Raw genomic sequence first — 56,156 nt, forward strand, 5'->3', positions numbered from 1 at the left:
GGTGACCCGAGGAGCCACCCTTGGCTGCTGAGCTGCACGTCGAGCTGGTCGCCGCCGACCGCCAGGTCTGGTCCGGCGAGGCCACCCTGGTCGTCGCGCGCACCACGTCCGGCGACATCGGCGTCATGCCCGGTCACCAGCCGCTGCTCGGTGTGCTGGAGTCGGGCCCGGTGACCATCCGTACGAGTGATGGTGGAACGGTCGTCGCCGCGGTGCACGGCGGTTTCATCTCGTTCGCGGACGACAAGCTGTCGCTGCTGGCCGAGATCGCCGAGCTGTCGGACGAGATCGATGTCCAGCGCGTGGAGCGCGAGCTCGAGCGCGCGAAGGCCGAAGGCGACGCCACCGCCGAGCGTCGGGCGGACGTCCGCCTGCGCGCCGCGACGGCGCGCTGAACTGGAGGCCCCTCCCAGGCCCTTTAGGCTCTGGGAGAGCGCGTGATGACGCACCTCAGCCGCGGCCGGCACCGGAGCGATCCGGTGCCGGCCGCGGCTGAGGTGAATCAGGGTCTTTTTTACGTTCCGTTACCTAGGAGACGAGGAGGTCGGTGCCGATGGTCCTCGCTCTGACTGTGTGCGGGATCGTGGTCGTACTCGTGGTGGTGGGACTGTTCCTGTTCGGCCTGCGCCGCAGACTGATCCAGCGCTCCGGCGGTACGTTCGACTGTTCCCTGCGCTGGGACGTGCCGGAGAACCCCGACACCGGCGGCAAGGGCTGGAGCTACGGCGTCGCCCGCTACAACGGCGACCGCATCGAGTGGTACCGCGTCTTCTCCTACGCCCCCCGCCCGCGCCGCGTCCTGGAGCGGGCGCAGATCGAGGTGGCCGGCCGCCGTCTTCCCGAGGGCGAGGAGGAGCTGGCCCTGCTCTCCGACGCCGTCGTCCTCGCCTGTACGCACCGGGGCACGCGCCTGGAACTCGCCATGAGCGAGGACGCGCTGACCGGTTTCCTCGCGTGGCTGGAGGCAGCCCCGCCCGGTCAGCGCGTCAATGTTGCCTGAGCTGCGGCTTACGACAGTCCGCTGTTGATCGCGCTCACCAGCTCGCCGCTCGCGGTGTCACCGCTGAACTCCCAGAAGAACGCGCCGCCCAGCCCCTGGTTCTTGGCCCACGACATCTTGGTGCCGATGGTGGCGGGGGTGTCGTAGGACCACCAGTTGCTGCCGCAGTGGGCGTACGCCGTGCCCGCGACGGTGCCGGTGGCCGGGCAGGACGTCTTGAGCACCTTGTAGTCCTCGATGCCCTGCTCGTACGTGCCGGCCGCCGGGCCGGTGGCCGTGCCGCCCGGGGCGTCCTGGGTGACGCCGGTCCAGCCGCGGCCGTAGAAGCCGATGCCGATCAGCAGCTTGCTCGCGGGCACGCCCTTGGCCTTGTACTTGGCGATCGCGTCGGCCGTGGTGAAGCCGGCCTTCGGGATGCCGCTGTACGAGGTGAGCGGGGAGTGCGGGGCGGTGGGGCCCTGCGCGTCCCAGGCGCCGAAGAAGTCGTACGTCATCACGTTGTACCAGTCGACGGAGCTCGCGGCGCCGGCGTAGTCGGCCGCGTCGATCTTGCCGCCGGAGGAGCCGTCGGCCGTGACCGCCGCGGTGACCAGGTTCTTCGAGCCGAACTTGGCGCGCAGCGCGGCCATCACGTTCTTGTAGGCGGCGGCACCGCTGGTGTCGCAGCTCAGCCCGCAGGCGTTCGGGTACTCCCAGTCGATGTCGATGCCGTCGAACACGTCGGCCCAGCGGGGGTCCTCGACCAGGTCGTAACAGGACTGCGCGAAGGCCGCCGGGTCCTTGGCCGCCTCACCGAAGCCGCCGGACCAGGTCCAGCCGCCGAAGGACCACAGCACCTTGATGTTCGGGTACTTGGCCTTCAGCTCGCGCAGCTGGTTGAAGTTGCCGCGCAGCGGCTGGTCCCAGGTGTCGGCGACGCCGCTGACGGACTGGTCGGCGGTGAAGGCCTTGTCGTAGTCGGCGTAGGAGTCGCCGATCGCGCACTTGCCGCCGGTGACGTTGCCGAAGGCGTAGTTGATGTGCGTGATCTTGGACGCCGACCCGGAGGTCACCAGGTTCTTGACGTTGTAGTTGCGGCCGTAGATGCCCCACTCGGTGAAGTAGCCGAGCTTGACCTTGTTGCCGGTGGTCGGGGGAGTGGTGGTGCCCCCGGTGGTGTGCACGGCGGCCGCGCCGCTGGCCGGGCCGGTCTGGTCGGCGGTGTCGCGGGCCTGCACGGTGTAGGAGTAGTCGGTGCCGGCGCTCAGGCCGGTGTCGGTGTAGGAGGTGGTGGTCACGGTGGCGACCTTCGCCCCGTCCCGCAGGACGTCGTAGTTCTTGACGCCCTTGTCGTCGGTGGCCGCGCTCCAGCTGAGCTTCACCGAGGTGTCGGTGATGCCCGAGGCGGTCGGTGTGCCGGGCGCGGAGGGCGCCGCGTCGCCGGGGACCGTCGTGCCGTCGCAGCTGTCGCCGTTCAGCTTGCAGTTGGACGGCGAGCCGGAGCCCGCGCCGTTGAAGCCGAAGGAGACGGAGGCGCCGGGGGCGAGGCTGCCGTTGTACGACTTGTTCTTGGCGGTCCAGTGGGTGCCGGAGGACGTGACGTCCGCGTCCCAGGCGGAGGTGACCGACGTGCCGGAGGGGAAGTCCCACTCGACGGTCCAGGAGCTGATGGCCGTGGTGCCGGTGTTCTTCACCGTCCACCTGCCCTCGAAGCCGGTGCCCCAGTCCGACGCCTTGGTGTAGGCGGCGGTGGCGGTCGTGGCGGCCTGGGCGGGACCCGCCAGGCCGACCAGCCCGGCCACGGGGAGCAACAGGGTCGCGAACCCTGCCGCGGCTCTGTGTACGAAGCGCATGCTGCGCCTCCTCTGTGGGGATGTCAGGGGCATGACTGAGCCTTCATGCCCACGGTGCCGCGAGAATAGAAAGGTCTGGACCACCGGTCAATAGGTCTGGACCACTTGTCCTCGTGCGGCGCTAGATCCCCAACTCCTGAGCCAGTACCGCCGCTTGCACCCGGCTGCGCAGCTCCAGCTTCCCCAGCAGCCGGCTGACGTGGGTCTTCACCGTCCCCTCGGCCATCTCCAGCCGCGCCGCGATCTGGGCGTTCGACAGCCCCTCGCCGACGCACGCCAGCACCTCGCGCTCGCGGCGCGTCAACGCCTCCAGCGCCGCCGGATCGACGGACGGCTCCCGCACCGGCCGGGCGGCGAACTCGGCGATCAGCCGCCGCGTGACCGCCGGGGCCACGATCCCCTCTCCACGCGCCACCGTCCGCACGGCCTCCAGCAGGTCCTTCGCCTCCGCGTTCTTCAGCAGGAATCCGGCCGCCCCGGCCCGCAGGGCCCCGAAGACGTACTCGTCGAGGTCGAACGTGGTGAGTACGAGCACGTCCGCGAGCCCCGCCCCGACCACCTCACGGGTCGCCGAAACCCCGTCCAGCCGGGGCATCTGCACGTCCATCAGCACCAGATCCGGCCTGAGCTCCCGGGCCAGCGCCACCGCCTGCCGGCCGTCGGCCGCCTCCCCGACCACCTCGATGTCGGGCGCGCTGCCCAGGATGAGCACCAGTCCGGAGCGGACGGCCGACTGGTCCTCGGCGACCAGGACACGGATCACTCGGGGTCTCCTTCGGTGACGGGGAGGGCGGCCCGGACGGTCCACAGCGCGCCGTCGGGCCCGGCGTCGAAGCTGCCGCCCAGCAGCGCGGCACGCTCCCGCATGCCGGTGAGACCGGCGCCGGAGCCGGGGGCACGGGGTTCGTCGGCGTCGGCGTACGGGCTGCTCACCCGGACCCGCAGGGCGCCGTCGGCCTGCCTCAGCACCACGTGGACGCGACCGCGCGCGGCATGCTTGAGGGCGTTGGTCAGCGACTCCTGCACGATCCGGTAGGCGGCGAGACCGACCGGGACGGGCACCCGGCCGGGGTCGGCGTCGAGCCGGACGTCGAGGCCGTTCGCGCGGGCGCCGTCGACCAGCGCGGCGAGACCGTCGAGGGTCGGGGTCGCGGCCGGCGCGTCGTCCGTCTCGCGGAGGATGCCGATCAGCCGCCGCATCTCGGCGAGACCGTCCACGCTGTTCTCCCGGATGACGGACAGGGCCCGCTTCGAGGTGCCGGGTTCGTCGAGGGACAGCGCGGCCGTGGAGTGGATGGCGATCGCCGACAGATGGCCCGCGACCAGGTCGTGCAGTTCCCGCGCCATCCGCGCCCGCTCGGCGGTGACCGCCTGGACCCGGTCCATCTCGGCGAGCAGCGCGGTCTGCTCGGCACGCAGCCGGGCGGCCTCGGCGGCGTCGCGGTGATCGCGCACGACCCAGCCGGTCGCGGCGGGGGCGAGCGCCACGACCCCGATGCCGACGCCGATCAGCAGTCCCTGCGGATCGCGCCACAGCGCGGCCGGCACCACCCCACCGATCACCGTGAGCAGGCCGGTGATCCACGGGATGCGGCGGGCGGCGGCAGGGCTGCCGTACAGGACGGCCGCGTACATCAGGTCCGTGTACAGCACGATCGTGACGATGCTGCCCAGCGTCACCGTGTCCACCACCAGCGCCGCCGTGCCGACCAGCAGACCGGCCCGGGGCCGGGTGCGGCGCAGCGGCTCGCACGCGGCGGTCACGGCCAGCGGCACCAGGGCGGCCCAGCGCTGGGGCCACAGCACCAGGTCGTCCGAGGGCACGCGGGGAGCGATGCCCAGCGTCCACAGCAGCAGTCCCCCGAGCAGCCCGCCCACGGCGATGAGCACGTCGTCGCGGTGCGGGCGGGGGAGACGTCCGGGCATGGCCCCATCCAACACGGGGCCGGCGCCGCCCGCGTGCTCCTCCGGAAGGGTCTCGGGCTGCATCTTTCGCTTACCGCGGGTTCGTCACCGGCGACGACGACCCGCGCAGGCATCCGGGCGAGCCTGGTGGGGTGAGCGAAGGGAGCGAGCCGTGATCGTCGGACTGGTCGTCGCCTGTGAGGTGGCCTTCTGGGTGCTGCTGGCCGCCGGGCTGGTGTTCCGGTACGTCTTCCGGATGCCCCGCGTGGGCCTGGCACTGCTGCTGTGCGAGCCGCTGCTGGAGATCGTCCTGTTCGTCGTCACGGCGATCGACCTGAGGAACGGCGCCGAGCCCGACTGGCGGCACGGCCTCGCCGCCGTGTACATCGGCTTCACCGTCGGCCTCGGTCACTCCACGATCAAGTGGGCGGACGCCCGGATCGCCCACCGTTTCGCGGGCGGCCCGCCGCCCGCCCGGCCCCCGAAGTACGGCACGGCCCGCGCCGTCCACGAATGGAAGGTCGCGGGCCGCTGGATCCTCGCGGCGCTGGTCGCCATCGGCCTGTTGCAGTGCGCGGCCTGGTACGTCGGCGGTGCCGGCGGGACCGGCTCACTGCGGGAGTGGCAGCAGCGCATGCTGTGGCTGATCGGCATCAACGTGATCATCGCCGGCAGCTACACGCTGTTCCCCAAGCGCGAGCGCTAGCGTTCCCCGCCCGGGACCCACAGCACGTCCCCCGTCTCCTTGTTCGCCGTCCGCGCCAGGATGAACAGCAGGTCCGAGAGGCGGTTGAGGTAGGTGGCGGTGAGGGGGTTCATCGCCTCGCCGTGCACCTCCAGGGCGGCCCACGTCGACCGCTCGGCCCTGCGTACGACCGTGCACGCCTGGTGCAGCAGGGCCGCGCCGGGGGTGCCGCCGGGCAGGATGAACGACCGCAGCTTCTCCAGCTGCTCGTTGAAGTGGTCGCAGTCCGCCTCCAGCTTGTCGATGTAGAACTGCTCGATCCTGAGGGGCGGGAACTCAGGGTTCTCCACCACCGGCGTCGACAGGTCCGCACCCACGTCGAACAGGTCGTTCTGGACGCGGGTGAGGACCTTGACGATCTCCGCCTCCAGGTTGCCCAGCGCGATGGCCGTGCCGATCACCGCGTTCGCCTCGTTGGCGTCCGCGTACGCCGAGATCCTGAGGTCGGTCTTGGCGACCCGGCTCATGTCCCCGAGGGCGGTGCTGCCCTGGTCGCCGGTCCTGGTGTAGATGCGCGTCAGATTGACCATGTCACCAGCGTAATTACGGGCCGGCGGTCCGGAACACCCGTGTGCCCACCGTCACGGCCAGCGCGGTGAATCCGACGGCCACCAGGGCGCCGTACAGCATGTGGGCGGACGCGTAGGAGCCCACGTACGCGTCCCGTACCGCGTCCACCAGATAGCGGAACGGGACGAAGTGCGAGAGCACGTCCAGCCATCCCGGTGCCAGGGTCATGGGCAGCATCAGGCCGGACAGCAGCATGGACGGCATGGTCAGGGCGTTGATCACGGGCCCGAACTCCTGCGGGGTACGCACCTTCGTCGCCAGCGCGTACGACAGCGACGCCAGCGAGACCGTCAGCAGCGCGACGAACGCGAAGCCGATGAGGACGCCGGGCAGCGGCGCACGCAGGCCCATGACCACGGCGGCGAGCACCAGCAGCACGGCCTGGAAGACGAAGACCGTGGCGTCGCGGAGCACGCGGCCGAGGAGCAGCGCGAGCCGGCTGACCGGCGTCACCCGCATCCGCTCCACCACCCCCTGCGCGTTCTCCATGATGATCGTGAAGCCCGCGAAGGCCGCGCCGAACAGGCCGAGTTGGAGCAGCAGCCCGGGCACCAGCACCTGCCAGGAGCTGCCCCGCGTGCCGAGCGGCAGGCCCGTCAGGAGCGGCCCGAAGAAGAGCAGGTACAGGAGCGGCATCAGGACGCCGAAGAGCAGCGCGAAGCGGGAGCGCAGGGACAGGCGGAGGTAGCGGCCGTAGATCAGCGCGGTGTCGTGGAGAAGCATCCTGGCGGTCCTATACGGCTACGGGAGCGGTGTCGGCCGGGGCGGGCCCCCGGCCGGTGATGGCGAGGAAGGTGTCCTGGAGCGAGGCGTCGATCGAGCCGCCGTACTGGAGCTTGAGCGCGCTCGGCGTGCCCTCGGCCACGACCACACCCCGGTCGACGACGACCAGCCGGTCGGCGAGGGCGTCCGCCTCGTCGAGGTAGTGGGTGGTGAGGAAGACGGTCGTGCGGTGCTCGTCGCGCAGGCGGCGGATCAGGTCCCAGAGGTCGGCGCGGCTGCCGGGGTCGAGGCCGGTGGTCGGCTCGTCGAGGAAGAGGACCTTCGGGCGGTGCGTGAGGCCCATCGCGATGTCCAGGCGGCGCCGCTGGCCGCCGGAGAGGGCGCCCGCCTTGCGGTCGAGCAGTTCGGTCAGGTCGAGGTCTCGCGCCAACTCCTCGGCACGATCGACTGATTGTCGTCTTGTCAGACGGTAGAGGCGGCCCTGGGTGACCAGTTCCTCGCGAACCGAGATCTGCGGGTCGACGCCGCCGGACTGGGCCACGTACCCGCACGCCCTGCGCACCCCGCCCGGATCGGTCGCCAGGTCGTGGCCCGCGATCGTGGCCGTGCCGCCGGTGGGGGCGAGCAGGGTGGTGAGCATCCGCAGGGTGGTCGTCTTGCCGGCGCCGTTGGGGCCGAGGAAGCCCAGGATCTCGCCCTCGCGGACGGTGAGGTCGATGCCGCGCACGGCCTCCACCGGGCCGCCCTTGGTCTGGAAGGTGCGGGCCAGTCCGGCCGCGCTGATGACTGCTGTCATGCCGAACAGAAAAACAGAGTCATTGAAATTTTGCAATGCCACCAAAAATTCAGAAAGCCCAGCGAAGCTAGGATGAGGGCATGGCCGAGGGACTCAGGGAGCGGAAGAAGCGGCAGACCCGGCAGTACATCTCGGATGTCGCCACGGGACTGTTCGTCGAGCGCGGGTTCGACGCGGTGACGGTCGCGGAGATCGCCGACGCCGCCGACGTCTCCGTCAACACCGTCTACAACTACTTCCCGGCCAAGGAGGACCTCTTCCTCGACCGCTCCGCCGGCATGGTCGACCGGCTCGCCCGCTGGGTGCGCGGTCGCGGCACGGGTGAGTCGGCCGCCGGGGCCGTCCTGCGTGAACTGCGCGAGGAGGTCGAGGCGGTTTCACCCCGAGTGGGGTTGATCCCCGGATATGCCCGCTTCATTCGGGTCATCGAGGAGGCGCCCGCGCTCCGCTCCCGGCTGTGGGGCGTCATGCAGGAGGCCCAGGCGAACCTGGAGCAGGCGCTGCGGGAGGAGACCGGCGCGGCGGACGGCGACGACGAGCCGTATCTGATGGCCGGTCAGATCGGATGGATCAACAGTGCGGTCATGGCGGTCATCGGGCGCGAGATGGTCAAGGGGCGCGATCCACGCGAAGTGTCACGAGAGGTACTGGACCTCCTCGACGACATAGAGGAGTTGTTGGGAGAGAAGGTGCTCAACTACGCCGTCCGAGGCGAGGCCTGACCCCTGTCGGTGTGATGTCCGTCAATTGAGACGTGACGCGCATTACTTACCGGTCACACGGCCCCTCACGAGCGCTATGGTCCGCCGAAGAGGCAACCGTAAACAGCGTGTAAGGGGAGTCGGAGTGGCACGGAAGCTCGCCGTCATCGGGGCCGGTCTCATGGGGTCCGGCATCGCCCAGGTCTCCGCTCAGGCGGGCTGGGAGGTCGTCCTGCGGGACGTCACCGACGAGGCACTCAAGCGCGGCACCGACGGCATCAAGGCCTCGTACGACAAGTTCGTCAGCAAGGGCAAGCTGGAGGCGCACGACGCCGACGCCGCCCTGGCCCGCATCACGTCGACCACCGACCTCGACGCGGTCGCCGACGCGGACGTCGTCGTCGAGGCCGTCTTCGAGAAGCTCGAAGTCAAGCACGAGATCTTCCGCGCCCTGGACAAGATCGTGCGTGACGACACCGTCCTCGCCTCCAACACCTCCGCCATCCCGATCACCAAGATCGCGGCGGCGACGGAACGCCCGGAGCGCGTGGTCGGCGTCCACTTCTTCTCCCCGGTCCCGATGATGCAGCTGTGCGAGCTGGTGCGCGGCTACAAGACCAGCGACGAAACCCTCGCCACCGCACGGGAGTTCGCCGAGTCCGTCGGCAAGACCTGCATCGTCGTCAACCGGGACGTGGCCGGCTTCGTCACCACCCGGCTCATCTCCGCCCTCGTCGTCGAGGCGACGAAGCTGTACGAATCGGGCGTCGCCAGCGCCGAGGACATCGACATCGCATGCAAGCTGGGCTTCGGCCACGCCATGGGTCCGCTCGCCACGGCCGACCTGACGGGCGTCGACATCCTGCTGCACGCCACCGGCAACATCTACACCGAGTCGCAGGACGAGAAGTTCGCCCCGCCGGAGCTGATGCGCCGGATGGTGGACGCCGGTGACATCGGGCGCAAGAGCGGGCAGGGCTTCTACAAGTACTGAGCTCTACCGGGGGGCTTCACCCCCGCGGGTGAATTCGGTATCGGTTCGCTCACAGACGGCAACCTCTGACCGCTCAACGCCGTCAGAGGTTGCATCACCAGACATCACCGAGCACGAGACGCACTCACGGGGAGCGCATATGTACATCAGGGGCGACCACGCCGAGCTGGTCGTCGGGGGGCGCCTCGACGTCCGCAGCGCGGCGGACGCCCGTACGGTCCTCCACTCGGCCGTCGACGACGGAGTCGGCGACCTGGTGCTCGACCTGTCCGAGCTCGACTCCTGGGACGCCACCGGACTCGGGGTGATCATGGGTGCCCACCGGCGGGCCGGCCGCTGCGGCCGGCGCCTGGTGCTGCGCGGCGTACCGCCGCAGATGCAGCGCCTGTTGGTGGCCACCCGGCTGCACCGGATCCTGGCGATCGAGGGCGGCATCGGCGTGGAGTCGCTGCCCCGGGTGTGACGCCCGGATATGACGCCCGGACGGGCGCCCGCGCGGGACGCCGTGACCGGGTGTGAAACGGGCGACGCGGGAGACCCGGTCGGTCCTGCGGAACCGCACGTCACACGCAATCCTCACGAGACTGTGACGTCGCGCACCGCGCGCCGCTCCGGACTGTCGTAGATACTGTGCGAAGGTTTAGGGTTCGGTCGCCCGCTGCCTCGCAACCCTCGAGCGGGCCCGGACCAGAAGCGACAGCGCGGTGTGCAGCAGGCCGGGAGGGGCCGGACACGGGCACACGACGCTTTTGGGGGGCTACAACCTATGGACCCGAACAACCGGGGACCCGAGGACCACGGCCATGACGCTGGGGGTCCCTCCCGCTCGAGCGCATTCGAGAGTGGGGGAGGCTCCGCGCCGCGTCAGCGCGCGCCCAGGGAATCCCTCACCAACGACTTCGGCCAGAGCGCGCCGGCACTCGCCCGCACGGTGCAGCTCGTCACCGGCGACTTCCTGCTCACCGTCAACCCGGTCGACGGCAGCGAGATAGAGCCCTGCCCGCCGGGAGAACAGCCCAGCAGGCCCGCCAAGCTCACCGCCGCCGAGCGCGCCGCAGCCGACCGCGCGGCCCGGGCACCCGTACCGCCCGGGCCCACCCAGCCCGCGCTGCCGCTCCTGGAACGCCAGGACGAACGCGAGCGCCTGGTGCGCCTGCTCGCCCGCGGCCGCTCCGTACGCCTCACCGGGCCGTCGGGCTCCGGCCGCACCGCCCTGCTCGACCTGGTCGCCGAGGACTGCGCGGATCTCGCCCCCGACGGCGTGGTCCGCCTCACCGGCTTCCACCGCACGACGGCCGACCTGCTCCACGAGCTCTGCCACGCCGTCTACGACGCACCCCTGCACCGTCCCGGCCCGGACGAGTTGCTCGACCTGGTCCGCGACATCGGCGCGGTCGTCGTCCTGGACGACATCGAGTTCGGCGGCGCCGCCCTCGACGAACTCCTCGACGCCACCCCGGAATGCGCCTTCCTCGTCACGGCGACCCCGGACGTGCCCGCCCCGTCCGCTGAGTCGGCCGTCGAGGAGGTCTTCCTCAGCGGGCTGGACCGCGCCGGGGGAGTGGAGATCCTGGAGCGCGCCGTCGGCCGCGTCCTCACCGAGGAGGAGGCCAACTGGGCCGGCGACCTCTGGTTCGAGTCCGAGGGCCTGCCCCTGCGGTTCGTCCAGGCCGGTGCCCTGCTCCGGCAGCGCGACCAACTGCGGGCCAGCGCGGGCGCCGTGGAAGACCTCGGCGTCTTCGAGGACGTACGGCACCCGGTCGACGCCCCCTTCGACACCCCGCTCGACACGGACGCCGACAACGGCGGGGACATACCCCTGCCGTCGCTCGGCGAGGCCGCCGCGCCCGCACGGCTGCTCGCCTCCCGGCTGAGCGCCTCCGCCCGCGCCACCCTGCGCTTCGCCGTCGCCCTCGGCGGCGAGGTCCCGCACCAGGCGCACCTGCCCGCGCTGGTCGGCGACACCCACGCGGACGCCGCCCTCGGCGAACTCGCCTCCTGCGGACTGGTCACCCCGGTCGGCTCCCGCTACCGCCTCGCGGCGGGCGTGCGGACCCAGCTGGAGGCCGCCGGGTACGCCGACGACGTCACGGACGCCGCCCGCGCCGCCGCCCGGCACTACACCTGGTGGGCCGGACACCCCTCCGTCACACCCGAGCGGGTGTGCGCCGAGGCCGACGCGGTGCTCGCCGCGCTGACCGTCCTGGGGCCGCAGACGACACCGCCCGCCGAGGGCGAGGAGAGCACCGCCGTCGGACTCGCCCGCACCGCCGGGCCCGCCTTCGCCGCCGGACTCCACTGGAGCGCCTGGGAGCGGGCGCTGCGCGCCGGCGCCGAGGCCTCCCGGCTCTCCGGAGAGGTGACCGAACAGGCCTACTTCCACCACGAACTGGGCATCCTCGCGCTCTGCGGCGGCCAGCTCGAACGGGCCCGCGCCGAACTCGAGGCGTCCATCGGGCTGCGCGGCGCCCTCGCCGACAAGCGCGGCACCGTCGCCGGCCGCCGCGCCCTCGCCCTGGTCGCCGACCTCGCGGGCGACGTGCCCGGATTCGGAGCGACGGCGGGCGAGGAGGTGCCCGACGCACGCTACGAGGAGTCGGCCTCGCCCCCGGGCGGGGTCCTGTCCCCGTTCCCGCAGCTCCAACTGCCCACCGACGACACGGTGGTCACCCACCGGGCCGCAGCCACCGCGCCGCTGCCCAGGGTCCAGGGCGGCGGCGTCCGGCGGCTGGCCCGGCGCAACCTCGTCGCGGCCGGTTCGGGCGCGGTGCTCGCCGCCGTGCTCGGCACCATCGTGACCCTCGGCATGACCTCGAACGACAACGCGGACAAACCGGCGAACAACGTCAGCGTCCACCCGTCCGCCAGTGAGGGCACCGACGAGGGCGACCTGGGCGCGGACACCCCCAAGAAGGACAGCGGCGGCAACGGCGACACCGGCAGAGTGGTCAGCCGCCCGACGGATCCCGGCCCCGACGGCACGTACGGCACGGCGGACGACCCCACGCCGACCCCGGACCCGACCCGGCCCTCGGACGACCCGAGCGGTACGAAGGGGACGGGCGGCGGCGGTTCGCCGAGCACGCCGTCGAAGCCGACGTCGTCCAAGCCGTCGACGCCGTCCTCGACGCCGACCAGGTCGACTCCGTCCTCGACGCCGACCAAGTCCGCCACGCCGACGCCGACCGAGACGCCGACGACCAGCCCCACGGGCACGACGCCGTCCACTCCGTCGACGTCGGACTCGGCCAGCGGCCCCGCCTCCAGCGCCCCGACGGCCACGAGCGGTTCGGCGAGCGGTTCGGCCAGCGCCCCGCAGAGCAGCGGTACGGGCTCGGTGATGTGACCCGGTGATCCCACGCGGGTGAGGCCGGGCCCGGCAGGGGCCCGGCCTCACCGGTGTACGTACGGCGACGCCGCTCAGAACAGCCGCAGCTTGTCGTCCTCGATGCCGCGCAGCGCGTCGTAGTCCAGCACCTGGCAGCCGATGCCGCGGTCCGTGGCCAGGACGCGTGCCTGCGGCTTGATCTCCTGGGCGGCGAAGATGCCGCGGACCGGGGCGAGATGCGGATCGCGGTTCAACAGCTCCAGATAGCGGGTGAGTTGCTCCACCCCGTCGATCTCGCCGCGCCGCTTGATCTCCACGGCGACGGTCTGGCCGTCGGCGTCCCGGCACAGGATGTCGACCGGGCCGATCGCGGTCATGTACTCGCGCCTGATCAGGGTGTAGCCGTCGCCGAGCGTTTCGATGCGGTCGGCGAGCAGTTCCTGGAGGTGCGCTTCCACGCCGTCCTTGATCAGGCCGGGGTCCACGCCGAGCTCGTGCGAGGAGTCATGGAGGATCTCCTCCATCGTGATGATCAGTTTCTCGCCCGCCTTGTTGACGACGGTCCAGACGCCCGCCGTCTCCTCGGAGTCGCCCGGCTCCTCCTTCAGCGTGCAGGGCGGCGACATCCAGTTGAGGGGCTTGTACGCCCGGTCGTCCGCGTGGATCGAGACGCTGCCGTCCGCCTTGACCAGGATCAGGCGGGGGGCCGTGGGGAGGTGGGCGGTGAGCCGGCCGGCGTAGTCGACCGAGCACCGGGCAATGACGAGACGCATGGTCGGCAACGCTACTCGACGCCCCGCCGCCCACGCGATTCGCCCTGGAGACACGAGTTCACACCTGGCCGATTGTGGGCCTAAAGGGATCGGCACATGTACGCATTCTGCTGGTGCCGTCACCGTCCGCTGCCTACCGTAGTAAACGGGAGGTCGCCGTGTGTGTACTCAGCGTGTTCGATATCGCGAACTCCCTTATCTGTCCGGCAACCCCTGCTGTTCGGGGGTGCGAGAGGAGTACCCATGTCGCTCGACGTCTCACCGGCCCTACTCGAACAGGCCGAGCGAGGCGAGGTCGACGAAGCTGCCTTCGTCGACTGCGTCCGGACCTCCCTGCCCTACGCATGGGAGATGATCAGCTCCCTGGTGGCCCAGCTGAAGGTGGACGGCGGAGACTTCGCCGACAACCAGACGCCCCCGCCGGACGAGCAGGCACGCGGTCAGCTGCTGCGCGCGCTCGCCAGTGACGCGATACGCGGCGCGCTCCAGCGGCACTTCGGTGTGCGGCTGGCGTTCCAGAACTGCCACCGGGTGGCGGTGTTCCCGTTGGATGCCTCGGCCGATGCGCGTCTGGCCCGTTTCACCTCGGTGCGCAGTCAACTGCTGAACCAGTCCCCGGACCTCAGGGACTGCTGACGCGGAGCCCGCCGACTGCTGACGCAGTGAGCCGCTGCTTGCCGCTCCACCCGCGGGAGGTGCAATCAGTACTGGAGCGGCAAGCCCCACACCGGGAAGGGGAGTTGCCCGGTCAGCGCAGGTGAGGCAGTACCTCGGCACCCAGCCGTCGTACGTTCTCCTCCGTCGCCGCAAGGTCCCCGGAGCCCTCCACGAGCAGGGCGAAACGGGAGATGCCGGTGCGTTCCGAGGTCGCCGCGAGGCGGTCGGCGCACAGGCGGGGGGTGCCGACCGGGTGCAGTCCGCAGAGCAGTTCGGTGTAGGCCACCGGATCGCGCATCGCCCGCGCCCGGCCGTCCACCGTCACATGGGCGTCCAGGCCCTGTTTCAGCCAGCCCGGCATCGCCTTCAGCAGGGTCTCCGCCGCGTCGGTGCGCGTGTCCGCGATCTGGCAGACGCCGGCCGACACATGGGCCGCGTGGGCGATCTCCTCGCCCGGTCGTCCGGCCGCCCGCGCGTGCCGCCGCCACAGGCCGATCATCTCGGCCTTCTCCTCGTCCCCGACGTGCATCCCGAGCAGCATCGGCAGCCCGCGCTCGGCCGCCAGCCGCACGCTCGACGGGGAGGTGCAGGCGACGACGACCTCGGGGCCGGGCAGGTCCGTCAGCGCCTCCGACGGGCGCGGTACGACGGGGACCTCACGGAAGGAGAACCGCTCGCCCGAGGCCGCCACCGCCGGTTCGCGCAGCCAGCGCACCAGCAGATCGAGTGATTCCGGGAATCCGCGCTCGTAGGCCGCGAGGCCCGCGCCGAAGACCTCCAGGTCCACCCACGGGCCACCGCGCCCGACGCCGAGCGTGAAGCGGCCGCCGCTGGTGACGTGCAGCAGCGCGGTCTGTTCGCCGAGGGCCACCGGGTGCACGGTGGGCAGCACGCTGACCGCCGTGCCGACCCGGATGCGGTGGGTGCGGCCCAGCAGCAGGGCGGCCAAGGTGATCGCGGACGGGCACGTGCCGTACGGCACGAAGTGGTGTTCGGCCAGCCAGACCGCGTCGAGACCCGCCTCCTCGGAGACCTGCGCCGAGCGGACCGCCCGGTGCAGCGCCTCCCCCTGGCCCTGGCCCGGGAACTGGGCGGCCAGCACAAAACTTCCTACGCGCATCGCATTTCCTGCTTCCTTGGCTCCGACCCGGAGCTCCCCCACCCGGCATAACCGTGCGACACGTGCCGAGGACACGGCCTGGCGAAGGGATTTGCGGATTGTCTGCAGAATGACGTGGTCCGCTGGGGGACTTGTGGGGGTTGGTTCCCTACGCCTACCCCCGTCGGTGACGCGTAGGCTGGACGCAGCCCGTGCTCCCTGTATAGCCCCGTGAGGTGTCCCGTGTCCCCGCGTCGCAACCGTCCCAAGGGCCCCAAGGACACCGCCGCGTCCGGCCGGAGCGCCGAGGACGACCGCGCGGGCCGGTACGGCGGCTGGCAGTCCACCGAGAACTGGCGGGGCGAGGAGTGGAGCGTGCGGCACGTGGCCGGAGCCAGCGCGGAGGGCAAGACCTACCGCTGCCCGGGCTGCGACCAGTTGATCCCCTCCGGCGTCCCGCACGTCGTCGCCTGGCCGGAGCACTCGGGCGTCGACGACCGCCGCCACTGGCACAAGGCGTGCTGGAACGCGAAGGACCGCCGCACCACGCCGGTGCAGCGGTCCCGTAACGCGCCGAGGTTCTAGGAGTTCCGGATCACACGTCCCGCTTCTGCAGCAGCGCGTACGCCCCGGCGAACGCGACGGCCGTCACACCCAGCATGATCCACAGCGGGTCCCAGCCGGTCGGGCCGGACTGGCTCAGGGAGTTGGAGTAGAAGACGCTCAACTGGTTGGGGACCGAGTACTCGACCAGTTTCTCGCGCAGGCTGGACAGCGACTCGGAGAACATGAAGAGCGCGATCACCAGCGGGGCGAGCAGCGCACCGATCATGATGGTGATGGCGCCCGCCGAGTGCCGGATGATCGAGCCGATCACGAGCGACAGCAGCCCGAGCAGGGCGATGTAGAGGCTGACGCCGACCGTGGCCTTCAGCCACTCCCCGCCGGAGGGGTCCTTGGCGCCGTTGCCGTCGAGCATGGACACCTGGGTCATGGCGACGAAGGACGCCGACGCCAGGGTGACCACGAACGCGACGACGAAGAACACGATCGCCTTCGCCGCGAGCACCCGCCCCCGGCTCGGGCAGGCCACCATCGTGGTACGGATCATGCCGGTGCCGTACTCCGAGGCCGTGGTCAGCACGCCGAGCGTGATGATGCACATGCTGCCCAGCAGCAGCCCGAAGAAGCCCAGGCCGAGCGGGCTCTCGCCCTCCAGGTCGGAGGAGGAGTTCGACACCAGTGCGCCGGCGGCCAGCCCGATGCCGATCACGAGCAGCACGAACACGCCCAGCGTCCATATCGTCGAGCGCACCGACTTGATCTTCGTCCACTCGGAGGCGATCGCGTGCCCGAGGTGCGTGCGCACCACCGGGATCGGCGAGGTGTATCCGGGATACGGGACTCCGGGCGCCGCCTGCCACTCGGGCGCGGCCGCTGGTGCCTGCGGCATCGGGGGCTGGTGGGTGCTCATCGGGCGTCCTCGGGCTTGGTCAGGTCGGCGGGGGCGGAGTCAGCGGCGGCGGTGGGCTTGGGTGATTCTGCGGCCGGGGCAGGGGCCGGGGGCTGCTGCTGCGGCGCGGGCGGGGTCGCCGGGGCGGCGGGTGCCTGCGCCGGCGGCTGGGCGTAAGGATTCGGCTGACCGGCACCGGGAGCGCCGTACGCCCCCGCGGGTGCTCCGGGGCCGCCGTACGGCCCGGCGGGCGCCCCGCCCTGCTGGGGCGGCGGCGGGGCGTACCAGCCCGGCTGGCCCTGGCCCGGGACCGGCATGGGCGGCTGGGCGCCGGGCGGCAGCGGCTGGTGGAGGCCGGCCTTCTGGTCGATGGTCGAGCGGTAGTCCACGGCGCCCTGCGTCATCCGCATGTACGCCTCTTCCAGCGAGGCCTGATGCGGGGACAGCTCCCAGAGCCGTACGTCCGCCTCGTGCGCGAGGTCGCTGATGCGGGGCAGCGGCAGCCCGGTGACCCGCAGCGCGCCGTCCTGCTCCGGCAGCACGTGTCCGCCGGCCTCGGTGAGCGCGGAGGTCAGCTTCTCCCGCAGCTGCGGCTCGGTGTCCGGGGTGCGGACCCGCGCGAAGTCGGCCGAGTTGGCCGAGATGAAGTCCCTCACGCTCATGTCGGCGAGCAGCTGGCCGCGGCCGATGACGATGAGGTGGTCGGCGGTGAGCGCCATCTCGCTCATCAGGTGGCTGGAGACGAACACGGTCCGCCCCTCCGCCGCCAGCGCCTTCATCAGGTTGCGCACCCAGAGGATGCCCTCGGGGTCGAGGCCGTTGACCGGCTCGTCGAACAGCAGCACCTGCGGGTCGCCGAGCAGCGCGGCCGCGATGCCGAGCCGCTGGCCCATACCGAGGGAGAAGCCCTTCGAGCGCTTCTTCGCCACGTCCTGGAGGCCGACGACCCCGAGCACCTCGTCCACCCGGCGGGCCGGGATGCCCGACAGCTGGGCCAGGCACAGCAGGTGGTTGCGGGCGTGCCGGCCACCGTGCACGGCCTTGGCGTCGAGCAGCGCGCCGACCTGGCGGGGTGCGTTGGGCAGCTTGCGGTACGGATAGCCGCCGATCGTCACCGTGCCCGCGGTCGGGTTGTCCAGGCCGAGGATCATCCGCATGGTGGTCGACTTGCCCGAGCCGTTGGGCCCGAGGAAGCCGGTCACGGCGCCCGGTCGCACCTGGAAGGAAAGGTTGTACACGGCGGTCTTGTCGCCGTAGCGCTTGGTCAGGCCGACAGCCTCGATCATGCTCCGCACCCATCGAAAGGATCAGGACAGCAGGGCACACGCCCCCGTAAGGGTTAGGAGGATATCCGGGCGCTGACGGTTCCGCCCAAGGGCGAGTAAAGCCGAAGCGCTCCGCTCACCGAGCAGCACATGGCCGCCCGCCCCCCGAAAGCACCCTGACCGCCGACAGGGCGTGGGCCGGTGGGATCTACGCCCCGCCGCCCCTACCCATTCCCGTCCCCAGGGGCTCCGCCCCTTCGACCCCGTCAGGGCTCGGCCCGACGTTCACGACCCACAGCACCATGATGCCCAGCCCATCCCGGGGCCCGTACGGGTGTCGTCGCCGAGGCGGGGGACTGCCCGCACGATGCGGCGGTGGGCCTGGTCGGGTGGGTGTCGGTCGGACTTCTGTGCCGGGTGTGCGGCCGTCAGGCGTCCCGCTTCCGCAGCAGGACGTAGCCGCCGGCGACCGCCGCGACGACCCACAGCACCATGATGCCCAGCCCGCCCCACGGCCCGTACGGGGTGTCGTCGCCGAGGCGGGGGACCACCTGCATGATGCGGCTGCCGGCCTGGTCGGGGAGGTAGCGGCCGATCTTCTTCGTGGCGTCGACGTTGCCGAGGATGTTGGAGATGAGGAAGAAGAACGGCATCAGGATGCCGAGGGACAGCATCGGCGAGCGCAGCATCGCGGCGACGCCCATGGAGAACACGGCGATGAGGGTCATGTACAGCCCGCCGCCGATCACCGCCCGCAGCACCCCGGGGTCGCCCAGCCGCGCCCGGTGGGGGCCGAGCACGGCCTGGCCGAGGAAGAACGCGGCGAAGCTGGTGGCGAAGGCCACGACCAGCGCGAGCCCGGCGGCCACCGCGATCTTGCTGAACAGGAAGGTGCCGCGCTGCGGTACGGCCGCGAGCGAGGTGCGGATCATGCCGGTGCTGTACTCGTTGGACACGACCAGCACGCCGAACACGATCAGCGCGAGCTGCCCGAGGGTCATGCCCGCGAAGCTGACCAGGGTGGGGTCGTAGGAGAGCCGCTCCCGGACGGGCATCCTGTCGTACTGGCTCCTCGACAACGCCGAGATCAGCATGCCGACGGCGACGGTGACGACCACGGCGAGGGACAGCGTCCACACCGTGGACGCGACGGACCGGATCTTGGTCCATTCGGACCGGACGACATCGACGGCGGCCATGACGTCACACGCCCCTCTTCCGGTCGGCGCCCCAGCCCTTCGGCACGGGCGCGGTGTCGCTGTGCGCGTGGTACTCCACCGACTCCGCCGTCAGCCGCATGAAAGCCTCCTCCAGCGAGGCCTGCTGCGGACTCAGCTCATGCAGCGCGATCCGGTGCTCGGCGGCCAGCTCGCCGATGAGCTCGGCCTTCCCGCCGTCCACCTCCAGCGCCCCGCCGCCCGCCTCCACGACCGTGATCCCGGCCCCGTGCAGCACGTCCAGCAGCCGCTCCTGCTCGGGACTGCGGACCCGGACGTACGCCCGCGAGTTCCGCCGGATGAACTCGGACATGGAGGTGTCCGCCAGCAGCCGCCCCTGCCCGATCACCACCAGGTGGTCGGCGGTCAGCGCCATCTCGCTCATCAGGTGCGAGGAGACGAACACCGTCCGCCCCTGCGCGGCCAGCGATTTCATCAGGGTGCGGATCCAGTGGATGCCCTCCGGGTCGAGCCCGTTGACCGGCTCGTCGAACATCAGGATCCGCGGGTCGCCGAGCAGCGCCCCCGCGATCCCGAGCCGCTGCCCCATCCCCAGCGAGAACCCCTTGGCCTTCTTCCGCGCCACCGAGGTCAGCCCGACGGTGTCCAGCACCTCACGCACCCGGCTCTTCGGGATCCCGTTGCTCTGTGCCAGGCACAGCAGATGGTTGTACGCGCTGCGGCCGCCGTGCACGGCCTTGGCGTCCAGCAGCGCCCCGATGTACGTCAGCGGGTCCTTCAGCTGGTCGTAGTGCCGGCCGTCGATGCGGACGTCCCCGGCGGTTGGATGGTCGAGCCCCAGGACCATCCGCATGGTCGTGGTCTTCCCGGCCCCGTTCGGCCCGAGGAAGCCCGTGACGATGCCCGGCCGTACGGCGAAGCTCAGGCCGTCGACCGCCAGCGTCTCGCCGTACCGCTTGGTCAGCCCGTCCAGCTCGATCATGCGGCCACGCTAGAACGGGACGAAGCCCCCTGCCACCGGGGGAGTGGCAGGGGGCTTCGACCGCGCTCGGTCGCCGAGAGGACGGGTGTTACCGGGACTGCTGGGCCGGGACCCCGCGGGAGATCGGCTCGTCCTCGGCCGGCGAACCGGCCGCGGCCACCGCGGCGCCCGTGAGCGTGGCGAGCATCTCGCGGACGTTCGTCAGCTGGGCGTTGATGCTGTCGCGGCGGTTGGTGAGCGCCGCGAGCTCGCGCTCGGATTCCGAGCGGATGCGGTCGGCCTTGGCGTTGGCGTCGGCCACGATGTCCTCGGCCTGGCGCTGCGCCGTCTCGACGGTCTGGCGGGCACGGCGCTCGGCGTCGGTGCGCAGCTTCTCCGCCTCCAGGCGCAGCTGCTCGGCGCGGTGCTCGATCTCCGCGAGACGCTTCTCCGCCTTCTGCTGACGCGAGGCCAGGTCGCGCTCGGACTGCTCGCGGCGCTTGGCCAGGTTCGTCTCGAAGTCGGCGGCGGCCTGCGCGGCCTTGGCGCGGGTCTCCTCGAAGAGGGCGTCCGCCTCCTCACGCTTGGACTGCGCGTCCTTCTGCGCCTCGGCCCGCAGCTGCGAGGCGTCACTCTTGGCCTTCTCGACGATCCGGACGCCCTCGTCCTCGGCCTTCGCCTTGCGCTCCGCGGCGAACGACTCCGCGTCGTTGCGCACCTGCTGGGCCGACGACTCCGCGAGCTCGCGGTGCTGCTCGGCCGCGCGCCGGGCCTCCTCACGCAGATCCTTGGCCTCCTCCTCGGCGAGGCGGAGGATCTTCTCGACCCGCGCGCCGAGACCCGCGTACGACGGCTCGGCGTCGGTGATCTGGGCCTGGGCGTTCTGGGTTTCGAGATGGAGCTCCTCGATGCGCTTTTCCAGAGCGGTGATGCGGGCGAGAGCGCTGTCACGGTCGGAGACGAGCTTGGAGATCCGTTCGTCCACCTGAGCGCGGTCGTACCCACGCCGCACAAGCTCGAAGCCGTAGGGGGAAGTGTCGCTCATGGGGTTCCTGTCGAATGAGACCGGTGAGGTGATAGGTCGAATCCTAGGGGCCGAAGCGGTGTGTCATCGAGCGGATACGTGTTTGATCTGGAGAATGACACCTCTTTTGAGTGGCTGACGCCCGGACGACTTGCAAATGATCAAGCCGGGTACGGGATCAAAGTACCCAGAAGGCATCAGAACCCACCCTGTCCGCTAGCTGTCTGACGACTTGCCACCCGATCGAGGCGGCCCCACGGTGGCACCCGCCTTGACTCCGCCGTCCTTCCCGGACGACGGGGCCTCAAAGGACTCCAACGCCTCCAACACGTCCTGGACACGGGAGATCTCGGCGTTGATGTCCTCGCGCCGGCGCACCAGGACCTCCAGCTCGCGCTTGCCCTCCTCGACCGTCCGCCGCGCCTCGCGGATCGCCTCGGCCTTGAGCTCCTCGGCCTCCCGGACGAGCGAGGCCTTCTTCTGCTCGGCCTCCTTGAGCAGCCCCTCCGCCTTCTTCACCGCGGCGATACGCACCTTGCCCGCCTCGGAGTTGGCCTCCGAGACGATCTCCTTGGCCTTGGCCTGCGCCTTGGCGTGCTGCTCCTCGGCGGACTTGATGAGCGCGTCGCAGCGGTCGCCGGTCGACTTCATCGTCTCGGCGGCCTCGCGGCGGGCCCGCTCGTGCAGCCCCTCGATCTCGGCCGTGATCCGGTCGCGCAGCTCCTCCGCGCGCTCCCTGATCGCGGTGGCGTCCCGGCGGGCGCCGACGAGCAGCTCGTCCGCGTCCGTACGGGCCTTCTCCACCGTCGCGTTGCCCTCGACCCGCGCCTCGGACACCACGCGCTCGGCCTCCTGGCGGGCCACGCCCACCATCGTGTCGGCCTGCGCCTCGGCTTCCGCGGTGGTCTTCTGCGCCTGCTGCTGCGCCTCGGTCAGCAGCTTGTCGGCCTCGGCCGTGGTCTCCGTGATCAGCGTGTCGACCTGCTCGGCCGCCTCCGAACGCCGCTTGTTGGCGTCCTTGCGGGCCTCGTCCAGGGTCCGCTCGGCCTCCTCGCGGGCGGCCGACAGCATCCGCTCGGCCTGCTCCTCCGCGTCCGCCTTCACCCGCTGCGACTCGCTGCGGATCCGCTCCGCGTGCGCCTGCGCGGACCCGACCGTCTCGGCCGCCTCGGCCCGCAGCCGCTCCGCGTCACCGGAGGCGTCCGCGATCAGCTTCTCGGCCTTGGCCACCGCCTCGGCCCGCACCCGGTCGGCCTCGGCGGCCGTCTCCGACTGGAGCCGCTCCGCCTCGGCGATCGTCTCCGTCTGGAGCCGCTCGGCCTCGTTGCGCGCCTCGGTGATGAGCGTGTCCGCCTGCGTCGCGGCGTCCGAACGGATCCGGTTGGCGTCCTCCCGGGCCTCCGCACGGGCGCGCGCCGCGGACTGGTCGGCCTCGGCCAGCGCGTCCGACGCCTCCGTCCGCACCCGCTGGGCGTGCGCCGCCGCTTCCGTACGCAGCCGCTCCGCCTCGGCGATCGCCTCCGCCGTCATCCGCTCGGCCAGCGCCTTGGCGGCCTCCGACTCGTTCTGCGCCTCGCGGCGCAGCCGGCCCGCGTCCTCGCTCGCCCGCTCCCGCTCGGCGTACGCGTCGGCGCGGACCCGGTCCGCCTCCTCCTCGGCCTCCCGCCGGGTACGGTCCGCCGCGTGCTCGGCGGCGGAGCGCAGACCGGTGATCTCCTCCTGCGCCTGCTCGTGCAGCCCGGCGACGGAGTCCCGTACCTGCTGGGCGTGGAGCTCGGCCGCCGACACCATCTCGGTGGCGCGCCGGTCGGCCTCCTCCACCAGCCGGACCGCCTCGGCCTGCGCGTCCTCCACGCGCCGGCGCGCGGAGGCCAGCAGTTCCTCGCTCTGCTCGCGGGCCCGCTCACGCTCCTGGTCGGCCTCCGCGCGCGCGGAACCGAGCAGTTCCTCGGCCTCGCGGCGACGGCGGGCGGCCTCCTCCTGGGCGGCGGCCAGCGTCTCGGACGCCTCCGTGGCCAGCCGCTCGGCGGCGGCCTGCGCCTCGGCCCGCACCCGGTCGGCGGTGTCCTGGGCCTCCGACTTCAGCCGCTCGGCCTCGGCTGCGGCGTCCGACCGCAGGCGTACGGCGATGGCCTCGCCCTCGGCCCGGGACGCGGACGCGTCGGACGCGGCCTCGTCCCGCAGCCGCTCGGCCTCCGTCTCCGCCTGCTGCTGGAGCGTACGGATCCGCTCGGCGGCCTCCGCGCGCAACCGGTCGGTCTCCTCGCCGGTCTCCCGGCGGATCCGCGCGGCCTCCTCACGGGCGTCCGTCAGGGCCTGCTCGGCGGACGCGAGCCGCGCCTCCGCCTCCTGGTGCAGCCGGCTCAGCTCGTCGGCGGCCTCCGCCTGCCGGGCCTCGGCCGCCCGCTCGGCCTCCTCGCGCAGCTCGCGCGCGGCCTGCTCGGCGTTCGAGGTGATGGTCTCGGCGAGCTCCACCGCCTCCTCGCGGGAGCGCTCGGCCTCCGCGCGGGTACGCTCCAGGGTCTCCTCGGCCTGCCGGCGCAGCGTCGTCGCCCGCTCGATGGCCTCCGTACGGACCTTCTCGCTGTCCGTCGTGGCCTTCTGCCTCAGCTCGTCCGCGTCCGCCTTCGCCTTGGCCAGCAGCTCCTCGGCGGACTTGGCCGCCTCCTCGATCTGCACCACGGCCTCACGCCGGGCCTCGGCGCGGATGCGCTCGCCCTCGGCGACCGCGTCGGAACGCAGCTGCTCGGCCTCTCCGCGCAGCCGACGGGCCTCCTCCTGGAGCTCGACCGTCTTGGCGCGGTACTCCTTGGTGTCGTCCTTCGCCGCACCCTTGAGCTGCTCGGCGATGTCGTGCGCCTCGCCGCGCAGCCGGTCCGCCTCGGTCTCGGCCTCGCGGCGGATCCGCTCGGCCTCCTCGGCCGCGGCCTTGGTGGTGTTCCGGGCCTCCTCGGCCGCCTTGTTCAGCACGTCCTCGGCGGTCTTCGCCGCCTTGGACAGCTGGGTCGCGCTCTCCTCGGCGGTGAGCGAGCGGGCCTTCTCGGCGGCCTCCGCGACGATCTTCTCGGCCTCCGCGCGGGCGTCCGCGACCAGCTGCTCGGCCTCGGTCCTGGTGTTCTCGGCCTCCTTGGTGGCCTCCTCGACCAGCCGGGCGACCTGCTCCTTGGCCGTGCGAGTGCGCTGCTCGTTGGTGCTCTCGGCGCTGGAGAGCGCCTTGGCCGCGGCCTCCTTGGCCTCCGTGACCAGCTTCTCGGCCTCGGTCTGCGCCTTGCGCAGGGCGTCCTCCGCCTCGGCCATGCGCTGCTCGGCGGCCCGGCTCAGCTCACCGGCCTGGCGGCGGGCCGCGTCGGACTCCGTCGCGGTGGAGCTGCGCAGCTGCTCGGCGTGGTCGGTGGCCTCCTGCGCCTGGGTGGAGGCGGCGTTCAGCAGCCGCTCGGCGTCCGTGCGGGCGCGGCGCAGGAGTTGCTCGGCCTCCGCGCGGGCCGCCTCGGCGTCGCTCTGGAGCCGCTGCCGGGCCTCCGCGGTCAGCCGTTCGGCCTCGGCGCGGGCGGCGGCCATGGCCTGCTCGGCCTCGGCGCGGGACTCCTCGAGGAGCCGGCGGGCCTGGGCCTCCGTACGCGCCCGCAACTGCTCCGCCCACGCCACGTTCTCGTTGACGTGCGACTCGACCGTCTGGCGCCGCTCGGCGAGCTCCTGGTCCAGCTGCTGGCGCCGGGCCACGGCCTCCGCGTGCAGCTCGGCCTGGAGCCGGGCCGCCTGCTCGGCGTGCTCCTGGAGGATGCGCTGGGTCTGGGCGCGGGCCTGGCTCAGCTCCCGTTCGGCGTCCTGGCGCAGCTGGTCGGCCTGGATCTGGGCGTTGCGCAGCAACTGCTCGGCCTGATAGCCGAGGTCGCCGCCGGCGAAATCGGGCCGGGACATGATGGTGCGCCGCGCCTCGTGCAACTTGGCGCGCAGCACCTCGACCTGGTAGCCGAGGTCCTCGGCATGCTGGATCGCCTTTTCCCGCTCGGTCTTCAGCCGCTTCATCTCGGCCTCGAACCGAGAGAGGTGGTCGACGTCAGCCGCCGGCTCTCGCTCCTGGCTCTCGTAGCCCCGCACTGCGCGGTCCCATCCGTCCCCTGGTCGCGTGCCTGATCAAACGAGCTCCGTCCATCCGCCGAACGGGGCCCCCGGGGAATGGTGTCAGATCAACGGCGGAGCATGGGCTACTGCCCCGACGCTCGTCCCCCGAAACCCGGACCCCGGCATGCGGTCGTCTCCGTTTCCGGGACGACCGCCCCCAACCCTACCGGCCTCCATGTACGAGGGTCAGTGCTCAGGTGACTCAACAGGCGCGGATGTGACGAGTTCTGTCAGTACCCCATGGCAGTCCTTGGGGTGCAGGAAGGTGATCCGCGACCCCATGGAGCCACGTCGTGGCTCCTCGTACAGAACGCGTACGCCCTTCCCCCGGATGTCCGCGGCGTCGGCGTCGACATCGGCCGTACCGAACGCGATGTGGTGGACGCCCTCGCCGTTCTTCGCCAGCCACTTGCCGACCGCCGAGTCCTCGCGGGTCGGTTCGAGCAGCTGGAGGTACGAGGCGCCGCCGTCGGACGTCTCGTTGATCTTGAGCATGGCCTCGCGCACGCCCTGCTCCTCGTTGACTTCGGTGTGGAACACCTCGAAGCCGTACGTGGCCCGGTAGAACTCGACGGTCGCGTCGAGGTCGTGGCAGGCGATCCCGATGTGGTCGATTCGCGTCAGCATGGTGTTAGTGGAGCGCTCCTGGGATGGTTACGCAACGTGCGCGCGATCACACCGACGGCCGGGTGACGGGGTGCAGTACCGGTCAGTACATTCGAAGTAAACCCTCGTTCACTCCTCAGCTTTGTGCAGCTGGAAGGGGATTCCACCTCATGTCAGCATCGAACGGCACGACCTCCGTCATCGTCGCGGGTGCCCGTACCCCGATGGGGCGGCTGCTCGGCTCGCTCAAGTCATTCTCCGGGGCCGATCTGGGCGGCTTCGCGATCAAGGCCGCCCTCGACCGTGCGGGGATCGGTGGCGACCAGGTGCAGTACGTGATCATGGGCCAGGTGCTCCAGGCCGGAGCGGGCCAGATCCCGGCGCGGCAGGCCGCGGTCAAGGCGGGCATCCCGATGAGCGTCCCGGCGCTCACCGTCAACAAGGTGTGTCTGTCCGGCCTCGACGCCATCGCCCTCGCGGACCAGCTGATCCGCGCCGGTGAGTTCGACATCGTCGTCGCCGGCGGCCAGGAGTCCATGACCAACGCCCCCCATCTGCTGCCCAAGTCCCGGGAGGGCTTCAAGTACGGCGCCGTCGAGATGCTCGACGCCATGGCGTACGACGGCCTGACCGACTCCTTCGAGGGCGTCGCCATGGGCGAGTCCACGGAGAAGCACAACACGCGGCTCGGCATCAAGCGCCCCGAGCAGGACGAGATCGCCGCCCTGTCCCACCAGCGGGCCGCCGCCGCGCAGAAGAACGGCGTCTTCGAGGCCGAGATCACCCCGGTCGAGATCCCGCAGCGCAAGGGCGAGCCCGTCGTCTTCAGCAAGGACGAGGGCATCCGCGGCGACACCACGGCGGAGTCCCTGGGCAAGCTGCGCCCCGCCTTCGCCAAGGACGGCACCATCACCGCCGGCTCCGCCTCGCAGATCTCCGACGGCGCCGCGGCCGTGGTCGTCATGAGCAAGGCCAAGGCGCAGGAGCTGGGCCTGGACTGGATCGCCGAGATCGGCGCGCACGGCAATGTGGCGGGCCCGGACAACTCCCTGCAGTCGCAGCCGTCCAACGCGATCCTGCACGCGCTGAAGAAGGAGGGCCTGGAGGTCTCCGACCTCGACCTCATCGAGATCAACGAGGCCTTCGCCGCCGTCGCGGTGCAGTCAATGAAGGACCTCGGGGTGTCAACGGAAAAGGTGAACGTCAACGGCGGCGCCATCGCCCTCGGCCACCCGATCGGCATGTCCGGTGCCCGTCTGGTCCTGCACCTCGCCCTGGAGCTGAAGCGCCGGGGCGGCGGGGTCGGCGCGGCGGCGCTGTGCGGCGGCGGCGGTCAGGGTGACGCGCTGATCGTGCGCGTGCCCAAGGCCTGAGCGCGTTCTCTGTAGGTCCCTTTCGCGAACGGAGCTGTGATGCAGGACGTCTCCTCTCTGGTGGCCCAGGCCAGGGAAGGCCGGCCGCGGGCCGTGGCCCGGCTGATCTCCCTGGTGGAGGGGGCGTCTCCGCAGCTCAGGGAGGTTATGGCGGCCCTGGCGCCGCTGACCGGGAACGCGTACGTGGTCGGTCTCACCGGCTCCCCGGGCGTCGGCAAGTCGACGTCCACGTCGGCGCTGGTGACCGCGTACCGCAAACAGGGCAAACGGGTGGGGGTCCTCGCGGTGGACCCCTCCTCGCCCTTCTCGGGCGGCGCGCTGCTCGGCGACCGGGTCCGCATGTCGGACCACGCCTCCGACCCCGGCGTCTACATCCGCTCCATGGCCACGCGCGGCCATCTGGGCGGTCTGGCCTGGGCGGCCCCGCAGGCGATCCGTGTGCTGGACGCGGCGGGCTGCGACGTGGTCCTGGTCGAGACGGTGGGCGTCGGCCAGTCGGAGGTGGAGATCGCCTCCCAGGCGGACACCTCGGTGGTCCTCCTGGCCCCGGGCATGGGCGACGGCATCCAGGCCGCCAAGGCGGGCATCCTGGAGATCGGTGACGTGTACGTCGTCAACAAGGCCGACCGTGACGGCGCGGACGCGACGGCTCGAGAGCTGAACCACATGCTGGGGCTCGGCGAGTCCCGGGGCCCCGGCGACTGGCGCCCGCCCATCGTCAAGACGGTCGCCGCCCGTGCGGAGGGCGTCGACGAGGTCGTCGAGGCCCTGGAGAAGCACCGGGCCTGGATGGAGGAGCGCGGAGTCCTCGCCGAGCGCCGCCGCGCCCGCGCCGCCCGCGAGGTCGAGACCATCGCCGTCACCGCCCTGCGCGAACGCATCGCCGACCTCCACGGCGACCGCCGCCTCGGCGCACTCGCGGAGCGGATCGTCGCCGGCGAGCTGGACCCGTACCGGGCAGCGGACGAGCTGGTGGCGGGCCTGACGGAGAGCTGACCGCCACCGGTTCCTCGCCCCCGCCGCCCCTACCCATCCCCATCCCAGGGGCTCCGCCCCTCCAACCCCACCGAGGGCTCCGCCCCTGCACCCTGGCGGGGCTGCGCCCCTGGACAGCCGGGGGGTGTGCTCACCGGTTCTGGCTGGGCTTTTGCCTCCTGCCCCCTGGCGGGGCTGCGCCCCTGGACCCTGGTGGGGGCTGCGCCTCTGCGCCCGCCCGGAGGCTTAGCCTCCTGACGCCGCTGCAGGGCTGCGCCCCTGCAGCCCGGTGGGGCTGTGCCCCCTGCACCTGGCAGGGCTGCGCCCCAGGACAGCCGGGGGGTGTGCTTACCGGTTCTGGCGGGGCTTTGCTCCCTGCACCCTGGCGGGGCTTTGCTCCCTGCACTCTGGTGGGGCCGCGCCCCTGCACCCCGTTCGGGGCTTTGTGTTTCTGCGTCCTGGCGGGGCTGCGCCCCTGCGCCCCGTCTCGGGGCGCAGGGACTCCCTGTGGCGCGGTTGCCTGTCCCCTGGCGGGGGCTTGGGTCACGTGTCGGCCTGCGTCGGCGTCCCGGTCGGGGGCAGGCGCCGGTGCCCTGGCGGGGTGCCCCCTGCACGGGCTGCGCCGCGGCTGTGCTCCGTCTGGTGCTGCGCCTGGCTTCTGGCCGGGCTCAGCCCGTGCCCCGTCTCGGGCGCCGGGCCCTTGCCCGGGCCTTCCTCACCCCGGTGCTGGTGCCGCGCAGCGAAGCGGCAGGCGAGACCTGAACACCCGCCTGCCGCTTGGCACCGCCCCCGGTCAGGTCAGGGGCGTCCCCGTTGGCCTCGCAGGTGGTCGGCGATGGGCTTCAGGGCCTTGTCCAGTTCCGTCAGGGCCTCCGGCGACAGCAGGTCGATGAAGTGCTTCCTGACGGACGCCACATGATGTGGGGCGACCTTCTTCATCGTCTCCATGCCGTGCTCGGTCAGGACGGCATAGAGCCCGCGGCGGTCCGACTCGCAGTTCTCGCGGCGGACCAGGTTCGCGTTCTCCATACGGGTGATCTGGTGCGAGAGCCGGCTCTTCGACTGAAGGGTCGCGGACGCGAGGTCGCTCATCCGCATCCGTACGTCGTCCGACTCGGACAGATTCACCAGGATCTCGTAGTCGTTCATCGTCAGGCCGAACGGCTGCAAGTCCTTTTCGAGCTGGTACGTCAACAGCCTGTTGACCTCCAGGTGGGTGCGCCAGGCGCACTGCTCCGCATCGGTCAGCCAGCGCGTGGCCGTCTCGGTCTCCATGAATGAAGTCTACCTAAAATGTTGAAATGCGAACTAGTGAGGGTGGTGTGACTGTGCGCACGCGTTCGATGTCACACTCCGCAGACTACCGCTCACAGCCCGAAGCGACGCTGGAGGTCCCCCAGCTGTCCGGGAAGGCGCGGTGCCGCCGACGGTTGCGCTCCGTGTCCATCCGGTGCCCCCGCGCCACCTCCGGGCACGCCCGGCTGCTGCGGAACCGCCCCCGTCGCCTGCTCCGCCATCAGCGTCTCGGTCGACTGGAGCAGCACCGTCCCGGCCCCCACGAACTCGAACTGATGCTCCTCCCCGGAGGCCCCGCCGAGCCCTGTCATCGCACGTAGACCGCCCATTACGCCCGTGAGGTACCCGTGGTCGTAGTGGTGGCACGGCGACGGGCAGTCGGCCCAGCCGACGAGCGCCTGCGGGTCCACCCGGATGGGGGGTTCCATGAACACCACCGGACCGTTAGATGCGGCCACGAACTTTCCGGTTCCGATGAGTGTCAGAAAACCCGGCACGATCGACTGCTTGAGAGCAAGACTTGGCTGAAAAGCGAGCAGGTTGCCCGAGCGAATGGTCAGGTTGCCGTCGTCCAGGTCGTATGAATTGACGTCGAACGCCCGGTCGGCGAGCAGCATCTTGCCCGACCCCGACGCCACGACCCAGTCGCTCGCGTGCAGAGGCGAATGGAACGACGTACGGACAAGTCGGTCGAGTCGCCCGTGCCCGATCCCGTTGAACTCGATCGCCCCGTAGTAGGCGATCATCTTCCCCTTCTGGAGGAACCACTCGGCGCTCTTGAGCTCCACGCAGAACGTGTACTTGTTGACGTTGTCGTCGACGGGCAGCGTCATGGGGTCGTACACCACGGGGCCGCCGGGCCCGCCGGGGGTTCCGTACCCGCTCACAGCTTCTCCTCCGAGGCCTGGACGAACACCGTGCCGTTGCCGCTGAGCTCCAGCTGGAACGCCTCGCCGGAGCCGCGCCCCACCATGTCGCGCCAGCCCAGAGCCGTGGACAGCTTGTTGCGTACGTCGCCGTGATGGGCGACGTACGCCTGCGGGTCGACGTGGACGGGCCGCTGCGGTGTGATCGGGACCTCGAAGACCCCGCCGTGCGCCATCACCGCCACCGCCCCCTGTCCCTGGAGGGTCGTGGTGAACAGGCCCTGCCCGGTGACCTGCCCCCGGACCATGCCCATGACCCCGCCCTGCGAGCCCATGAACATCGTCCCCTGCCGCAGGGTGCCCTCGAAGGCCAGCAGCCGGTCCGCCTCCACGTAGAGGGTGTCGCCGGAGAGGTTGATGACGTGGACGTGGTGGCCGCCGTGCCCGAAGAAGACGGTGCCGCTGCCCTCCACGGTCATGAGGGGCGTGGCCTCGCCGGCGACGCGCCGCCCGAGCATCGACATGATCCCGCCCTGCCCGCCCTGGATGTTGGGCGTGAAGGAGACGTCGCCCTTGTAGGCGAGCATCGCGCCGCGCTGGCTGAACAGCCGCTGCCCGGGCACGACTGTGGCCTCCACCATCTTGGAGTTGATCTCGCGGAGCGTCATCTCACACGTCCCCCGCGATCGTGTTCCGCTCGCTCGGCTGTACGTACACCAGCCCGTCCCCCTCGAACCGGATCTGGAAGGCCTCGCCGCCGCCCTCTCCCAGGAAGGTGCGGAAGCTCACACCCGACTGGAAGGACTGCCGGACGTTCCCCTGATGGGCGATGTAGGCGCCCGGGTCGACGATCAGCGGGTACTGGGAGCTGACCCGGAGCACGACCGCCGGCCCGTCGGACGTGATCGCCGCCTGTCCGTGCCCCTCGACGGTCGTCGTGAACAGCCCGTTGCCCTGGGAGGCGCCGCGCAGCCCCGTGAAGGTCGTCCCGGTGCGCAGCCCGGCGTCGGTCGCGAGCAGGTTGCTCGACTCCACGTACAGCTTGTCCCCCTGGAGGGCGACGAGGTTGATCTCCGAGGCCCGGTCGGCGAACCAGCACGTCCCGTGGCCCTTCACCTCCATCACGGTCATCTGCTCACCGGTGAGCCGCCGGGTCACCATCCCCCGCAGACCCTCACCGCCCCCGCTCAGCTTCTTGAAGGCCATCTGGCCGTCGTACGCGACCATGGAGCCGTTCTTCGCCTTCACGGCATCACCGGTCATGTCGACGGCGAGCACCTTGCTTCCTTGAAGTCGGAACATCGCCACGGAGTGAAGGTAGCGGTGGACAGAGGGGACGGACAGACCGTTCCTGGAACTAGGGACTGAGCGGGAGTGAGTCCTGGTGCCAGGACTCGTGCTCAGCCGCGTGCCCCGAGCGGTTGTGGGCACGCTGGTCGCCCGCTTTCGCTCCGCGTCCGGCGCCGACGGATCGTGTCCGTGGTCCGGGAACGCGGGGGCGGGTTCCCTCACGCCCCGGGACGCCTGATGCGGCCTGGACGGTCCGATGCCCCACCGCATCACTCCGGTGTGGTGGGGGCGGTGCCGTCCGTCGCCGGATCGGGTGTCCCAGGGCGCGTCGTCCGATCGCCACGGCGGCGGCCTCGTGGCGTGTGGTGGTGCGGGTCGTGGTGGTCAGGGGCCGTTGCCAGTGCTGGGCGCCCCAGCGGCTGGTGTAGGCCGGGTCGACGGCAACCAGCGGGATGCCGAGTTCCGCGGCCATGGTCACCAGCCTGCTCCGCAGCCTGGCTGTGGGCATACCGGAGATCAGCCGGCGGAACTGCTTGCGCTGCCCGTGCTTCTCCCGGGACTTCTCCGCCTGGAAGTCCAGGTCCTCGATCGCGAGTGCCAGGCCGTGCCGCTTGGCCCAGTGCAGCAGGCGGATCAGGGCGTGCCGGATTTGGGCGTCGCGGTGCGGTGCGCTGCCGGACAGGTCGTAGTCGAACCTGCGGGGCTCACCGACCGGGTTGCCATGTGTGTCCAGGCGCCAGGCGGCCAGGTGGTCGGCGTTCATGTCCACACCGGCCAGCCCCGAGGTGCGGACGGCCTCCAACGGCACCATCGTCACCGGCGGCTTCTGCCAGGAGGCAGTCAGGTACCAGCGGCCACGGCCGATGTCGTGGTGGAGGCGGTAGGCCACGGCACGGTTGGCGGTCACGCGGTCGGCCCACTGCTCGCCCCGGTGCCGGAAGCCGACCCGGCAGGCGAGCACGTACCGGCCGTGCGGCGCGTTCGCCAGGTGGGCCAGCGGCGCGGGCAGTTTGATGCTCACCTCACCGTCCGGACTGACCCGGATCGTCTCGTTGCCGTACCGCTTGCCGGACTCGCCGTCGGCCTGGCAGAACCAGCGCTTCGCCCCCCAACGCAGGCGCCATCCGGCCTCGCTCATGTGCGCGGCCTGAAGGTTGTGCCGGGCGCGCAGCAGCTTCCGCCCGCCGCGCACCACCCGCACGCGCCCGGCCTGGCACTGGGCGCGTTCCTGTTCCAGCCGGTCTTCGAGCAGGCGCAGGCGTCGGGACTTGGCGAACCACTCCTGCTTCGAGCGGTAGCCGCCCGGTCGGCCCTTGGAGCCCTTTGCCCCGACCGGCAGCGAGAGCCGGTGCGTGGTCGTGTCCACGCCTGCCTGGAGGTTGTGGACGTGGGCGAGCTGACCGCGCCTGGCCAGCGCCCACTGGTCGTGCGTGGCCTTGGTGATGCTGCCCGCCCAGCGGGAGGAGGACTCGCCGGTCAGAACACGTTTGCGCTCCGCCCACTGATCACTGTCGTGATCCAGGGCCGCGGCGCAGCGGGCCTTCAGGTCGCGGGAGGCCAGGGACCCGAGCAGGTCACCGACCAGGCGCAGGATCTTATCATCCTGTGCGGTCAGGCCCTTGAGGCTGTCGCGGATCGCCACCCCGGACGGGCCGGGCACCACGAACGAAGCTGCCACCACACGCAACCTGTCCACCGCCATTCCCGTCCCGTGCCGAAGAACCCGTCACGACGCTCAACGAACACCTCGCGCAAAGGTCACACATTCGATGCAGGAACTCGCGTTCCACACCCAGGCGCGCGCACGATGTGCCCGAGGCGCTCACTCATACACACCAGAACGCGCCCAAGCACAGTCAAGCAGCAGCAGTTCGCCACCCCTCTCGCGGAGGCCGGGCGGTCGTTTGTCACAATGGGGCGAAGCTTGTGCTTCCGTTCACAAGGCGACCGCGTCGTCAGCGACTCTCCCACCGAAGGTGACCCGTGGACCTCAAGACAGCCTCCGCCATCCGCCGCCTGCGCCTGGTCTCCGTGCCGGAGGGCATCTCCTGGATCGTGCTCGCGTCCTGCACGGTGATCAAGTACACGGTCGCCTCCGGCTTCGACGTCGCCCCCGTGCTGGGCCCGATCCACGGCGTGCTGTTCATCCTCTACGTGCTCTTCTGGCTCGACGCCTGGAACCGCACCAAGTGGGCCAAGGGGACGGGGGCCATGTACTTCGCCTACTCGATCATCCCCGGCGGTGGCTTCGTCGCCGAGCGCAGGCTCCGCCGTGAGGCCGAGGACGCGGTCATCGCCGCCCGCGCCCGCAAGGAAGGGGTCGTGAACGCATGATCGTCGCCTTCTCCGTGACGCCCCTCGGCGTCGGCGAGGACGTGGGGGAGTACGTCGCCGACGCCGTCCGCGTGGTCCGCGAGTCGGGCCTGCCCAACCGAACCGACGCGATGTTCACCTCCGTCGAGGGCGAGTGGGACGAGGTCATGGACGTCGTCAAGCGTGCCGTCGCCGCCGTCGAGGCACGCGCCCCGCGTGTGTCGCTGGTACTCAAGGCCGACATCCGTCCCGGTGTGACCGACGGCCTCACCTCCAAGGTCGAGACGGTCGAGCGGCACCTGGCCGGCTAGCTCCGCCCGCCCAACCCCCGGCCCCGTGCCGGGGGTTTCTCATGTCCGCCCGCACGCACACCTCTTTGACCGACCTCTTTGAGCGACTGCTCAAAGAGGTGTAGCTTCCGTTGGGCAGGTGGTTGAGCGGTCGCTCAAACGGCCGGTCCTGCCGACGACAGGGGGACACGACGATGGCGCTGCGAGCGCTCCACATCGAGACGCGCATACGGGCCGATCTCGACGAGCTCCGGGAACGCACCCAGGAACCGTCGCAGCGGCGACGCTGGGCGTCCCGCTTCGCCTTCGTCGACGACTGGCGCTGTGTCCCCGACGCCGACGGCGTCCGCTTCCTCGTCGGCCACGACCACCGGCTGCTGCCGCGCCCGCTCGGCGGGTGGGCGACGGCCTGGTCCCTGGACCGGCTGAGGCTGTGGGCCGAGCTCGGCGTCACCCCGGAGCGGGCCCGCCGGAACTGGCTGGCCGAGCTCGTGGTCCGCGCGCTGGTGCTCACCGTCTGCGCCACCGGTCTGAGCCTCGGCCCCGCCAGTCCCCTCTTCGGTCCGCTCGGCGCCGCCGTGTCCTTCCTGTGCCCGCTGCTCCTCGTCGTCGGTGTCTTCCTCGCCCTCTTCAAGGCGCCCCTGTCCTGCACCCCGGCCGCCCGCCGCTGCCGGCGCACCCCGCCCCCGCCCGTCGGCAGCCCGTGCGTCCTGCGCACCCTGGGGAACCGGTCGTGAGCCCGGAGCAGGCGAAGCCCCAGAAGCCACAGCCCAAGCCACAGGGCAAGGCCCAGTCCAAACCGCAGGGCAAGGCCCAGGAGACCAGGACCAAGCTCCTGGAGGGCGCCCTGCGTGTCCTCACCGAACAGGGGATCGCCAAGACGTCCGCCCGTACGGTCGCGGCGGCGGCCGGGGTCAATCAGGCGCTGGTCTTCTACCACTTCGGCTCGGTGGACGAACTCCTCGCGGCGGCCTGCCGGTACGGCGCGGAGAACGCGGTGGCCCGGCACCGTACCCGGCTCGCGTCCGTGTCCTCCCTCTCCGAGCTCCTCGCCGTCGGCCGGGAGATCCACGAAGAGGAACGGGCCGGCGGCCACGTCGCCCTGCTCGGTCAGCTGCTGGCCGGCGCGCAGACGCACGAGGCCCTGCGCCCGGCCACGGCGGCGGGCCTCGACCTGTGGATCGCGGAGATAGAACGGGTCCTCAGGCGGGTGCTCGCGGCGACCCCGTTCGGTGAGTTCACCGACCCCGCCGACCTGGCCCGCGCGGTCGCCGCGTCCTTCGTCGGCATCGAGCTGTACGAGGGCGTGGACGAGGCGGGCGCCCACGCCGCCCTCGACGCCCTGGAACAGCTCGGCGCGCTCGTGGCCGCCCTGGAGGACCTCGGGCCCGTCGCCCAGCGGGCGGTCCGCCACCATCTGCGCCGGACGGCCCGGAAGGCGTAGGCGACCGAAAGCCGAGACGGAGCTGACCGGAATGTGACCGGCGGGTAGGGTCTGGTGACGTGCCGAAGCCTCTCAGCCTTCCCTTCGACCCCATCGCCCGCGCCGACGAGCTCTGGAAGCAGCGGTGGGGAAACGTGCCGTCGATGGCGGCGATCACCTCGATCATGCGGGCGCACCAGATCCTGCTGGCCGAGGTCGACGCGGTGGTCAAGCCGTACGGACTGACCTTCGCGCGGTACGAGGCGCTGGTGCTGCTCACCTTCTCCAAGGCCGGGGAACTGGCGATGTCCAAGATCGGTGAGCGGCTCATGGTGCACCCCACCTCCGTGACGAACACCGTCGACCGGCTGGTGAAGTCCGGCCTCGTGGCCAAGCGGCCCAATCCGAACGACGGGCGCGGCACCCTCGCCAGCATCACCGACAAGGGCCGGGAGGTGGTCGACGCGGCCACCCGGGACCTGATGGCGATGGACTTCGGCCTCGGGGTGTACGACGCCGAGGAGTGCGCGGAGCTCTTCGCGATGCTGCGCCCGCTCAGGATCGCGGCGCACGACTTCGACGAGGACTGAGCCGGGAGCCGCCCGGGGGCGACCCGAGAGCGACCCGGGACAAGATCTCCCGGAACGGGCGGTTACGCTCGACGGCATGAAAAAGAGCGTGCTGACCCGCTACCGCGTCATGGCCTACACCACCGGTGTGCTGCTGGTGCTGCTGTGCCTGAGCATGATCGCGAAGTACGGGCTTCACATCGACGGCGCCGCCGACTTCACCCGGGTCGTCGCCATCGCCCACGGCTGGCTGTACGTCATCTACCTGGTCTTCGCCTTCGACCTGGGCTCCAAGGCCAAGTGGCCGGTCGGCAAGCAGCTGTGGGTGCTGCTCGCGGGGACGATCCCGACCGCCGCGTTCTTCGTCGAGCGGAAGATCAGCCACGAGCTGGAGTCCACGGTCGCGGACCAGGCTCCGGCCGTCGCCAAGGCGTAGGGTCCGCCGGGCAGGTCCACCGGGCAGGTCATGAGCCTCCACCGCCGCGCGAGCGCCGCGCGGTGGTCAGCCGTCGACATTTACTAGGACGTCCTAGTAAATTTGAAGGCATGGACGCTGACGCCATCGAGGAAGGCCGCCGTCGCTGGCAGGCTCGCTACGACGCCGCGCGCAAGCGCGACGCAGACTTCACCACGCTCTCCGGCGATCCCGTGGAGCCGGTGTACGGACCCCGGCCGGGGGACACGTACGACGGCTTCGAGCGGATCGGCTGGCCGGGGGAGTACCCCTTCACGCGCGGCCTGTATCCGACCGGCTACCGCGGGCGTACGTGGACGATCCGGCAGTTCGCCGGGTTCGGCAACGCCGAGCAGACCAACGAGCGCTACAAGATGATCCTGGCCGCCGGCGGTGGCGGGCTGTCCGTCGCCTTCGACATGCCGACGCTGATGGGCCGCGACTCCGACGACCCGCGCTCGCTCGGCGAGGTCGGCCACTGTGGGGTGGCCATCGACTCGGCGGCGGACATGGAGGTCCTGTTCAAGGACATCCCGCTGGGCGACGTGACGACGTCGATGACCATCAGCGGCCCGGCCGTGCCCGTCTTCTGCATGTACCTGGTCGCCGCCGAGCGGCAGGGCGTCGACCCGTCGGTCCTCAACGGCACGCTCCAGACCGACATCTTCAAGGAGTACATCGCCCAGAAGGAGTGGCTCTTCCAGCCCGAGCCGCATCTGCGGCTGATCGGTGACCTGATGGAGCACTGCGCGGCCGGCATCCCCGCGTACAAGCCGCTGTCCGTCTCCGGTTACCACATCCGGGAGGCCGGTGCGACGGCCGCGCAGGAGCTGGCGTACACGCTCGCGGACGGGTTCGGCTACGTCGAACTGGGGCTGTCGCGGGGCCTGGACGTGGACGTCTTCGCCCCCGGTCTCTCCTTCTTCTTCGACGCGCACGTCGACTTCTTCGAGGAGATCGCCAAGTTCCGGGCCGCGCGGCGGATCTGGGCGCGGTGGATGCGCGACGTGTACGGGGCGAAGAGCGAGAAGGCGCAGTGGCTGCGATTCCACACGCAGACCGCCGGGGTGTCGCTGACGGCCCAGCAGCCGTACAACAACGTGGTGCGTACGGCCGTGGAGGCGCTGGCGGCGGTGCTCGGCGGGACCAACTCGCTGCACACCAACGCCCTGGACGAGACCCTCGCCCTGCCCTCCGAGCAGGCCGCGGAGATCGCGCTGCGGACGCAGCAGGTGCTGATGGAGGAGACCGGCGTCGGCAACGTGGCCGACCCGCTGGGCGGTTCCTGGTACGTCGAGCAGCTGACGGACCGGATCGAGGCCGACGCCGAGAGGATCTTCGACCAGATCAAGGAGCGGGGCCTGCGGGCGCACCCCGACGGGCAGCACCCGATCGGGCCGATCACCTCCGGCATCCTGCGGGGCATCGAGGACGGCTGGTTCACCGGCGAGATCGCCGAGTCCGCCTTCCGCTACCAGCAGGCGCTGGAGAAGGGTGACAAGAGGGTGGTGGGCGTCAACGTCCACACCGGCTCGGTCACCGGGGACCTGGAGATCCTGCGGGTCAGCCACGAGGTCGAGCGCGAGCAGGTCCGGGTGCTCGGTGCGCGCAGGACGGCGCGGGACGAGGCACGCGTGCGCGCGGCCCTGGACGCCATGCTGACCGCCGCCCGCTCCGGGACCAACATGATCGAGCCCATGCTGGACGCGGTACGCGCGGAGGCGACGCTGGGGGAGATCTGCGGGGTGCTGCGGGACGAGTGGGGGGTGTACACGGAGCCGGCGGGCTTCTGACCCGGCCCTTTTCCTTCCCCCGCCACCCGGGGCTACGTCGCGAGGTCTTCGCTCGTGGTGGGGGAGGTCAGCCCGTGCAGTAGCAGGCGGGTGAAGCTTCGTACCCATTCCTCGTCCGCCGGCTTGCCGCTCACCAGGGTGCGGTGGACCACCGCACCGGCGACCACGTCGAAGATGAGGTCGGCGGTGCGGGCGGCTTCGTCGGGGTCGGGTTCCGGGGGAAGTTCGCCGCGGGCCTGGGCGCGGGCGCGGCCCTCCAGGACGAGGCGTTTCTGGCGGTCCACGATCGAGGCGCGGATGCGTTCGCGCAGGGCGTCGTCGCGGGTGGATTCCGCGACCGCCGCCATCAGGCCGCTCTTGGCCTCGGGGCGGGCCAGGATCGCCGCGAACTGGAGGACCACGCCCTCGACGTCGGCGGCGAGGCTGCCGCGGTCGGGGAGTTCGAGTTCGTCGAAGAGTTCGGCCACCGCGTCGACGACGAGTTCGTTCTTGCCCGCCCAGCGGCGATAGAGCGTCGTTTTCGCAACCCCGGCCCGCGTGGCCACGTCTCCCAAGGTGAGCTTGGACCAGCCCAGTTCCACCAGCGCCTCCCGGGTCGCGGCCAGGATCGCGGTGTCCGCGGCGGCGCTGCGTGGGCGGCCGGGGCGGCCGGCGGGGGTGTGGCTCTGCATGTCCCGACCATAACCGGCGGTTCCTGTGAGGTCGTGAGGGAGATCACCGGGGCGGGGTGTCGCCCGTACCCGCGATGGCATTACGCTACGACTCGTAGCGAAAGCTCGTGGGGACCACGCGGGCGACGACCACATGGCGTGGGGTGGGGACCCGGCGCCGCAGCCACGCAGCAGACCGGCAGCACGACGCTTTTTCACACACGCGCGGGAACGGGGGAGGATAGACGCATGCAGCCACGGAACATGTCCATGAGCGGCGTCGTCGACCTCGCCGCGGTGAAGGCGGCCCAGGAGGCCAAGGCCAAGGCGGAGCAGGCGCGCGCCGAGGCCGCCCGGCAGGGCGGCGGCACCGGTGCCGTCTCGCCGGCCGATCTCGTCATCGATGTCGACGAGGCCACCTTCGAACGCGACGTCCTCCAGCGCTCCGCCGAGGTCCCGGTCGTCATCGACTTCTGGGCCGAGTGGTGTCAGCCCTGCAAGCAGTTGAGCCCCGTCCTCGAGCGGCTGGCCGTCGAGTACAACGGTCGCGTCCTGCTCGCGAAGATCGACGTCGACGCCAACCAGATGCTGATGCAGCAGTTCGGGGTGCAGGGCATCCCGGCCGTCTTCGCGGTCGTCGCGGGACAGGCGCTGCCGCTCTTCCAGGGTGCCGCCGGCGAGGCGCAGATCCGGGAGACCCTCGACCAGCTGGTGCAGGTCGCCGAGCAGCGCTTCGGCCTGACCGGCCTGACCGTCGACCCGGACGCCGAGCCCGGCGGGGGTGTGCCGGCGGAGGCCGGAATCCCGGCGGGGCCGTACGACGCCCTGCTGGAGGCCGCCGTACAGGCCCTGGACGCCGGGGACCTGGGCGGCGCCGTCCAGGCCTACAAGAACGTACTGAACGACGACCCGGGTAACTCCGAGGCCAAGCTGGGCCTGGCGCAGGCCGAGTTGCTCCAGCGGGTGCAGGGTCTGGACCCGCAGCAGGTGCGCCGGGACGCGGCCGACAAGCCGGGCGACGTCGAGGCGCAGATCGCGGCCGCCGACCTCGACCTGGTGGGCGGGCACGTCGAGGACGCGTTCGGGCGGCTGATCGAGACCGTGCGGCGCACGGTGGGTGACGACCGGGACGCCGTCCGGCGTCGGCTGCTCGAGCTCTTCGAGGTGGTCGGCTCGGAGGACCCGCGGGTCGTGGGGGCGCGCCGGGCACTGGCTCGCGCCCTGTTCTGAGCGGCTGTTGACCAGTCGCTAAACCTTCCGGGCTTGTGATGCCGGGGTGAAAGATTCGCCGGTGCGGCGTCGGGGCGGCCGCGCTTTACCAAAACTTGGTAATCGCGGCCGCTGTTACTCGCAGTAAAACCAGGGCGTGGATCTGTCTGGTTCCGTCCAGGGATCAATAGTTTTGTTCTGCCCTTGAACGCCACTGAGCGTCGCACTCCGAGACCGCCGGGTCGTTCTTCGGTTATCCGGCCGTTACTAGTCAGTAACGAAGCCCCTTGTGCGGGCGGCGAGAATGCACCACGATCGGCCACGCTCGGTCCATTCCCGTACCCCCGACAGCCGGTCGGGTCAACGGGGCAATCTGGGTCCCCACCGAGCAGAGTCGGCGGCAGTGGCGCCGGCTCTAGGACAGGGGGGTCTTCGCCGCACGGCGAAGCCTGTCCAGCAAGGTTGTGCGTGATGCGTGTCAGGCGCGACCAGTGGTTGTCGCTCGGGGGTGATCGCCGGTGATTCGGTCGCGGTTCGCGCCACCGAGTACGGGCGCTCCCCTTCCCGAGGACGTAGCACTTCTCCCATCCCTGCCCGGCTGAGCCGCCGAAGCGGTGGCGAGCGAGGGCCAGGAGATGTACGTCCGAGAAGGAGGAAATATGGAGTCCCAGGTGCGTGGCGGGACCAGATGGAAGCGGTTCGCTGTGGTCATGGTGCCCAGCGTCGCCGCTACGGCCGCGATAGGTGTCGCCCTTGCGCAGGGCGCTCTCGCTGCGTCGTTCAGTGTGTCGGGGCAGGACTTCAAGGTGAAGGCCGGCAAGCTCGTCGGCACCGGCTTCAGCCAGTACGGCGCGATCGACTCAGGCAAGAGCCTTGAGGGCAAGGACGAGGCGCACCCGGTTGCGGTTTCGGCGTTCGACCACGCCAGCATCACCAACATGTGCCAGTCCGTGGTCACCCCGATCCCGTTCCTGAACAAGCAGGTCACGCTCAAGCTGACCGCGGGTGACAAGGGCACGGACGTCCAGGCCGACCAGCTCTACATCGATGTCGCCAACCTCGACTCGACCATGGCCGAGTTCGACCACATCGACATCGGCGTCGCCGCCGGCAGCGCCAAGATGAAGCCCAAGGACGGCGAGAAGACGAACCCGTTCGGGTTCGCTCAGCAGGCCGACAAGGCCACGCTGACCAATGTGCAGCAGACGGCGTGGGCCACCACGGCCGGCACCTTCAAGCTCTCCAACCTGCACATGGGGCTGAGCTGGGGCAGCGGCGAAGGCATCGAGTGCTACTAGGCACTCAGTGACGGGCGGGGGAGCCGGCAAGGTCCCCCGCCCGTTACCGCTCCACCCTCGTCTTCACATCCCCTCACATCTCCATCGCACCACCACCTTCAGTACAGCAACGCCGCACCAGGGAGCTGTTTTCCATGAGCGCCGAGACTTCTGCTGCACCCGGCCAGTTCGCCCAGCGGAGGCAGCAGTTCCGCGCCTGGCGGGGCACCCGGCCGTTCTGGGCCGGTCTGTTCGTCTTGCTCGGCGGCTTTCCGATCATGTACTTCCCGTACGCCCACCTCAAGCTCGGCAACCTGACACTCGCGATGTCCACCACCGCGGGAGCCGGGTCGCTGATCATCGGTGTGCTGCTCGTCGTCCTGGGGATCAGCCTCTGGTTCCAGAAGCACGTACGTGTCTTCGCAGGTGTGGCGGCGATCCTGCTGGCGCTGGTGTCCATCCCCGTGTCCAACTTCGGCGGCTTCGTCGTGGGCTTCCTCTTCGCCCTGATCGGTGGCGCGCTCGCCGTCGCCTGGGCACCGGGCGCGGAGCCGCAGCCGGAGCCGCCGGCGGAGGCAGCACCGGCCGAGGGCGGTGCCCCCGAGGCCGCACCGCTGCTCGACAAGGACCTGGGCGGCGCGGGCGAGTTGAACGACCTGTCGGGAACGAGCCCCGCCAACGGGGCGAACGGGAGGCACAGTGCCGGCTGACGAGGTGACCCACGGGACCGAAGTGGACGGGTCCCGCGCGAGAACCGGGCCCCGCCACGCGGCACCCAGGAAGCCGCTGTTCACCAGGTTCCACATGCCGGCCGGCAAGGCGATAGCCACCGTGGCGATGCCGACCGCGGTGCTCATGGGCTTGGGCGTGACGTCCTCGCTCGCCATCGCGGACAGCGCCGGCACGTCCAACAGCCAGAAGGCCGCGGAGTACAAGGACTGCGTCAAGGCGCTCGACGACTCCAAGGACACCTCGGCCTCGCCGTCGCCGTCGGCGAGCGAGTCCACCGGCACGGCGACCCCGTCTCCCTCGGCTTCCGCCGACGCCGGCAAGGACAGCACCAAGGGCACCGGCAAGGACTCGGGCAAGACCTCTTCGTCGGATTCAGGTAACGACGACAAGGCCACACCCAAGCCGACCGCGACCTCCGGCTCCTCCGACTCGGGCTCCGGCAGCGGCGACACGGCCGCCACGCCCACCCCCACCCCGTCGGCCTCCCAGAGCAGCGGTGGCGGCCTGCTGGACACCATCGGTGACACGATCGGAGACGTCCTCAGCGGCGGCACGAAGGACTCCGGCACGTCCGCGAGCCCGACGCCCTCGGCGTCCGAGTCGTCCTCGCCGGCCACCTCGACGTCCTCGGGTACGTCCTCCTCGTCCGGCTCCGCCGACAAGGGCAGCGCCACCGACACCGTCAAGGACACCGCCTCCAAGGCGGCCAAGACGGTCACGGACACCGTGAAGGACACCACCGACAAGGCGACCAAGACGGCCGAGGACGCCACCCAGGCGGCCAAGGACGCGACCGCGTCGGCCACGCCCAGCCCGTCCGCCAGTTCCAGCACGTCCCCGGACGACTGCCCGGCGGCCACCGACAAGGTCAGCGGCGTCGACAACCAGGTTCTCGTCGCGGACGACCCCTGGTACCTGAACGCCAGCTCGCTGACGCTAAAGGGCGCCGACTACCAGGGCGTCGTCGAGGTGAGGACGGCCAGTGGGGCCACGAAGAAGGTGCTCAAGTACGTCATATCCAACGGCACTGAAATCGGCGACCTGCACCAGACGGTGAAGGACAAGCAGTCGGGCAAGACCTACCACGTGCAGGCGGCCAAGGGATCCAAGTCGGAGATCACTGGCGGCAAGACCACGATGTACACCGAGAGCATCTCGGGCAACCTGCTGGGCCTGGTCCCGGTGACGTTCAGCCCCGACAGCCCGCCGCCGCTGAACATCCCGTTGATCTACATGACCAATGTCAAGGTGGTTCAGGCGGCCCAGTTCGGCGGCAACCTGTCCATCCCCGGGATGCGGCAGTACATCGACGGCTGAGCGTAGTCGTACCTCCTCAACGGACCTTTCCGGGAGCCGCGAAGGACTGTGCCCCGCCGGGTTTCGACCCGGCGGGGCACAGTCCTTCGCGGCTTCGGGGCGCCCCCTTCGTCACCCCTTGAGCGAGGCGACGAAGGAGGCCCAGGCGGCGGCGCTGAGGAGCACGGCGGGGCCGTCGGGCACCTTGGAGTCACGGACAGGGACCAGGCCGGGGACGTTGGCGGCGACTTCGAGGCAGTTGCCGCCGTCCCCGTTGCTGTAGCTGGACTTGCGCCAGAGGGCGGCGCCGGGGAAGTCGCTGGCTACCTCGACACACTCCCCGCCGTCCCCGTTGCTGTAGCTGCTCTTCAGCCAGAGCGCGTCACTCAAGTCGATCCGGTTGCTTGCCATTTCGGTAATCCTCTGCGGCGGCCTTGATCATGGCGAGGGACGTATCTGGTGACAGAGCGACGGCCCTGAGCCGATCGTATGCCTTGCGGTACTGCTTCACGAGGGCTGGATCATCGATGGTGTCCCCGCTGTAGGACGCCTCGGTGTAGATCAACGGAGGGGCATCCGAGAAGGTCATGATCATGATGGAGGCGGCCATCAGGGGATACGCGCCGCAGCTCCGCGGAACGATCTGCGGAGTGATCCGGCGTCGGTCCGCCAGCTCCGCAATGCGGTCGAGCTGCGTCGTCATGTCCTGTGGCGACACGATGGGGTCCGCGAGCAACGACTCGTGCAGGATGGCCCAGTACTCCGGCACTGGGTTGTCGCCCTCCAGGAGACGGGCGCGGTCGAGCCGCGCCTGCACCTTCTCCTCGACCCAATCGTCCGGGGCCGACGGGTGGGCGGATTGGACAAGCGCCCGTGCGTATGGAGCAGCCTGAAGCAGCCCTGGCAAGATGCTCGGAGACCACAACTCGATCGACTCGGCGTGCTTCTCCGCTTCCAGAGCCTTCTCGAAGTACGCGGCATGCGGCCCCCGTCTGGCCCTCCGCACGTCCTCACAGTGCCGCTCGAAGAACCCGTCCGTGCCCAGCACCCGATCCGCGTGCCGGGCCAGATCGACCGGCATCCGCCGTTCCCCGCGCTCGATGTCGCTGAGGTAGGTCTTGCCATAGAAGCTGCCTTCGAGAAACGCCTCCAACGACAGTCCCGCCGCTTCCCGCTTCCACCGCAACTCCTTGCCGTAGAAGTCGGGGACGCTGATCGAACCGTCGATGTCCTTGCGTCGGACCACGTGCTCACCGCCGTAACTCACTGTCCCGTTTCCGCCATTCACGTCGCGGACGCGAACCGTCTTCCACGCTAGCGAGTCAGGCGACACTCTGTGAGGTGTTCGTCACACACCGCACAGAAGGCTGAAACGCCTCATGCCCGACCAGCCCCCCACCGCCTACGACGTCACCCTCTGCGTCGAGAATCTCCGCGCCGCCCTCGCGCTGCACGGCACACTGCCATCCCTCCGGGCGGACCTGGCTAGCTTCGCGAACGCACGCCCCACCGGTCTCGTCGCGCTCGGGAACTGCAACACCGCCACGGCTCACGCGCTCGCCACCGCCCTCCAAAAGTCGGCGGGTGAGCGATGACGTTCGAACTCAGCCTGCTCGCGACCCCCAAATCCGTACCCGAACTCCGCCACCACCTTCGCGCACTCGACTTCGAAGTCCGCCTGTGCATGACGGAGTTACTTACCAACGTGATCGACCACCTCGGCGAGGGCACCCCGGTGACCGTCCGCGTCACCGGCACGGACCTCGGTCACACCCGTATCGAGGTCACCGATCCGGACCCACGCGCGCTGCCCACCCTCCTGGCCGCCGACGAAACGGCCGAGTCCGGCCGCGGCCTGACGCTGGTCGACGTACTCGCCCAACGCTGGGGCGTGGAGCAGGGAGCGGACCGCAAGACGGTCTGGTGCGAGCTGGCCCAACCGGGGCGGCAACCGGTCACGCAGAACGAGAGAGCTGCTCGCGCACCCAAGCCGGCTCGGGATTGACGTGAGGCCGACCGTCCACGACAACGGTCGGCACGGTCTCGTTGCCCTCGTTGACCGCCCTTACCGCTGCGGCTCCGGCCGGATCACTCCAGATGTCGACCCAGTGCAACCGGCGGGCACGACGGCCCAACCGCATACGCAGGCGCAGACAGTAAGGGCAACCCGGCCGCCAGTAGACGACAGGCCGGCCGTCGGCCGCGCTGAGGCGCTGCGCTTCCGCGGCTCCGATCGACCTTGGGAAGACGAGGGGCGAGTTCAGGCCCGCGAGCAGCGCGAACACCAGCAGGAGCACTACGGCAGAGCCGGGGCTCCCTTTCAGGACCAGCGCGCTCGCAATGACTGAGCCACAGAGCACGAACAGCATCGGCAAGATCCAAGGGCGCATCACGAAGACGAAGGTTATCGGGATCGAAAACCGGTCATCTGTGATCGCCCATCGCGCCCCGCCAGCCGCCCGTGCGCACAGAAACTTCACAAGATGACGCAGCTCCTCCTGCGGATGAGTGCCTCTGTCCGCAGGCTGACCTGCCAAAAGCTTCACGCCATCCGCTCGCCAAGCAGAAGTAAACACCTGTACGGATCTTTCTATGTGTGCTTAAAGTGTGGCCGCGCACCGGCGGGACCTGACCATTCCGCGTTCGCGCACGTCACTCAGCGACCGGGGGAACGCCGTCGCTCACGGGGAGGGGCTGCTTCGCCATGCTGTCGTGCCTGGCGTCCGTACACGCTGAGCAGGCCGAAACGATGCGTTTCTGAGACACCTTCAAGTAGGCATCGCTGCTCCCTGCTCTTCGGCCGCCCCCACGGCCCGCACCCCCTTGGAACAGAGAAAGGGAGGGCTCCTTGCACCCCAGACCATGGTTCCGCCTGCCCGGGCCACGGAGGCCCGGTAGAGCGGGAAAGCTCACCACCGCCATCACCTCCGTCGCCACGCTGGCCCTGCTCGCTGGCCTCGCAGTCCAGCCTGATCTCGCCCCGAGTCTGGCCGGTGCCCACTCCAGCGACCGGCCGGATGACTGGTTCGAGACCACCGGCGACGAGCAACTCCGTCTCGACCAGTGTCTGATGGGCGACGCGCTGCGCCTCGGCGGCCCGGGCATGTACACCTTCGCCCAGAACGCACTCAACGAGACCCCTGAGAAGCTGCGCGAACTGGCCACTCTCGACGGGGCGTTCAACGGCCCACTGCATGACGCCTACAACAAGGACAAGGCCGCCACCAACGCGAACTGGGAACGGCTGCACGCTCGTGAGGCGGCGTGGGAGAAGCCGCTGGACGGTCTGACGGCTCCGGGCGGCTTCTCCGAGACCGGGTTCCACTGGGTGCCCGGCGTCCATGAGGGAGGCGACTTCTACGACCAGACCGGCCTCGGCAAGTGGGCCGGCGGTCCCGACTGGGTCGAGAAGTTCGACTTCTACGATCCGACCCCCAAGGCCGACGAGAAGACGCTCAAGGCCGTCGACGACCTGGGCAGTCCCCTCTACGCCAAGGAGCCCGAATACCCCGCCCCGGGCCAGCCCACCGACCAGTGGGACCGCGCGTGGAACGAGCATGACGCGTTCGAGTGGCTGCACGGCTTCGCCACGGAGCGTGCCGGCGCCGACAACGCCCGCATCTTCCTCGCCTCGGGCGGCTGGCCCCGCACCGCACCGGAGCCGGGCAGCGCGGAGTACCGGATCGCTGTCGAGGACCTGAAGACCCGCTTCGCCACCTGCGCCTGGCGTGACCCGATCGACCCGAACAAGACGCTCCGCCAGGCGGAGGACGTCGCCGCGCAGGAATGGCAGCAGGAGATCGTCTCCCAGTCCACCCAGCGCAACCAGATCCTCAACGCGAACCGGGACGCCACCACCGCCCTCACCAAGGGCGCCGAGACGATGGCCGAGTTGCTCGGCCAGTCCTGGATCGCCGATCACCTCGCCCGCTGGCAGGACTACTGGAGCGCTGGTGGCATCGGCTGGATCGGTGACGGCCAGCTGGAGATCCAGGTGCCGGCGGCCCAGGGCAAGTGCCTGGACGTGCAGGGATCCGGGACGGCCAACGGGACCCCGGTCCAGATCTACACCTGCAACAACAGCAGCGCCCAGAGGTGGCAGCTGTATGGCTCCTACGACGGCGGCTACAGCCTGCGCAACGTCAATTCGGGCAAGTGCCTGGAGGTGCCGAAGGGCGCCAACGCCAACGGCACCAAGATTCAGATCGGGAGCTGCAGCGACAGCACGACGCAGCAGTGGACGTTCGACGTCCGGGCCGCGGCCGGGCTGCGCAACGCCGCCACGGGCAAGTGTGTGAACCTGGCGACGTTCGACAACGGCAAGGACGCCCAGCTCTACACGTGCAACGACTCCAACGCGCAGAAGCTGCGGGTCGTACCCAAGGACCACAACGGGGACGACAAGCTCGGCTACCCGGACAAGGCCCAGTTCACCAAGGCCAAGTCCGGCGTCACCGCCGCGCAAGCTGGGGCGAAGGCGCAGCTCGCCGTGCTCAAGACGCAGCTGGCCGCCGCGCAGAAGGCCGCCACCACCTCGGACACGGCTGTTCAGGCCGCCTACGGCATCGCCGACACGAACGGTGCTCCCCGGGGCCGGGGCCTGCTGGTGGGTCTACAGAAGGACCAGGTCACCAAGGGCGCCACTGCCGCGCTGACGGCGTTGGAAAAGGCCGGTGAGACGGCCGAGGCCGCGACCCGCGCCTCCGCCGGGGACAGCGCCACCATCGCGCAGCGCGCGCTCGCCCAGGCCGCGCAGTCGAAGGCGGAGTTCCGCAAGAAGGCCGCCCAGACCGCGGAGTTGCAGGCGAAGGCCGCAGCCGATGCGGCCAAGGTCCACCGCGACAACGCCAAGAAGGACAAGGAGACCGCGGAGGCCAAGCTCGCCGACACCCTCAAGGCCGAGGGCGACGCGAAGGCGGCCGCCGCCGACGCGCACGCCAAGCGGCTCGCCGCCGAGGCCGAGGAGAAGACGGCCAAGGCGGAGAAGGAGACCGCCGCGGCCAAGCAGGCCGAGGCCGCCGAGCACAAGAAGAACGCCGAGTCCGAGGCGACGAAGGCGAAGGACGCCAAGGACAAGGCCGAGGCGGCGGAGAAGACCGCCGAAGGCAAGCGTGACGACGCGGTCACGGCCAAGGACCACGCCAAGGCCATGCGCGACGACGCCTGGGACGCCAAACAGAAGGCGGACGCGGCCCGCGCCAAGGCCGACGCCAAGGACGCCTACGCCGACTCTCTCGACTCGGGGGACGCGGCGGACGCCGCCCGCGCCGCTGCGAACGACGCGGACAAGGCCGCCGACGACGCCGAGGCGGCCGCAACAAAGGCCCGCTCCGAGGCCGACGCCGCGACCAAGGCGGCAGCCGACGCCGACGCGGCAGCGACCCGCGCCGAAGCCGCGGCCAAGCGGGCCCGCTCCGACGCAGACGCCGCCCAGGCCGACAAGTTGAAGGCCGACGCGGCGGTGAAGACCGCCACCAGTGCCGCCGCGGACGCCATCAAGGCGTCCCAGGACGCCTCAGCCGAGGCCAAGACGGCCGTCAAGCTCGCCGACGAGGCCGAGCAGCACGCCAAGGACTCCAAGGCGCAGGCCAACGCCGCCAACGCGGAGGCCGCCAAGGCCCTCGCGGCCGCGGCCAAGGCGGCCGGGTTCGCCCACGTCACTGCGCAAGCGGCCGTGGACGCCGGAGAAGCGGCCAAGCAGGTCGCCAACCCGGCCAACGACGCCATACAGCTCGGCTCCGCCTACGTCGACACCGACTCGGCCGCCGGCCTGGTCGTGCTGACCGGGCAGGCGTCGAAGTCCATCGCCGACCAGCAGCAGGCCGTCGCCGACGCGCACGCCAAGAACGCGGCAGCCGAGGCGCAGGCGGCCAAGAACCTCGCCGACCAGGCGAAGGGCGATGCGAAGGAGGCGTACCAGCACGCGGCCAACGCCGCCCAGTACGCGTCCGACGCCCGCACCTACTCCAAGGAGGCCCTCGGCTACGCCGCCGACGCCGCCAAGGCCGCGTCAGCGGCCCAGTCCTCCCTGGCCCGCACCATCGAGTACGACAAACAAGCCACCGAGGACGCCGCAGCCGCCGACACGGCAGCCGGCAACGCCGAGGGCTACGCCAAGGACGCCCGCGACTCCGCCGACGCCGCCGAACTCGACGCCGCCGCCGCCCGCTCCGCAGCGGCCCAGGCCGAACAGGACGCCAAGGACGCCCGCGCCGCCGCCGACCGCGCCGACGCCGCCGCCACCGAGGCCGAACAGGCCGCCAAGGACGCCGACAAGTACGCCAAGGACGCCCAGGAAGCAGCCCAGCAAACAGAGACCAAGAGCCGCAACGATCAGATCGAGACCGGGGCTGGCGGCGTCGGCGGCGTCTTCTTCAAGACGCGGGCCGAACCCGTCGGCGACCCGGAAATCCTGGACAAGAAAAACTGCAACGTCATCGTCCACGTCGGTGACTGCATCATCACCGCGAACATCACCTCCAAGACGTTCGTCGAGATCTACCTGTGTACGGCTACGGACATCCCGGATGTCCAGTCCGGATGCCCCGCTTCCGACACCCTGTTCATCCACACCGTCGAGCTGAAGCCCCAGACCGAAAAGGTCACCTACACGATCACGCCGCAGGAGTTCAACGACGCCGTCGCCAAGGGATTCATCAAGGCCCTCACCGAGGACTTCACCGGCTGCTGGGACAGGATCACAGGTAGCGGCGGAACGCTGGGCAACTGCGGATGGGCAGTCTTCGACATCGCCAGCCTCGTCTTCGGCAATGTCGCCATCAAGGCCATCAAGGACGGCGTGACGGCCCTCGATGCCGCCTTGAAAACCGGCATCGCCATAGAAGACGCGTGGAAGTCCCTGCGTACCGCCGGCCTCAGCGAAGCCGCCATCTCAGGAATCGTCTCAAAGCTCTTGCTGACCAAGTGCTTCCCGGCGGGCACCAAGGTCGCGACGGCAGACGGTCCCAAGCGCATCGAGGACATAGAGATCGGCGACCGGGTCTGGTCGCAGGACCCGGTCACGGGCAAGAAGTCCCTCCAGCCGGTGTTGCACCTGTTCCACCGCACCGTCGACTCCCTGGTCCGAATCAGAACCGACGACGGCCAGGTCGAAGCGACCGACTCGCACCGCTTCTGGGTACGTGAACGGGGCTGGGTCGAGGCCGACGAACTGCGCGCCGGAGACACCCTTGAGACGCGGGACGGCGGCTCCACACAGGTTCTTGGCACCACGGTCGTCAAGGGGTCCGTCGGGGTCTACAACTTCGAGGTCGCCCGAAACCACACGTACTACGTGTACGCGGGTTCGACGCCGGTCCTGGTGCACAACGACTGCATCAAGGACCTCCTCAAGGACCTCGCGAAGGACGGGGACCGCATCTTCCTCGGGATCGCCCCCTGGGTCGATGACCTCGCGAAAAGTCTGGGTGGAACCACGTTCAACGGCGACGCTTTCGCCACCGAGCTGCCCGAGGCGCTGGGCATGGGTAAACGCCCCATATGGACGGTCGGTGTGGAAAGGGCCGTGTCGAACCCCGCCGTCGATCTGTCGGTGTCACTGGACGGCGTCCAGGGTGCCAAGACCGCGGACGAGGCACTTACGAAACTCTTGCAGCGAGGAGAGACGATCACCCCGGGGGACTGGGAGACCGTACGCAAGAACGGTTACGGGACCGCCTGGGAGATGACCCAGCTGCGCAAGTCCGTCCGGTTGGGTGACCGGAGCTGGTCATCGATCAAGTGGTACAGGACCAACGGCGATGGTGTGGTCGAGAGGGTGTTCCCGGAGCGATTCAAATACGCCAACGGTGAGCCGGTGCCCGACTAGGAGGGAGGATAGACACATGACAGATTTCATCCGCGAGGGGCGACTGTTCCGGGTCATCGGGTACAACCCCTCCCACCGGCAGCTGTTCTTGTCCAGCGACGCGTTGCCGGAGCAGCGGACGACGACGCGCATCGAGGTCTACGTGGGTCATGTGAGGCTGATGCTCCTCAAGCCCTATTACCGCAACGGACTTCACATCCGGCGGGCGTCAGCTGCGGAGTTCGCCGTACTGAAGGATCGGCACGAGTTGGAACCGAGCGACGCCCAGTACACCTGGATGCTGGAGCCTGATGGCGGTGGCAGCTTCATCATCGGCGGGCAGCCGAGCTGGCGCGAGGCCGAGTACGAGCTGATGGGCGACCGGGAGGCCCTGTACGACTCATCGCTGCCCTGGCCCCCGGACTTCCCCGTGGAGTCGGGCACCGTCGGCTGACTCGACGAAAGAAACTGAGGGCGCCCCCTGCGACGACAGGGGGCGCCCTCAGCGCCGTACAAGCCTCCCGGCGGAGCCGTCAGTTGCCGCCGCCCAAGTGATGCACCCGCAGCATGTTCGTCGTACCCGGCACACCAGGCGGCGAGCCCGCCGTGATGATGACGATTTCGCCCGGGTTGAAGCGGCCGGTCTTGGTGATCTCCTGGTCCACCAGGTCGACCATCTCGTCGGTGCTGTTCACGAAGGGCACGACGTGGGACTCGACGCCCCAGCTGAGGGCCAGCTGGTTGCGGGTGCCCTCGTCGGTGGTGAAGGCGATGATCGGCTGGGCCGCGCGGTAGCGCGAGAGGCGGCGGGCGGTGTCGCCGGACTGGGTGAAGGCCACCAGGCCCCGGCCGCCGAGGAAGTCGGCGATCTCGCAGGCCGCGCGGGCCACCGAACCACCCTGCGTCTTGGGCTTCTTGCCCGGGACCAGGGGCTGGAGGCCCTTGGAGAACAGCTCCTGCTCGGCCGCGGAGACGATCTTCGACATCGTCTTCACGGTCTCGATCGGGTACGCGCCCACGCTCGACTCGGCGGACAGCATGACCGCGTCGGCGCCGTCCAGGATCGCGTTGGCCACGTCGGAGGCCTCGGCGCGGGTCGGCCGGGAGTTGGTGATCATCGACTCCATCATCTGGGTCGCCACGATCACCGGCTTGGCGTTGCGCCGGCACAGCTCGATCAGGCGCTTCTGCACCATGGGGACCTTCTCGAGCGGGTACTCGACGGCGAGGTCACCACGGGCGACCATCACGCCGTCGAACGCCATCACGACGTCCTCCATGTTCTCGACCGCCTGCGGCTTCTCCACCTTGGCGATGACGGGGACGCGGCGGCCCTCCTCGTCCATCACCTTGTGGACGTCCTGGACGTCCTTGGCGTCGCGGACGAAGGACAGTGCGACCAGGTCGCAGCCCATGCGCAGCGCGAACCGCAGGTCCTCGATGTCCTTCTCGCTCAGCGCGGGCACGTTCACGGCCGCGCCGGGCAGGTTGATGCCCTTGTGGTCGGAGACCACACCGCCCTCGATGACGATCGTCCGCACCCGGGGGCCCTCGACGTCGATGACCTTCAGTTCGACGTTGCCGTCGTTGATCAGGATCTGGTCACCGCGGTCGACGTCGCCCGGGAGGCCCTTGTAGGTGGTCCCGCAGATCTGCTTGTCGCCCGGGACGTCCTCGGTGGTGATGACGAACTCGTCACCGCGTTCGAGTTCGACCGGGCCCTCGGCGAAGGTCTCCAGGCGGATCTTCGGGCCCTGGAGGTCGGCGAGGACACCGATGGCCCGGCCGGTCTCCTTGGAGGCGGCCCGGACACGGTCGTACCGCCCCTGGTGCTCGGCGTGCGAGCCGTGGCTGAAGTTGAACCGGGCCACGTTCATGCCGGCCTCGATCATGGAGACGAGCATCTCGTGGGAGTCGACCGCGGGGCCGAGAGTACAGACGATTTTCGAACGGCGCATGGGGCGATCCTATCGGTTTGTTTCGCTACGGAATATTCCGTCTGGCGGAAAATACAAATGGGCGGCTATGCGCTCAGCCGTGTTACTCCCGTGTAATTGCTCAGCGGTTGTGTCCCACCAGTGCGTAGGTCTGTGTGGCGATCTCCAGTTCCTCGTCGGTCGGCACCACGGCGACGGCCACCCGCGCGTGCGCGGGCGAGACCAGCCGCGGCCGGTCGTCCCGTACGGCGTTCAGCTCGCCGTCCACCGCCAGGCCCAGCTCCTCCAGGCCCGCGACGGCAGCCTCCCGCACCGGGCTCGCGTTTTCCCCGACTCCCGCTGTGAAGGCGACCGCGTCGACCCGTCCCAGCACCGCGTAATAGGCGCCGATGTACTTCTTCAGGCGGTGAATGTAGATGTCGAAGGCAAGTCGTGCCTCTTCGTCGCCCTCGTCGATCCGTCGGCGGATCTCCCGCATGTCGTTGTCCCCGCACAGACCGAACAGACCGCTCCTCTTGTTGAGAAGAGTGTCGATCTCGTCCATGGACATTCCGCCAACACGCGCCAAATGGAAGATGACCGCCGGGTCCAGGTCGCCCGACCGGGTCCCCATCACGAGTCCCTCCAAAGGCGTCAGCCCCATGGAGGTGTCCACGCACCGGCCCTTCTCGACCGCAGAGGCCGAGGCGCCGTTGCCCAGGTGCAGCACGATGACGTTGACCTCGGAGGGATCCTTGCCCAGCAGCCGCGCGGTCGCCCGGGAGACGTACGCGTGCGAGGTGCCGTGGAAGCCGTACCGCCGGATCCGGTGCCGGTCGGCGATCTTCGGGTCGATCGCGTAGCGTGCCGCGGACTCCGGCATGGTGGTGTGGAACGCCGTGTCGAAGACGGCGACCTGCGGCAGGTCGGGACGCAGTGCCTGCGCGGTACGGATACCGGTGAGGTTGGCCGGGTTGTGCAGCGGCGCGACCGGGATCAGCCGCTCGATCTCGGTGAGCACCGTGTCGTCGATCACCGTGGGCTCGGTGAAGAACATGCCGCCGTGCACCACCCGGTGCCCGATCGCGGCCAGTTCGGGCGAGTCCAGGCCCAGGCCGTCCCTGGCCAGCTCCTCGGCGACCGCCTTGAGGGCGGCGTCGTGGTCGGCGATCGGGCCGTTCTGCTCCCGGGTGTCGCCGGTGGTGACGCAGGTGTGCTTGAGCCGCGAGGTCTGCTCGCCGATGCGCTCGACCAGCCCCACCGCCAGCCGGCCGCTGTCCCGCATGTCCAGCAGCTGGTACTTCAGCGACGAGGAGCCGGAGTTGAGGACGAGGACACGGGTGGGGCTGACGTGGGTGGGACTGCTCACAGCTCGGACGCCTTCTCGCTGGGGTGCTGGGCCTGGATCGCCGTGATGGCGACGGTGTTGACGATGTCCTGGACGAGCGCGCCCCGGGACAGGTCGTTGACCGGCTTGCGCAGCCCCTGGAGGACCGGGCCGACGGCGATCGCGCCGGCCGAGCGCTGCACGGCCTTGTAGGTGTTGTTGCCGGTGTTGAGGTCGGGGAAGATCAGCACGCTGGCCTGCCCCGCGACCTCGGAGCCCGGCAGCTTGGTGGCCGCGACCGACGGCTCCACGGCGGCGTCGTACTGGATCGGCCCCTCGATCTTCAGATCGGTCCGGCGCGTGCGGGCCAGCTCGGTCGCCTCGCGCACCTTGTCGACGTCGGCGCCCGAACCGGACGTACCCGTCGAGTACGACAGCATCGCGATCCGCGGCTCCACGCCGAACTGCTGGGCGGTGGCCGCCGACTGGATGGCGATGTCGGCCAGCTGCTCGGCGTTGGGGTCCGGGTTGACCGCGCAGTCCCCGTAGACCAGCACCTTGTCCGCGAGGCACATGAAGAACACGGACGAGACGATCGACGACTCCGGCTTCGTCTTGATGATCTCGAAGGCGGGCCGGATGGTCGCGGCGGTCGAGTGCACGGACCCCGACACCATGCCGTCGGCGAGCCCCTCCTCGACCATCAGCGTGCCGAAGTAGTTGACGTCGGAGACGACGTCGTACGCCAGCTCCACCGTCACGCCCTTGTGGGCGCGCAGCTGGGCGTACTTCTCGGCGAAGGCGTCCCGCAGCTCGGAGGTGGCCGGGTCGATCAGCTGGGCGTCGCCCAGGTCCATGCCGAGATCGGCGGCCTTCTTGCGGATCTGCTCGACGGGCCCGAGCAGCGTCAGGTCGCACACGCCCCGGCGCAGCAGCACCTCGGCCGCGTGCAGCACGCGCTCCTCGGTGCCCTCCGGGAGGACGACCCGCCGCTTCTCGGAACGGGCCCGTTCGAGGAGCTTGTGCTCGAACATCATCGGGGTGAGCCGGTCGCTGCTCGGTGCGGAGACCCGCCTGGCCAGCTCGGCGGTGTCGGCGTACCGCTCGAACAGGCCGAGCGCGGTCTCCGCCTTGCGCGGGGTGGCCGCGTTCAGCTTGCCCTCCAGCGAGAACAGCTGCTCCGCGGTGGGGAAGCTGTTGCCGGCCACGGACAGCACCGGGGTGCCGGGGGCGAGGCGGGCGGCCAGCGTGAGGATCTCGTCGCTCGGCACCTCGTCGAGGGTGAGCAGCATCCCGGCTATCGGAGGGGTGCCGGCGCTGTGCGCGGCCAGCGAGCCGACGACCAGATCGGCCCGGTCGCCCGGGGTGACCACCAGACAGCCCGGGGTCAGGGCGCCGAGGAAGTTCGGCAGCATCGCGCCGCCGAAGACGAAGCCCAGCGCGTCCCGGGCCAGCCCCGAGTCGTCCCCGAGCAGCACCTTGGCGCCGAGGGCCTGGCCGATCTGGGAGACCGTGGGGGCGGACAGCGCGGGCTCGTCCGGCACCACGTAGCAGGGCACCGGCAGCCG

General features: G+C 70.4%; 53 protein-coding genes (1 of these 53 cut by a window edge). 26 read left to right on the forward strand and 27 right to left on the reverse strand.

Annotation, left to right across the window (positions count from 1 at the left end; translation table 11 throughout):
- Positions 1-20 precede the first annotated feature (20 nt).
- Both ACFY01_RS28050 and ACFY01_RS28055 read left to right on the forward strand, forming a co-directional pair.
- Positions 21-395, forward strand: a complete 375-nt coding sequence (locus ACFY01_RS28050; protein WP_132853399.1) for a F0F1 ATP synthase subunit epsilon — start codon at positions 21-23, stop codon at positions 393-395.
- A gap of 158 nt (positions 396-553) precedes the next feature.
- Entirely contained in the window at positions 554-1,000 is a 447-nt protein-coding gene (locus ACFY01_RS28055; RefSeq protein WP_390738503.1) for a DUF2550 domain-containing protein, read from the forward strand.
- Between the two features lie 8 nt (positions 1,001-1,008).
- Here ACFY01_RS28055 and ACFY01_RS28060 read toward each other — a convergent pair whose 3' ends face one another.
- The 3 genes from ACFY01_RS28060 to ACFY01_RS28070 form a co-directional block, all read right to left on the reverse strand.
- On the reverse strand, positions 1,009-2,832 hold the full coding sequence (locus ACFY01_RS28060) for a glycosyl hydrolase family 18 protein (protein ID WP_390738504.1): 1,824 nt from the start codon (positions 2,830-2,832) through the stop codon (positions 1,009-1,011).
- Positions 2,833-2,953: 121 nt separating this feature from the next.
- Positions 2,954-3,595 (reverse strand): response regulator, encoded by a 642-nt coding sequence (locus tag ACFY01_RS28065; RefSeq protein ID WP_390738505.1) that lies wholly within the window; start codon positions 3,593-3,595, stop codon positions 2,954-2,956.
- Positions 3,592-4,758, reverse strand: coding sequence for a sensor histidine kinase (locus tag ACFY01_RS28070; RefSeq protein ID WP_390738506.1), 1,167 nt, complete (start codon positions 4,756-4,758; stop codon positions 3,592-3,594). The genes ACFY01_RS28065 and ACFY01_RS28070 overlap by 4 nt, the downstream gene beginning before the upstream one ends.
- A 151-nt stretch (positions 4,759-4,909) precedes the next feature.
- Between ACFY01_RS28070 and ACFY01_RS28075 the strand changes: the two genes are divergently transcribed.
- Positions 4,910-5,443, forward strand: a complete 534-nt coding sequence (locus ACFY01_RS28075; protein ID WP_390738507.1) for a hypothetical protein — start codon at positions 4,910-4,912, stop codon at positions 5,441-5,443.
- Here ACFY01_RS28075 and ACFY01_RS28080 read toward each other — a convergent pair.
- Genes ACFY01_RS28080 through ACFY01_RS28090 form a run of 3 tightly spaced genes read right to left on the reverse strand, consistent with a single transcriptional unit; the run spans position 5,440 to position 7,571 of the window.
- Entirely contained in the window at positions 5,440-6,012 is a 573-nt protein-coding gene (locus tag ACFY01_RS28080) for a cob(I)yrinic acid a,c-diamide adenosyltransferase (protein ID WP_390738508.1), read from the reverse strand. The two genes, ACFY01_RS28075 and ACFY01_RS28080, sit on opposite strands and share 4 nt — an antisense overlap.
- A 13-nt stretch (positions 6,013-6,025) precedes the next feature.
- Positions 6,026-6,775: an ABC transporter permease gene (locus ACFY01_RS28085; protein ID WP_390738509.1), complete on the reverse strand. Its 750-nt coding sequence runs from the start codon at positions 6,773-6,775 to the stop codon at positions 6,026-6,028.
- A 10-nt stretch (positions 6,776-6,785) separates the two neighbouring features.
- Entirely contained in the window at positions 6,786-7,571 is a 786-nt protein-coding gene (locus tag ACFY01_RS28090; RefSeq protein ID WP_390738510.1) for an ABC transporter ATP-binding protein, read from the reverse strand.
- Between the two features lie 80 nt (positions 7,572-7,651).
- On the opposite strand from ACFY01_RS28090, the gene ACFY01_RS28095 reads away from it, so the two are divergent.
- The 4 genes from ACFY01_RS28095 (at position 7,652) to ACFY01_RS28110 (ending at position 12,612) form a co-directional block, all read left to right on the forward strand.
- Positions 7,652-8,293 carry a TetR/AcrR family transcriptional regulator gene (locus ACFY01_RS28095; RefSeq protein ID WP_390738511.1) on the forward strand — a complete coding sequence of 214 codons (642 nt, stop codon included), beginning with the start codon at positions 7,652-7,654 and terminating at the stop codon, positions 8,291-8,293.
- A 124-nt stretch (positions 8,294-8,417) separates the two neighbouring features.
- The gene (locus ACFY01_RS28100) at positions 8,418-9,266 is read left to right on the forward strand and encodes a 3-hydroxyacyl-CoA dehydrogenase family protein (protein WP_390738512.1); all 849 of its coding nucleotides are present in this window, start codon (positions 8,418-8,420) and stop codon (positions 9,264-9,266) included.
- 139 nt (positions 9,267-9,405) lie between these two features.
- Positions 9,406-9,729 (forward strand): STAS domain-containing protein, encoded by a 324-nt coding sequence (locus tag ACFY01_RS28105; protein WP_030672301.1) that lies wholly within the window; start codon positions 9,406-9,408, stop codon positions 9,727-9,729.
- A 303-nt stretch (positions 9,730-10,032) separates the two neighbouring features.
- Positions 10,033-12,612, forward strand: coding sequence for an ATP-binding protein (locus ACFY01_RS28110; protein ID WP_390738513.1), 2,580 nt, complete (start codon positions 10,033-10,035; stop codon positions 12,610-12,612).
- 74 nt (positions 12,613-12,686) lie between these two features.
- Here ACFY01_RS28110 and nucS read toward each other — a convergent pair whose 3' ends face one another.
- Positions 12,687-13,367, reverse strand: coding sequence for an endonuclease NucS (nucS, locus tag ACFY01_RS28115; protein ID WP_390738514.1), 681 nt, complete (start codon positions 13,365-13,367; stop codon positions 12,687-12,689).
- 243 nt (positions 13,368-13,610) lie between these two features.
- Here nucS and ACFY01_RS28120 point away from each other — a divergent pair, with 243 nt between their 5' ends.
- Positions 13,611-14,003 carry an SCO5389 family protein gene (locus tag ACFY01_RS28120; RefSeq protein WP_390738515.1) on the forward strand — a complete coding sequence of 131 codons (393 nt, stop codon included), beginning with the start codon at positions 13,611-13,613 and terminating at the stop codon, positions 14,001-14,003.
- 112 nt (positions 14,004-14,115) lie between these two features.
- Here ACFY01_RS28120 and ACFY01_RS28125 read toward each other — a convergent pair whose 3' ends face one another.
- Complete coding sequence (locus tag ACFY01_RS28125) at positions 14,116-15,144, reverse strand: LLM class flavin-dependent oxidoreductase (RefSeq protein ID WP_390738516.1); 1,029 nt, start codon at positions 15,142-15,144, stop codon at positions 14,116-14,118.
- A gap of 222 nt (positions 15,145-15,366) precedes the next feature.
- On the opposite strand from ACFY01_RS28125, the gene ACFY01_RS28130 reads away from it, so the two are divergent.
- Positions 15,367-15,708, forward strand: a complete 342-nt coding sequence (locus ACFY01_RS28130) for an ATP/GTP-binding protein (protein ID WP_390738517.1) — start codon at positions 15,367-15,369, stop codon at positions 15,706-15,708.
- Positions 15,709-15,718: 10 nt separating this feature from the next.
- On the opposite strand, the gene ACFY01_RS28135 is transcribed toward ACFY01_RS28130, so the two are convergent.
- From ACFY01_RS28135 to mce, 7 genes are all read right to left on the reverse strand, one after another.
- Entirely contained in the window at positions 15,719-16,597 is an 879-nt protein-coding gene (locus tag ACFY01_RS28135; protein WP_390738518.1) for an ABC transporter permease, read from the reverse strand.
- Positions 16,594-17,862 (reverse strand): ABC transporter ATP-binding protein, encoded by a 1,269-nt coding sequence (locus ACFY01_RS28140; RefSeq protein ID WP_390738519.1) that lies wholly within the window; start codon positions 17,860-17,862, stop codon positions 16,594-16,596. The genes ACFY01_RS28135 and ACFY01_RS28140 overlap by 4 nt, the downstream gene beginning before the upstream one ends.
- A 407-nt stretch (positions 17,863-18,269) precedes the next feature.
- Positions 18,270-19,040, reverse strand: coding sequence for an ABC transporter permease (locus tag ACFY01_RS28145; protein WP_390738520.1), 771 nt, complete (start codon positions 19,038-19,040; stop codon positions 18,270-18,272).
- A gap of 4 nt (positions 19,041-19,044) precedes the next feature.
- On the reverse strand, positions 19,045-20,001 hold the full coding sequence (locus tag ACFY01_RS28150) for an ABC transporter ATP-binding protein (protein ID WP_390738521.1): 957 nt from the start codon (positions 19,999-20,001) through the stop codon (positions 19,045-19,047).
- 88 nt (positions 20,002-20,089) lie between these two features.
- Positions 20,090-21,025: a cellulose-binding protein gene (locus tag ACFY01_RS28155; protein WP_132853419.1), complete on the reverse strand. Its 936-nt coding sequence runs from the start codon at positions 21,023-21,025 to the stop codon at positions 20,090-20,092.
- Positions 21,026-21,220: 195 nt separating this feature from the next.
- Positions 21,221-25,102 carry a polarized growth protein Scy gene (scy, locus tag ACFY01_RS28160; protein WP_390738522.1) on the reverse strand — a complete coding sequence of 1,294 codons (3,882 nt, stop codon included), beginning with the start codon at positions 25,100-25,102 and terminating at the stop codon, positions 21,221-21,223.
- A gap of 210 nt (positions 25,103-25,312) precedes the next feature.
- Positions 25,313-25,753 (reverse strand): methylmalonyl-CoA epimerase, encoded by a 441-nt coding sequence (gene mce / locus ACFY01_RS28165; protein ID WP_390738523.1) that lies wholly within the window; start codon positions 25,751-25,753, stop codon positions 25,313-25,315.
- A 149-nt stretch (positions 25,754-25,902) separates the two neighbouring features.
- On the opposite strand from mce, the gene ACFY01_RS28170 reads away from it, so the two are divergent.
- Both ACFY01_RS28170 and meaB read left to right on the forward strand, forming a co-directional pair.
- Positions 25,903-27,105, forward strand: a complete 1,203-nt coding sequence (locus tag ACFY01_RS28170) for an acetyl-CoA C-acetyltransferase (protein ID WP_390738524.1) — start codon at positions 25,903-25,905, stop codon at positions 27,103-27,105.
- A 39-nt stretch (positions 27,106-27,144) separates the two neighbouring features.
- The gene (gene meaB / locus ACFY01_RS28175) at positions 27,145-28,101 is read left to right on the forward strand and encodes a methylmalonyl Co-A mutase-associated GTPase MeaB (RefSeq protein ID WP_390738525.1); all 957 of its coding nucleotides are present in this window, start codon (positions 27,145-27,147) and stop codon (positions 28,099-28,101) included.
- 777 nt (positions 28,102-28,878) lie between these two features.
- Here meaB and ACFY01_RS28180 read toward each other — a convergent pair.
- The 5 genes from ACFY01_RS28180 to ACFY01_RS28200 all read right to left on the reverse strand — a co-directional run bounded on the left by ACFY01_RS28180 (position 28,879) and on the right by ACFY01_RS28200 (position 33,234).
- Positions 28,879-29,355 (reverse strand): MarR family transcriptional regulator, encoded by a 477-nt coding sequence (locus tag ACFY01_RS28180; protein WP_361454448.1) that lies wholly within the window; start codon positions 29,353-29,355, stop codon positions 28,879-28,881.
- Between the two features lie 92 nt (positions 29,356-29,447).
- A complete protein-coding gene (locus ACFY01_RS28185; protein ID WP_390738526.1) occupies positions 29,448-30,209 on the reverse strand; it encodes an AIM24 family protein in 762 nt (253 codons plus the stop codon).
- Between the two features lie 50 nt (positions 30,210-30,259).
- Complete coding sequence (locus ACFY01_RS28190) at positions 30,260-30,910, reverse strand: AIM24 family protein (protein WP_390738527.1); 651 nt, start codon at positions 30,908-30,910, stop codon at positions 30,260-30,262.
- A gap of 1 nt (position 30,911) precedes the next feature.
- Entirely contained in the window at positions 30,912-31,544 is a 633-nt protein-coding gene (locus ACFY01_RS28195) for an AIM24 family protein (RefSeq protein WP_390738580.1), read from the reverse strand.
- Positions 31,545-31,599: 55 nt separating this feature from the next.
- Complete coding sequence (locus ACFY01_RS28200) at positions 31,600-33,234, reverse strand: IS200/IS605 family accessory protein TnpB-related protein (RefSeq protein WP_390738528.1); 1,635 nt, start codon at positions 33,232-33,234, stop codon at positions 31,600-31,602.
- 281 nt (positions 33,235-33,515) lie between these two features.
- On the opposite strand from ACFY01_RS28200, the gene ACFY01_RS28205 reads away from it, so the two are divergent.
- The 7 genes from ACFY01_RS28205 to ACFY01_RS28235 all read left to right on the forward strand — a co-directional run bounded on the left by ACFY01_RS28205 (position 33,516) and on the right by ACFY01_RS28235 (position 38,374).
- Complete coding sequence (locus tag ACFY01_RS28205) at positions 33,516-33,866, forward strand: DUF3817 domain-containing protein (protein WP_390738529.1); 351 nt, start codon at positions 33,516-33,518, stop codon at positions 33,864-33,866.
- A complete protein-coding gene (locus ACFY01_RS28210; RefSeq protein WP_234762221.1) occupies positions 33,863-34,156 on the forward strand; it encodes an MTH1187 family thiamine-binding protein in 294 nt (97 codons plus the stop codon). The genes ACFY01_RS28205 and ACFY01_RS28210 overlap by 4 nt, the downstream gene beginning before the upstream one ends.
- A gap of 173 nt (positions 34,157-34,329) precedes the next feature.
- Positions 34,330-34,872 carry a hypothetical protein gene (locus ACFY01_RS28215; RefSeq protein ID WP_390738530.1) on the forward strand — a complete coding sequence of 181 codons (543 nt, stop codon included), beginning with the start codon at positions 34,330-34,332 and terminating at the stop codon, positions 34,870-34,872.
- Positions 34,873-34,970: 98 nt separating this feature from the next.
- Positions 34,971-35,579 (forward strand): TetR/AcrR family transcriptional regulator, encoded by a 609-nt coding sequence (locus ACFY01_RS28220; protein WP_390738581.1) that lies wholly within the window; start codon positions 34,971-34,973, stop codon positions 35,577-35,579.
- 59 nt (positions 35,580-35,638) lie between these two features.
- Positions 35,639-36,148, forward strand: coding sequence for a MarR family transcriptional regulator (locus ACFY01_RS28225; protein WP_132853431.1), 510 nt, complete (start codon positions 35,639-35,641; stop codon positions 36,146-36,148).
- A 76-nt stretch (positions 36,149-36,224) separates the two neighbouring features.
- Positions 36,225-36,563, forward strand: coding sequence for a DUF3817 domain-containing protein (locus ACFY01_RS28230; protein ID WP_390738531.1), 339 nt, complete (start codon positions 36,225-36,227; stop codon positions 36,561-36,563).
- Between the two features lie 110 nt (positions 36,564-36,673).
- A complete protein-coding gene (locus ACFY01_RS28235) occupies positions 36,674-38,374 on the forward strand; it encodes a methylmalonyl-CoA mutase (protein ID WP_390738532.1) in 1,701 nt (566 codons plus the stop codon).
- Positions 38,375-38,406: 32 nt separating this feature from the next.
- Here ACFY01_RS28235 and ACFY01_RS28240 read toward each other — a convergent pair whose 3' ends face one another.
- Complete coding sequence (locus ACFY01_RS28240) at positions 38,407-39,045, reverse strand: TetR/AcrR family transcriptional regulator (protein WP_390738533.1); 639 nt, start codon at positions 39,043-39,045, stop codon at positions 38,407-38,409.
- A gap of 228 nt (positions 39,046-39,273) precedes the next feature.
- Here ACFY01_RS28240 and ACFY01_RS28245 point away from each other — a divergent pair, with 228 nt between their 5' ends.
- From ACFY01_RS28245 to ACFY01_RS28260, 4 genes are all read left to right on the forward strand, one after another.
- The gene (locus ACFY01_RS28245) at positions 39,274-40,254 is read left to right on the forward strand and encodes a tetratricopeptide repeat protein (RefSeq protein ID WP_390738534.1); all 981 of its coding nucleotides are present in this window, start codon (positions 39,274-39,276) and stop codon (positions 40,252-40,254) included.
- A gap of 638 nt (positions 40,255-40,892) precedes the next feature.
- Positions 40,893-41,531, forward strand: a complete 639-nt coding sequence (locus ACFY01_RS28250) for a DUF6230 family protein (protein WP_390738535.1) — start codon at positions 40,893-40,895, stop codon at positions 41,529-41,531.
- Between the two features lie 134 nt (positions 41,532-41,665).
- Positions 41,666-42,220: a DUF6114 domain-containing protein gene (locus ACFY01_RS28255; RefSeq protein ID WP_390738536.1), complete on the forward strand. Its 555-nt coding sequence runs from the start codon at positions 41,666-41,668 to the stop codon at positions 42,218-42,220.
- Positions 42,210-43,559: a hypothetical protein gene (locus tag ACFY01_RS28260; protein ID WP_390738537.1), complete on the forward strand. Its 1,350-nt coding sequence runs from the start codon at positions 42,210-42,212 to the stop codon at positions 43,557-43,559. The genes ACFY01_RS28255 and ACFY01_RS28260 overlap by 11 nt, the downstream gene beginning before the upstream one ends.
- A gap of 111 nt (positions 43,560-43,670) precedes the next feature.
- On the opposite strand, the gene ACFY01_RS28265 is transcribed toward ACFY01_RS28260, so the two are convergent.
- Both ACFY01_RS28265 and ACFY01_RS28270 read right to left on the reverse strand, forming a co-directional pair.
- A complete protein-coding gene (locus ACFY01_RS28265; protein ID WP_390738538.1) occupies positions 43,671-43,949 on the reverse strand; it encodes a DUF397 domain-containing protein in 279 nt (92 codons plus the stop codon).
- A complete protein-coding gene (locus ACFY01_RS28270) occupies positions 43,921-44,784 on the reverse strand; it encodes a helix-turn-helix transcriptional regulator (protein WP_390738539.1) in 864 nt (287 codons plus the stop codon). Before ACFY01_RS28270 ends, ACFY01_RS28265 begins: the two co-directional genes overlap by 29 nt.
- 133 nt (positions 44,785-44,917) lie before the next feature.
- Between ACFY01_RS28270 and ACFY01_RS28275 the strand changes: the two genes are divergently transcribed.
- Both ACFY01_RS28275 and ACFY01_RS28280 read left to right on the forward strand, forming a co-directional pair.
- The gene (locus ACFY01_RS28275; protein ID WP_390738540.1) at positions 44,918-45,133 is read left to right on the forward strand and encodes a hypothetical protein; all 216 of its coding nucleotides are present in this window, start codon (positions 44,918-44,920) and stop codon (positions 45,131-45,133) included.
- Positions 45,130-45,543: an ATP-binding protein gene (locus ACFY01_RS28280; protein ID WP_390738541.1), complete on the forward strand. Its 414-nt coding sequence runs from the start codon at positions 45,130-45,132 to the stop codon at positions 45,541-45,543. The genes ACFY01_RS28275 and ACFY01_RS28280 overlap by 4 nt, the downstream gene beginning before the upstream one ends.
- Here ACFY01_RS28280 and ACFY01_RS28285 read toward each other — a convergent pair.
- Entirely contained in the window at positions 45,494-45,931 is a 438-nt protein-coding gene (locus ACFY01_RS28285) for a glutaredoxin domain-containing protein (protein ID WP_390738582.1), read from the reverse strand. The two genes, ACFY01_RS28280 and ACFY01_RS28285, sit on opposite strands and share 50 nt — an antisense overlap.
- Positions 45,932-46,386: 455 nt before the next feature.
- Between ACFY01_RS28285 and ACFY01_RS28290 the strand changes: the two genes are divergently transcribed.
- Complete coding sequence (locus tag ACFY01_RS28290; protein ID WP_390738542.1) at positions 46,387-51,366, forward strand: polymorphic toxin type 27 domain-containing protein; 4,980 nt, start codon at positions 46,387-46,389, stop codon at positions 51,364-51,366.
- Positions 51,367-51,382: 16 nt separating this feature from the next.
- Positions 51,383-51,799, forward strand: coding sequence for a hypothetical protein (locus tag ACFY01_RS28295; protein WP_390738543.1), 417 nt, complete (start codon positions 51,383-51,385; stop codon positions 51,797-51,799).
- Between the two features lie 79 nt (positions 51,800-51,878).
- Here ACFY01_RS28295 and pyk read toward each other — a convergent pair whose 3' ends face one another.
- The 3 genes from pyk to pta form a co-directional block, all read right to left on the reverse strand.
- Positions 51,879-53,303 (reverse strand): pyruvate kinase, encoded by a 1,425-nt coding sequence (gene pyk / locus ACFY01_RS28300; protein ID WP_390738544.1) that lies wholly within the window; start codon positions 53,301-53,303, stop codon positions 51,879-51,881.
- 100 nt (positions 53,304-53,403) lie between these two features.
- The gene (locus tag ACFY01_RS28305) at positions 53,404-54,630 is read right to left on the reverse strand and encodes an acetate kinase (protein WP_390738545.1); all 1,227 of its coding nucleotides are present in this window, start codon (positions 54,628-54,630) and stop codon (positions 53,404-53,406) included.
- Positions 54,627-56,156 carry the 3' portion of a phosphate acetyltransferase gene (gene pta / locus ACFY01_RS28310; RefSeq protein ID WP_390738546.1) on the reverse strand. 561 nt of this gene lie beyond the right edge of the window, so only the last 1,530 of its 2,091 coding nucleotides appear in the window; the start codon falls outside the window, past its right edge — the gene reads right to left on this strand; the stop codon is at positions 54,627-54,629. Before pta ends, ACFY01_RS28305 begins: the two co-directional genes overlap by 4 nt.

The organism is Streptomyces sp. NPDC001480 (assembly GCF_042894725.1).
In the GTDB taxonomy this organism is placed as follows: Bacteria; Actinomycetota; Actinomycetes; order Streptomycetales; family Streptomycetaceae; genus Streptomyces.

Excerpts from the sequence above, each read along its gene's own strand:
- pyk (WP_390738544.1), bottom strand. The coding sequence starts at position 53,303 with ATGCGCCGTTCGAAAATCGTCTGTACTCTCGGCCCCGCGGTCGACTCC.
- ACFY01_RS28145 (WP_390738520.1), bottom strand. The coding sequence starts at position 19,040 with ATGGCCGCCGTCGATGTCGTCCGGTCCGAATGGACCAAGATCCGGTCC.
- meaB (WP_390738525.1), top strand. The coding sequence starts at position 27,145 with ATGCAGGACGTCTCCTCTCTGGTGGCCCAGGCCAGGGAAGGCCGGCCG.
- ACFY01_RS28255 (WP_390738536.1), top strand. The coding sequence starts at position 41,666 with ATGAGCGCCGAGACTTCTGCTGCACCCGGCCAGTTCGCCCAGCGGAGG.
- ACFY01_RS28235 (WP_390738532.1), top strand. The coding sequence starts at position 36,674 with ATGGACGCTGACGCCATCGAGGAAGGCCGCCGTCGCTGGCAGGCTCGC.
- ACFY01_RS28080 (WP_390738508.1), bottom strand. The coding sequence starts at position 6,012 with ATGGTCAATCTGACGCGCATCTACACCAGGACCGGCGACCAGGGCAGC.
- mce (WP_390738523.1), bottom strand. The coding sequence starts at position 25,753 with ATGCTGACGCGAATCGACCACATCGGGATCGCCTGCCACGACCTCGAC.
- ACFY01_RS28085 (WP_390738509.1), bottom strand. The coding sequence starts at position 6,775 with ATGCTTCTCCACGACACCGCGCTGATCTACGGCCGCTACCTCCGCCTG.
- ACFY01_RS28265 (WP_390738538.1), bottom strand. The coding sequence starts at position 43,949 with ATGGCAAGCAACCGGATCGACTTGAGTGACGCGCTCTGGCTGAAGAGC.
- ACFY01_RS28180 (WP_361454448.1), bottom strand. The coding sequence starts at position 29,355 with ATGGAGACCGAGACGGCCACGCGCTGGCTGACCGATGCGGAGCAGTGC.
- ACFY01_RS28135 (WP_390738518.1), bottom strand. The coding sequence starts at position 16,597 with ATGAGCACCCACCAGCCCCCGATGCCGCAGGCACCAGCGGCCGCGCCC.
- ACFY01_RS28150 (WP_390738521.1), bottom strand. The coding sequence starts at position 20,001 with ATGATCGAGCTGGACGGGCTGACCAAGCGGTACGGCGAGACGCTGGCG.
- ACFY01_RS28110 (WP_390738513.1), top strand. The coding sequence starts at position 10,033 with ATGGACCCGAACAACCGGGGACCCGAGGACCACGGCCATGACGCTGGG.
- ACFY01_RS28140 (WP_390738519.1), bottom strand. The coding sequence starts at position 17,862 with ATGATCGAGGCTGTCGGCCTGACCAAGCGCTACGGCGACAAGACCGCC.
- ACFY01_RS28200 (WP_390738528.1), bottom strand. The coding sequence starts at position 33,234 with ATGGCGGTGGACAGGTTGCGTGTGGTGGCAGCTTCGTTCGTGGTGCCC.
- ACFY01_RS28195 (WP_390738580.1), bottom strand. The coding sequence starts at position 31,544 with ATGTTCCGACTTCAAGGAAGCAAGGTGCTCGCCGTCGACATGACCGGT.
- ACFY01_RS28070 (WP_390738506.1), bottom strand. The coding sequence starts at position 4,758 with ATGCCCGGACGTCTCCCCCGCCCGCACCGCGACGACGTGCTCATCGCC.
- ACFY01_RS28170 (WP_390738524.1), top strand. The coding sequence starts at position 25,903 with ATGTCAGCATCGAACGGCACGACCTCCGTCATCGTCGCGGGTGCCCGT.
- ACFY01_RS28240 (WP_390738533.1), bottom strand. The coding sequence starts at position 39,045 with ATGCAGAGCCACACCCCCGCCGGCCGCCCCGGCCGCCCACGCAGCGCC.
- ACFY01_RS28295 (WP_390738543.1), top strand. The coding sequence starts at position 51,383 with ATGACAGATTTCATCCGCGAGGGGCGACTGTTCCGGGTCATCGGGTAC.
- ACFY01_RS28090 (WP_390738510.1), bottom strand. The coding sequence starts at position 7,571 with ATGACAGCAGTCATCAGCGCGGCCGGACTGGCCCGCACCTTCCAGACC.
- nucS (WP_390738514.1), bottom strand. The coding sequence starts at position 13,367 with ATGCGTCTCGTCATTGCCCGGTGCTCGGTCGACTACGCCGGCCGGCTC.
- ACFY01_RS28120 (WP_390738515.1), top strand. The coding sequence starts at position 13,611 with ATGTCGCTCGACGTCTCACCGGCCCTACTCGAACAGGCCGAGCGAGGC.
- ACFY01_RS28210 (WP_234762221.1), top strand. The coding sequence starts at position 33,863 with ATGATCGTCGCCTTCTCCGTGACGCCCCTCGGCGTCGGCGAGGACGTG.
- ACFY01_RS28105 (WP_030672301.1), top strand. The coding sequence starts at position 9,406 with ATGTACATCAGGGGCGACCACGCCGAGCTGGTCGTCGGGGGGCGCCTC.
- ACFY01_RS28215 (WP_390738530.1), top strand. The coding sequence starts at position 34,330 with ATGGCGCTGCGAGCGCTCCACATCGAGACGCGCATACGGGCCGATCTC.
- ACFY01_RS28190 (WP_390738527.1), bottom strand. The coding sequence starts at position 30,910 with ATGACGCTCCGCGAGATCAACTCCAAGATGGTGGAGGCCACAGTCGTG.
- ACFY01_RS28155 (WP_132853419.1), bottom strand. The coding sequence starts at position 21,025 with ATGAGCGACACTTCCCCCTACGGCTTCGAGCTTGTGCGGCGTGGGTAC.
- ACFY01_RS28280 (WP_390738541.1), top strand. The coding sequence starts at position 45,130 with ATGACGTTCGAACTCAGCCTGCTCGCGACCCCCAAATCCGTACCCGAA.
- ACFY01_RS28275 (WP_390738540.1), top strand. The coding sequence starts at position 44,918 with ATGCCCGACCAGCCCCCCACCGCCTACGACGTCACCCTCTGCGTCGAG.
- ACFY01_RS28185 (WP_390738526.1), bottom strand. The coding sequence starts at position 30,209 with ATGACGCTGCCCGTCGACGACAACGTCAACAAGTACACGTTCTGCGTG.
- ACFY01_RS28245 (WP_390738534.1), top strand. The coding sequence starts at position 39,274 with ATGCAGCCACGGAACATGTCCATGAGCGGCGTCGTCGACCTCGCCGCG.
- ACFY01_RS28125 (WP_390738516.1), bottom strand. The coding sequence starts at position 15,144 with ATGCGCGTAGGAAGTTTTGTGCTGGCCGCCCAGTTCCCGGGCCAGGGC.
- ACFY01_RS28250 (WP_390738535.1), top strand. The coding sequence starts at position 40,893 with ATGGAGTCCCAGGTGCGTGGCGGGACCAGATGGAAGCGGTTCGCTGTG.
- ACFY01_RS28055 (WP_390738503.1), top strand. The coding sequence starts at position 554 with ATGGTCCTCGCTCTGACTGTGTGCGGGATCGTGGTCGTACTCGTGGTG.
- ACFY01_RS28060 (WP_390738504.1), bottom strand. The coding sequence starts at position 2,832 with ATGCGCTTCGTACACAGAGCCGCGGCAGGGTTCGCGACCCTGTTGCTC.
- ACFY01_RS28095 (WP_390738511.1), top strand. The coding sequence starts at position 7,652 with ATGGCCGAGGGACTCAGGGAGCGGAAGAAGCGGCAGACCCGGCAGTAC.
- ACFY01_RS28230 (WP_390738531.1), top strand. The coding sequence starts at position 36,225 with ATGAAAAAGAGCGTGCTGACCCGCTACCGCGTCATGGCCTACACCACC.